At 49.4% G+C, this 56837-nt stretch carries 57 protein-coding genes (1 of these 57 only partly in view); 29 read left to right on the top strand and 28 right to left on the bottom strand.

The annotated features are described in order from the left end of the window. The 5 genes from glmU to KXJ70_RS09565 all read left to right on the top strand — a co-directional run. Positions 1–114, top strand: partial view of a bifunctional UDP-N-acetylglucosamine diphosphorylase/glucosamine-1-phosphate N-acetyltransferase GlmU gene (glmU, locus tag KXJ70_RS09585; RefSeq protein WP_219043288.1) — the final stretch only. Its footprint begins 1257 nt before the window's first position; only the last 114 of its 1371 coding nucleotides appear in the window; its start codon lies off the left edge, out of view; its stop codon occupies positions 112–114. A 32-nt stretch (positions 115–146) separates the two neighbouring features. Further along, a complete protein-coding gene (gene glmS, locus KXJ70_RS09580) occupies positions 147–1976 on the top strand; it encodes a glutamine--fructose-6-phosphate transaminase (isomerizing) (protein WP_219043287.1) in 1830 nt (609 codons plus the stop codon). A gap of 164 nt (positions 1977–2140) precedes the next feature. Beyond that, positions 2141–3805 (top strand): MFS transporter, encoded by a 1665-nt coding sequence (locus KXJ70_RS09575; RefSeq protein WP_219043286.1) that lies wholly within the window; start codon positions 2141–2143, stop codon positions 3803–3805. A 79-nt stretch (positions 3806–3884) separates the two neighbouring features. Further along, positions 3885–4778 carry a DMT family transporter gene (locus KXJ70_RS09570; RefSeq protein ID WP_255558387.1) on the top strand — a complete coding sequence of 298 codons (894 nt, stop codon included), beginning with the start codon at positions 3885–3887 and terminating at the stop codon, positions 4776–4778. Further along, entirely contained in the window at positions 4779–5066 is a 288-nt protein-coding gene (locus KXJ70_RS09565) for a YkgJ family cysteine cluster protein (RefSeq protein WP_219043285.1), read from the top strand. It abuts the gene before it with no gap. Here the strand turns inward: KXJ70_RS09565 and KXJ70_RS09560 are convergent. The 9 genes from KXJ70_RS09560 to KXJ70_RS09520 all read right to left on the bottom strand — a co-directional run bounded on the left by KXJ70_RS09560 (position 5063) and on the right by KXJ70_RS09520 (position 11953). Further along, on the bottom strand, positions 5063–5680 hold the full coding sequence (locus KXJ70_RS09560) for a TPM domain-containing protein (protein ID WP_219043284.1): 618 nt from the start codon (positions 5678–5680) through the stop codon (positions 5063–5065). The two genes, KXJ70_RS09565 and KXJ70_RS09560, sit on opposite strands and share 4 nt — an antisense overlap. A gap of 50 nt (positions 5681–5730) precedes the next feature. Next, on the bottom strand, positions 5731–6477 hold the full coding sequence (locus KXJ70_RS09555; protein WP_219043283.1) for a TPM domain-containing protein: 747 nt from the start codon (positions 6475–6477) through the stop codon (positions 5731–5733). Continuing rightward, positions 6477–7091 carry a LemA family protein gene (locus KXJ70_RS09550; RefSeq protein WP_219043282.1) on the bottom strand — a complete coding sequence of 205 codons (615 nt, stop codon included), beginning with the start codon at positions 7089–7091 and terminating at the stop codon, positions 6477–6479. Before KXJ70_RS09550 ends, KXJ70_RS09555 begins: the two co-directional genes overlap by 1 nt. Positions 7092–7184: 93 nt before the next feature. Further along, the gene (locus tag KXJ70_RS09545) at positions 7185–8015 is read right to left on the bottom strand and encodes an ATP-grasp domain-containing protein (protein ID WP_219043281.1); all 831 of its coding nucleotides are present in this window, start codon (positions 8013–8015) and stop codon (positions 7185–7187) included. Positions 8016–8111: 96 nt separating this feature from the next. After that, a complete protein-coding gene (locus KXJ70_RS09540) occupies positions 8112–8753 on the bottom strand; it encodes a DUF2959 domain-containing protein (protein WP_219043280.1) in 642 nt (213 codons plus the stop codon). A 139-nt stretch (positions 8754–8892) separates the two neighbouring features. Then, positions 8893–9588, bottom strand: coding sequence for a monofunctional biosynthetic peptidoglycan transglycosylase (gene mtgA, locus KXJ70_RS09535; protein WP_219043279.1), 696 nt, complete (start codon positions 9586–9588; stop codon positions 8893–8895). Between the two features lie 129 nt (positions 9589–9717). Then, positions 9718–10440 carry a polyamine aminopropyltransferase gene (locus KXJ70_RS09530; protein ID WP_219043278.1) on the bottom strand — a complete coding sequence of 241 codons (723 nt, stop codon included), beginning with the start codon at positions 10438–10440 and terminating at the stop codon, positions 9718–9720. A gap of 19 nt (positions 10441–10459) precedes the next feature. Further along, the gene (locus KXJ70_RS09525; protein WP_219043277.1) at positions 10460–10942 is read right to left on the bottom strand and encodes an RNA methyltransferase; all 483 of its coding nucleotides are present in this window, start codon (positions 10940–10942) and stop codon (positions 10460–10462) included. A gap of 144 nt (positions 10943–11086) precedes the next feature. Beyond that, complete coding sequence (locus tag KXJ70_RS09520; RefSeq protein WP_219043276.1) at positions 11087–11953, bottom strand: dihydrodipicolinate synthase family protein; 867 nt, start codon at positions 11951–11953, stop codon at positions 11087–11089. Positions 11954–12103: 150 nt separating this feature from the next. On the opposite strand from KXJ70_RS09520, the gene KXJ70_RS09515 reads away from it, so the two are divergent. Together KXJ70_RS09515 and KXJ70_RS09510 are read left to right on the top strand one after the other, a co-directional pair. Further along, positions 12104–13018 carry a pirin family protein gene (locus KXJ70_RS09515; protein ID WP_219043275.1) on the top strand — a complete coding sequence of 305 codons (915 nt, stop codon included), beginning with the start codon at positions 12104–12106 and terminating at the stop codon, positions 13016–13018. A gap of 77 nt (positions 13019–13095) precedes the next feature. After that, entirely contained in the window at positions 13096–14541 is a 1446-nt protein-coding gene (locus KXJ70_RS09510; protein ID WP_219043274.1) for an SLC13 family permease, read from the top strand. A 57-nt stretch (positions 14542–14598) separates the two neighbouring features. On the opposite strand, the gene KXJ70_RS09505 is transcribed toward KXJ70_RS09510, so the two are convergent. Beyond that, positions 14599–15063 (bottom strand): hypothetical protein, encoded by a 465-nt coding sequence (locus tag KXJ70_RS09505; RefSeq protein ID WP_219043273.1) that lies wholly within the window; start codon positions 15061–15063, stop codon positions 14599–14601. A gap of 327 nt (positions 15064–15390) precedes the next feature. On the opposite strand from KXJ70_RS09505, the gene KXJ70_RS09500 reads away from it, so the two are divergent. Then, positions 15391–17043, top strand: coding sequence for a Na/Pi cotransporter family protein (locus KXJ70_RS09500; RefSeq protein WP_219043272.1), 1653 nt, complete (start codon positions 15391–15393; stop codon positions 17041–17043). Positions 17044–17162: 119 nt separating this feature from the next. Here the strand turns inward: KXJ70_RS09500 and KXJ70_RS09495 are convergent, their stop codons facing one another. After that, positions 17163–19607 (bottom strand): TonB-dependent receptor, encoded by a 2445-nt coding sequence (locus tag KXJ70_RS09495; RefSeq protein WP_219043271.1) that lies wholly within the window; start codon positions 19605–19607, stop codon positions 17163–17165. Positions 19608–19915: 308 nt separating this feature from the next. Between KXJ70_RS09495 and KXJ70_RS09490 the strand changes: the two genes are divergently transcribed. After that, positions 19916–20935: an AraC family transcriptional regulator gene (locus tag KXJ70_RS09490; protein ID WP_219043270.1), complete on the top strand. Its 1020-nt coding sequence runs from the start codon at positions 19916–19918 to the stop codon at positions 20933–20935. A gap of 7 nt (positions 20936–20942) precedes the next feature. Here the strand turns inward: KXJ70_RS09490 and choxAB are convergent, their stop codons facing one another. From choxAB to KXJ70_RS09475, 3 genes are all read right to left on the bottom strand, one after another. Beyond that, positions 20943–22574, bottom strand: a complete 1632-nt coding sequence (choxAB, locus tag KXJ70_RS09485; protein ID WP_219043269.1) for a cholesterol oxidase — start codon at positions 22572–22574, stop codon at positions 20943–20945. 10 nt (positions 22575–22584) lie between these two features. Beyond that, positions 22585–24084, bottom strand: coding sequence for a flavin-containing monooxygenase (locus tag KXJ70_RS09480; protein WP_219043268.1), 1500 nt, complete (start codon positions 24082–24084; stop codon positions 22585–22587). Positions 24085–24242: 158 nt separating this feature from the next. Continuing rightward, complete coding sequence (locus tag KXJ70_RS09475) at positions 24243–24986, bottom strand: lipoprotein intramolecular transacylase Lit (protein ID WP_219043267.1); 744 nt, start codon at positions 24984–24986, stop codon at positions 24243–24245. 200 nt (positions 24987–25186) lie between these two features. Here KXJ70_RS09475 and KXJ70_RS09470 point away from each other — a divergent pair, with 200 nt between their 5' ends. Both KXJ70_RS09470 and KXJ70_RS09465 read left to right on the top strand, forming a co-directional pair. After that, positions 25187–26056: a CPBP family intramembrane glutamic endopeptidase gene (locus KXJ70_RS09470; protein ID WP_219043266.1), complete on the top strand. Its 870-nt coding sequence runs from the start codon at positions 25187–25189 to the stop codon at positions 26054–26056. Between the two features lie 67 nt (positions 26057–26123). Then, positions 26124–26777, top strand: coding sequence for a YoaK family protein (locus KXJ70_RS09465; RefSeq protein ID WP_219043265.1), 654 nt, complete (start codon positions 26124–26126; stop codon positions 26775–26777). 10 nt (positions 26778–26787) lie between these two features. Here the strand turns inward: KXJ70_RS09465 and KXJ70_RS09460 are convergent, their stop codons facing one another. From KXJ70_RS09460 to gshA, 5 genes are all read right to left on the bottom strand, one after another. After that, positions 26788–27483: an LrgB family protein gene (locus KXJ70_RS09460; protein ID WP_219043264.1), complete on the bottom strand. Its 696-nt coding sequence runs from the start codon at positions 27481–27483 to the stop codon at positions 26788–26790. Next, a complete protein-coding gene (locus KXJ70_RS09455; RefSeq protein WP_219043263.1) occupies positions 27480–27842 on the bottom strand; it encodes a CidA/LrgA family protein in 363 nt (120 codons plus the stop codon). The genes KXJ70_RS09460 and KXJ70_RS09455 overlap by 4 nt, the downstream gene beginning before the upstream one ends. Next, positions 27842–28336, bottom strand: coding sequence for a disulfide bond formation protein B (locus tag KXJ70_RS09450; protein WP_219043262.1), 495 nt, complete (start codon positions 28334–28336; stop codon positions 27842–27844). Before KXJ70_RS09450 ends, KXJ70_RS09455 begins: the two co-directional genes overlap by 1 nt. Positions 28337–28433: 97 nt before the next feature. Further along, on the bottom strand, positions 28434–29069 hold the full coding sequence (locus KXJ70_RS09445; RefSeq protein WP_219043261.1) for an acyl carrier protein phosphodiesterase: 636 nt from the start codon (positions 29067–29069) through the stop codon (positions 28434–28436). Further along, on the bottom strand, positions 29066–30631 hold the full coding sequence (gene gshA / locus KXJ70_RS09440) for a glutamate--cysteine ligase (protein ID WP_219043260.1): 1566 nt from the start codon (positions 30629–30631) through the stop codon (positions 29066–29068). The genes KXJ70_RS09445 and gshA overlap by 4 nt, the downstream gene beginning before the upstream one ends. 136 nt (positions 30632–30767) lie before the next feature. On the opposite strand from gshA, the gene KXJ70_RS09435 reads away from it, so the two are divergent. The 8 genes from KXJ70_RS09435 to KXJ70_RS09400 all read left to right on the top strand — a co-directional run bounded on the left by KXJ70_RS09435 (position 30768) and on the right by KXJ70_RS09400 (position 41231). Further along, positions 30768–31664, top strand: coding sequence for a Dyp-type peroxidase (locus KXJ70_RS09435; protein ID WP_219043259.1), 897 nt, complete (start codon positions 30768–30770; stop codon positions 31662–31664). A 231-nt stretch (positions 31665–31895) separates the two neighbouring features. Continuing rightward, positions 31896–34004 (top strand): PQQ-dependent dehydrogenase, methanol/ethanol family, encoded by a 2109-nt coding sequence (locus KXJ70_RS09430; RefSeq protein WP_219043258.1) that lies wholly within the window; start codon positions 31896–31898, stop codon positions 34002–34004. Between the two features lie 141 nt (positions 34005–34145). Then, positions 34146–35300: a helix-turn-helix domain-containing protein gene (locus KXJ70_RS09425; protein ID WP_219043257.1), complete on the top strand. Its 1155-nt coding sequence runs from the start codon at positions 34146–34148 to the stop codon at positions 35298–35300. Positions 35301–35577: 277 nt separating this feature from the next. Next, the gene (locus tag KXJ70_RS09420) at positions 35578–36594 is read left to right on the top strand and encodes a 5'/3'-nucleotidase SurE (protein ID WP_219043256.1); all 1017 of its coding nucleotides are present in this window, start codon (positions 35578–35580) and stop codon (positions 36592–36594) included. Between the two features lie 14 nt (positions 36595–36608). Then, a complete protein-coding gene (locus KXJ70_RS09415) occupies positions 36609–37244 on the top strand; it encodes a hypothetical protein (protein ID WP_219043255.1) in 636 nt (211 codons plus the stop codon). Positions 37245–37423: 179 nt separating this feature from the next. After that, positions 37424–37660: a hypothetical protein gene (locus tag KXJ70_RS09410; RefSeq protein WP_219043254.1), complete on the top strand. Its 237-nt coding sequence runs from the start codon at positions 37424–37426 to the stop codon at positions 37658–37660. Between the two features lie 147 nt (positions 37661–37807). Further along, complete coding sequence (locus KXJ70_RS09405) at positions 37808–38080, top strand: YidH family protein (protein ID WP_219043253.1); 273 nt, start codon at positions 37808–37810, stop codon at positions 38078–38080. Positions 38081–38240: 160 nt separating this feature from the next. Beyond that, positions 38241–41231, top strand: a complete 2991-nt coding sequence (locus KXJ70_RS09400; RefSeq protein WP_219043252.1) for a hypothetical protein — start codon at positions 38241–38243, stop codon at positions 41229–41231. A 66-nt stretch (positions 41232–41297) separates the two neighbouring features. On the opposite strand, the gene KXJ70_RS09395 is transcribed toward KXJ70_RS09400, so the two are convergent. Then, entirely contained in the window at positions 41298–42161 is an 864-nt protein-coding gene (locus KXJ70_RS09395) for an acyl-CoA thioesterase (RefSeq protein WP_219043251.1), read from the bottom strand. Between the two features lie 173 nt (positions 42162–42334). On the opposite strand from KXJ70_RS09395, the gene KXJ70_RS09390 reads away from it, so the two are divergent. From KXJ70_RS09390 to KXJ70_RS09370, 5 genes are all read left to right on the top strand, one after another. Then, positions 42335–42493: a YqaE/Pmp3 family membrane protein gene (locus tag KXJ70_RS09390; protein WP_219043250.1), complete on the top strand. Its 159-nt coding sequence runs from the start codon at positions 42335–42337 to the stop codon at positions 42491–42493. Next, the gene (locus KXJ70_RS09385; protein ID WP_219043249.1) at positions 42490–42834 is read left to right on the top strand and encodes a DUF4112 domain-containing protein; all 345 of its coding nucleotides are present in this window, start codon (positions 42490–42492) and stop codon (positions 42832–42834) included. Before KXJ70_RS09390 ends, KXJ70_RS09385 begins: the two co-directional genes overlap by 4 nt. A 53-nt stretch (positions 42835–42887) precedes the next feature. Beyond that, the gene (locus KXJ70_RS09380) at positions 42888–43547 is read left to right on the top strand and encodes an alpha/beta hydrolase (RefSeq protein ID WP_219043248.1); all 660 of its coding nucleotides are present in this window, start codon (positions 42888–42890) and stop codon (positions 43545–43547) included. Positions 43548–43800: 253 nt separating this feature from the next. Next, the gene (locus KXJ70_RS09375; RefSeq protein ID WP_219043247.1) at positions 43801–44256 is read left to right on the top strand and encodes a hypothetical protein; all 456 of its coding nucleotides are present in this window, start codon (positions 43801–43803) and stop codon (positions 44254–44256) included. A gap of 195 nt (positions 44257–44451) precedes the next feature. Next, positions 44452–45321, top strand: coding sequence for a dienelactone hydrolase family protein (locus tag KXJ70_RS09370; RefSeq protein ID WP_219043246.1), 870 nt, complete (start codon positions 44452–44454; stop codon positions 45319–45321). Between the two features lie 40 nt (positions 45322–45361). On the opposite strand, the gene KXJ70_RS09365 is transcribed toward KXJ70_RS09370, so the two are convergent. The 6 genes from KXJ70_RS09365 to moaA form a co-directional block, all read right to left on the bottom strand. Continuing rightward, positions 45362–46822, bottom strand: a complete 1461-nt coding sequence (locus tag KXJ70_RS09365) for a TrkH family potassium uptake protein (RefSeq protein WP_219043245.1) — start codon at positions 46820–46822, stop codon at positions 45362–45364. A gap of 59 nt (positions 46823–46881) precedes the next feature. Continuing rightward, complete coding sequence (locus KXJ70_RS09360; RefSeq protein WP_219043244.1) at positions 46882–47493, bottom strand: DUF502 domain-containing protein; 612 nt, start codon at positions 47491–47493, stop codon at positions 46882–46884. A 91-nt stretch (positions 47494–47584) separates the two neighbouring features. Continuing rightward, positions 47585–48967, bottom strand: a complete 1383-nt coding sequence (locus KXJ70_RS19560; protein WP_219043243.1) for a VWA domain-containing protein — start codon at positions 48965–48967, stop codon at positions 47585–47587. 5 nt (positions 48968–48972) lie between these two features. Then, positions 48973–49905, bottom strand: a complete 933-nt coding sequence (locus KXJ70_RS09350) for an AAA family ATPase (RefSeq protein ID WP_219043242.1) — start codon at positions 49903–49905, stop codon at positions 48973–48975. Positions 49906–49926: 21 nt separating this feature from the next. After that, positions 49927–50412: a cupin domain-containing protein gene (locus tag KXJ70_RS09345; RefSeq protein ID WP_219043241.1), complete on the bottom strand. Its 486-nt coding sequence runs from the start codon at positions 50410–50412 to the stop codon at positions 49927–49929. A gap of 11 nt (positions 50413–50423) precedes the next feature. Next, positions 50424–51425, bottom strand: coding sequence for a GTP 3',8-cyclase MoaA (moaA, locus tag KXJ70_RS09340; RefSeq protein WP_219043240.1), 1002 nt, complete (start codon positions 51423–51425; stop codon positions 50424–50426). A gap of 118 nt (positions 51426–51543) precedes the next feature. On the opposite strand from moaA, the gene KXJ70_RS09335 reads away from it, so the two are divergent. The 3 genes from KXJ70_RS09335 to KXJ70_RS09325 all read left to right on the top strand — a co-directional run bounded on the left by KXJ70_RS09335 (position 51544) and on the right by KXJ70_RS09325 (position 53886). Continuing rightward, the gene (locus tag KXJ70_RS09335; protein WP_219043239.1) at positions 51544–52179 is read left to right on the top strand and encodes a hypothetical protein; all 636 of its coding nucleotides are present in this window, start codon (positions 51544–51546) and stop codon (positions 52177–52179) included. Positions 52180–52435: 256 nt separating this feature from the next. Continuing rightward, positions 52436–53449, top strand: coding sequence for an aromatic ring-hydroxylating oxygenase subunit alpha (locus KXJ70_RS09330; RefSeq protein ID WP_219043238.1), 1014 nt, complete (start codon positions 52436–52438; stop codon positions 53447–53449). A 98-nt stretch (positions 53450–53547) separates the two neighbouring features. Next, positions 53548–53886, top strand: coding sequence for a hypothetical protein (locus KXJ70_RS09325; protein WP_219043237.1), 339 nt, complete (start codon positions 53548–53550; stop codon positions 53884–53886). On the opposite strand, the gene murI is transcribed toward KXJ70_RS09325, so the two are convergent. Continuing rightward, complete coding sequence (gene murI / locus KXJ70_RS09320) at positions 53873–54673, bottom strand: glutamate racemase (protein ID WP_219043236.1); 801 nt, start codon at positions 54671–54673, stop codon at positions 53873–53875. The genes KXJ70_RS09325 and murI overlap by 14 nt on opposite strands. A gap of 8 nt (positions 54674–54681) precedes the next feature. Then, positions 54682–55161, bottom strand: coding sequence for a peroxiredoxin (locus KXJ70_RS09315; protein ID WP_219043235.1), 480 nt, complete (start codon positions 55159–55161; stop codon positions 54682–54684). 179 nt (positions 55162–55340) lie between these two features. On the opposite strand from KXJ70_RS09315, the gene KXJ70_RS09310 reads away from it, so the two are divergent. Then, positions 55341–56105 (top strand): adenosylcobinamide-GDP ribazoletransferase, encoded by a 765-nt coding sequence (locus KXJ70_RS09310; protein ID WP_219043234.1) that lies wholly within the window; start codon positions 55341–55343, stop codon positions 56103–56105. 117 nt (positions 56106–56222) lie between these two features. Next, complete coding sequence (locus KXJ70_RS09305) at positions 56223–56780, top strand: glycine zipper 2TM domain-containing protein (protein ID WP_219043233.1); 558 nt, start codon at positions 56223–56225, stop codon at positions 56778–56780. The last annotated feature ends 57 nt before the right edge of the window (positions 56781–56837 follow it).

The following is a 56837-nucleotide window of genomic DNA, read 5'->3' as shown; positions in this document are numbered from 1 at the left end:
GGCGCTGGATCAATCATTACTGGCAATATTGCCGATGGTGAATTAGCGGTAGCGCGCGCTAAGCAGCGTAATATCACTGGGTGGAAGCGGCCAGAAAAAAAGCCCCGTGATTAACTGCAAAAACAGAATTTAAAAAGGAACGACACATGTGTGGCATTGTAGGTGCAGTAGCGCAGCGCGAAGTTTCAGGTATCTTATTAGAAGGTTTGCGACGCCTAGAATATCGCGGCTACGATTCAGCTGGCATGGCGATTATTGACCCAGATGGTCAAATTCAGAATCGTAAGCGGGTTGGCAAAGTTGAAATGCTATCCGAAGAATTAATAGCCAGTCCCCTGCGCGGTCGGGTGGGGATTGCGCACACTCGCTGGGCTACTCACGGCCAGCCTAGCGAACAAAATGCGCATCCACATATGTCCGGTGATATCGCTTTAGTTCATAACGGCATAATAGAAAATCACACAGAATTACGCACGCGCTTAGAAACCTTGGGTTACGTCTTCCTATCGCAAACAGATACAGAAACCATCGTTCATTTAATACATTATTACAATCAACAACAGAATGACCTGATGGCCGCGCTAAAATTAGCGATTGCAGATTTACACGGCGCTTACGGTTTAGCGGTTATTCACGCGGCGGCTCCTGAAAAAATTATTTGCGCGCGAAAGGGCAGCCCACTGGTTATTGGTATCGGTATTGGTGAGAACTTCATCGCTTCAGATCAGCTCGCGTTACGACAAGTGACAGACCGTTTTGTCTACTTGGAAGAGGGCGATATAGCTGAGATTACGCCAGATAACTACAAAATTTTTGATGCCGAGTTTAATCCGGTATCCCGTGAAATAACCCAAATCGATGCAGCGGCTGAGTCGGTAGATAAAGGCCATTACCGTCACTTTATGCTAAAGGAAATTTATGAGCAGCCTGCAGTTATTCGTCGTTCTCTGGCGGGCAGATTGGGCAGCAATAAAATTCTTATTGAGGCTATGGGGTCACGCGCAGGCCAAATTCTAAAGAATATTTCGTCTGTGCAGATTGTTGCCTGCGGTACGAGCTATCACGCCGGCATGGTCGCTAAATATTGGATTGAAGGCTTGGCGGGTGTGCCATGTAGAGTAGAAGTCGCAAGCGAATTCCGCTACCGGAAATTTAAAGTTCAAGACAATACCCTGTTTGTAACCATTTCACAGTCGGGTGAAACGGCGGATACCCTTGCCGCCTTGCGACTTGCAAAAACCCTAGGCTATTCCGCGTCGATGACAGTTTGCAATGTTGCGCAAAGCTCTTTAGTTAGAGAGTCAGATTTATACCTAATGACAGAGGCTGGCCCAGAAATTGGCGTAGCTTCAACCAAAGCCTTTACAACTCAGTTAGTCGCTTTATTATTTTTAACCGTTGCGCTTGGTCGCCATCACGATATGAACGAAGCGCAGGAAAGGGAAATTGTCACGGCATTAAATGCCCTGCCTGACCTTCTTGCCGAGACATTAGAATTAAATTCCAATATTAAAAAAATGTCTAATGCCTTTGCGGAAAAACACCACGCTTTATTCTTGGGGCGCGGCGCGCAGTGGCCGGTGGCGATGGAAGGGGCGTTAAAGTTAAAAGAAATTTCTTATATCCACGCAGAAAGTTATCCCGCGGGAGAGTTAAAACACGGCCCCTTGGCATTAGTGGATGCAGACATGCCTGTGGTCGCGGTAGCGCCGAACGACGAGTTACTTGAAAAATTAAAATCCAATCTAGAAGAAGTGCAGGCTCGTGGTGGCCAGCTATTTGTTTTCTGCGATAAGGCGGCAGGATTTAAAGTGGCAAAAGGCATGAACATAATAGAATTGCCACACGTTAACGATGTCATCGCGCCGATAATCTATACCATTCCTTTGCAATTATTGTCTTATCATGTGGCAATTCTAAAAGGTACAGATGTCGATCAACCTCGTAATTTGGCTAAGTCTGTTACCGTAGAATAAAAAATAACACACTAACTATACTGCGATATAAGAAAAATGATATGTGATATAGGTCAAGATTTACAATGTAATAAATCTTTCGTGCATGAAATGTCTATATAGAAATTAGTTAGCATTTTATACAATGACTCGAACTAAGAACGTTATTGATTAACGGAGAAATAATGGCAACGTCAGGGAACGATAATAATAATGACGCTATTTTTTCTCCTTTGCGCCACGCTTTGTTTCGCAATATGTGGTTTAGTAACACGATTTCCAATGCTGGCGGGCTGATTCAGAGCGTCGCGGCTGCCTGGATTATGACCAGTATTTCGACCGCCGATCACGTCGCCTTAGTACAAACAGCAACCTTTCTACCGATGGCCTTGTTCGCATTACCGGCCGGCGCCATTGCGGATATTTATGACCGTCGCAAGGTGCAAATCACGTTTTTCTTACTGTCTTTGATCGCGGCTGCCATCATGGCCCTAGTATCTATACTGGGTTTAATTACACCTTGGGTATTACTGGGCTTATGCTTTTTAGTGGGCACGGGTGGTGCTTTGGCAGCACCCGCGCGGGGGGCGTCGATCGCGGAACAGGTACCCAAAGAACTGCTTCCTCAGGCGGTAGCGCTAAATAATATTAGCTATAATTTGGCGCGCAGCGTAGGGCCAGCGATTGGCGGACTTATTGTTGTTAGCTTTGGCGCAACAGCGGCATTTGCCATTAATGCGATTTCCTTTTTGCCAATGCTGGAGTCCCTGCGTAGATGGAAGAGAGTAACTGAGGTTTCTCGTCTGCCGCCAGAGGGCTTGTTGCGCTCAATAAACTCCGGCGTGCGTTATGTAATGAATATGCAGCCAGTGCGCCGCGCTATCGGGCGTGCATTTGTTCTCTGTTTTATCGGTGCGTCACTACCTTCTCTGATGCCCTTGATCGCCCACGACTTGCTACAAGGCAATGCCGGTACATTCGGCCTGTTGTTGGGTTCATTTGGCATTGGTGCGGTGTGCGGCATTTTTGTACTTCATCCTATGCGCAAGAAAATTGGCAACGAGAATACCTTAAGAGTGTGTACTGTGATCATTGCTGGAAGCTTAGTGGCTTTGGCTGCGAGTACTAGCATTGCCTTGGATTTCTTCATTCTGATGGTCGCGGGTATGGCGTGGATGATGATCACGACATCCATCAGCGTTCTGGTTCAGTTGTTTGTGCCGCGATGGGTGATGGGGCGCGCGATAGCGACGTCAAGTGCGTCGATTACTTTGGGTGTAGCGATAGGTTCCTGGGTGTGGGGTCTTATTGCCAAAGATCACGGGGTGGTAATCGCGTTTCAGATATCGGCTGTCGCGTTGATGGTGTCACTGCTATTAGGGCTTCTTTTGCCGGTGGCAGATAGGACGACCTCTACCGAGTTAGATGAACAAGTCTTAGACGACCCGGATGTTACCCTGGGTATTAGCGGCCGTAGCGGCCCGATAAGCATTGAACTGCAGTACCAAATTCCAGAGGATAAGGCTCGAGATTTTTATAGACTAATGCGAGATCAGCAAAAAGTTCGATCACGCAATGGCGCGTATGCTTGGTCGTTATCTCGTAATATTGCTGACCCAGAATGTTGGTCTGAACGATTTAGCTGCCCAACGTGGAACGACTATTTGCGCTTGCGTAACCGAAGAACCATCGAAGATAGCGATCTGCAGCGGCAAGCGGCAAAAATGCATATCGGCATTGAGCCCATTAAAGTATTGCGTTGGCTTGATCGCCCCGCAGGGTCAGTCCGCTGGAGTGACGACGCACCTGACCGTGGCGATGATGCCTTAAAGCTAGAAATACACTCTTAGCCCGCGGCAATTTATCTCTGGTAAGTATCTCGTCTTTTAGATAAGCACGGAGTTCATTATTTTTACAATTCGGCGCGTATTGAGTAATCCCATTGTGCTGCTGACGTGTGTCGCTTTATTTTGGGGTGGTAATGCAATCGCCGGCAAGTTAGCGGTGGGACATGTTTCACCAATGCTGTTAACGACGCTGCGTTGGTTATTTGCGGTTGTATTCATTGCGCCTTTTGCACTAGTTAAAGTGCGAGAGCAGTGGCAAATTATTCGCGAAAATATGCTGATGCTATTTCTGTTTGGCGCTTTCGGTTTTGCCGGATTTAATGCACTTTTCTATCACGCCTTAAATTACACCTCAGCGATCAACGTGACGATAGAGCAATCAATCATGCCCTTGATTGTTTTCTTCGGAAATTTTTTATTATTTAAATTAAAACCAAGTGCATTACAGCTAGTAGGATTTTCCCTAACTTTATTTGGTGTCGCAATCACAGTATCCCATGGTGATTTGTCCCGTCTCTTGTTGCTGAATTTGAATCGCGGTGACGCCTTAATGATGTTGGCAGCGCTATTGTACGGAGCTTATACGGTTACCTTAAGATATAAACCTGCACTGCATTGGCAAGCTATGATATTTGTTCTGGCTGTGTCGGCCCTGTTGTCGTCACTACTCTTGGCATACTTCGAGTATCAATCTGGAAAAATGCTATTCCCAGATTTGCACGGAATGGGCGTGGTTTTATATATTGCTATTTTTCCGTCGCTTTTAGCTCAATCGCTTTATATTCGCGGAGTAGAAATGGTGGGCGGAAATCGCGCCAATTTATTTATTAATTTAGTGCCGGTATTCGGTTCAATACTAGCCGTACTCATTCTGGGAGAGGTATTACATGCTTACCATATTGTGGCACTCCTACTTGTTGTCGCTGGAATTTTGTTAGCAGAGCGCAGCGCGATGATGCGCCCAGAGGTGGGGTAGATGAAAATTGCGGCGGCCATCGTAGAAAATAGCAGTATTAAATGTGACAGCTGCCGAGCGGCTTGCTGCCGTCTAGAAGTCATGTTGATCAGTGATACCGGCGTCCCAGAAAAATACATACAGCGCGATGAGTGGGGCGGTGAAGTGATGGCGCGTTTAGATGATGGCTGGTGCGCGGCACTAGACCGCGATTCCATGCTTTGCATGATCTATGAAAATAGACCGTTTATTTGCGGTGATTTTGCGACCGGCTCGTATGAATGTTTAGATGAATACGAGCCGCGTTAATCTAAAATAATAAGATGATTCGGCAGCTCGTTTTTGGCTGCGCTGGCGGGAAGTTGTCGCTGCAATTCTTTGCCACAAGATTCTATACATTCAATAAAGCCCTGCGCGGTCTCGCCTTTGGCAACCCGTGCGGTGAATTGGCTAACGATAGCTTGCCAATAACTATCTGGAATCTTTGCGGAGATACCGCGATCCACCAAAATTTCCACATAGCGCTCCGCTTCAGACACAAAAATTAGCATGCCTGTTTCGCCCTGAGTGTGATGCAGATTTTGTTCTAAAAACTGTCGTCTCGCTAAATTGCTGGCGCGCCAGTGCCGCACTGCGCGGGGGATTAGTCGTGTTTGAACTTTTGGCAGTTTGAACACGACTGCCAGTAAAATAAAGACGGCCCACTGGCACAAAATTAATTGATGTACGCTTAGCCATTGGGGAAAGTAATTTACCGCGCTGGGCAATAACAGCGCTAAAACACTGGCCCATAGTAAGGGAATGTAGGTGTAGTCATCGGCTTGGCGAGCCAAGACGGTGACTAATTCGGCATCAGTTTGACGCTCAGCATTGCTGATGGCCTCTGCGACCTGCGATTGTTGCTGTTGGTTTAATAAAGCCATAAATAACTCTGTGTTTTTAAATTCGCGACGGGGTAAATAAGCTCATTGCCTTACCAGCCTCCAGAGGCGCCGCCGCCGCCAAATCCGCCGCCACCTCCACCAAAGCCGCCACCGCCAAATCCACCGCCACCGAAGCCACCACCATAGCCGCCGCTGCGACCTAGGGCGGAGCCCAATAGGAGGCCGCCGAGTAAGCCGCCGCGACCCCGGCCACCGCCCATCATCATAAAAATAATCAGAATAAAGAGCAGGCCGCCCAGGGCGGGTGGTGATTTCTTAGTGGAAGTTTGCTTCTTAGCAATCGCTTGCGCTTTGCCGTCAATGATCAAAATCATGGCTTCAACAGCACGGCTAACGCCGCCGTCGAAGTCGCCGGCTTTAAATGCCGGTGTGAGTATTTGCTGAATAATTTGCGCGCTGCGGGCATCCGTCAATTGGCCCTCTAAGCCATAGCCAACCTCAATGCGCATTTTTTTCTCTTTCATGGCGATAATCAATAAGGCGCCATTGTTCTTATCTTTTTCGCCAATGCCCCAGTGGCGACCCAGTTGATAACCGTAGTCGGCAATATCGTAGCCCTGTAAGTTCGGCAGGGTGACCACCACAAGTTGATTGCCAGTGCGTTGTTCCTGCGCGGCGAGCTGAGCAATAACTCTTTGCTCGGCACTGGCTGAAAGTAACTCTGCGGTATCGACGACGCGACCACTTAGTTTGGGAAACTCTGGCTCAGCGGCGAAGACGCTGAGGCTACAGAGTAAACCGCAGAGCAATAGCGATGTGCTTTTAAAAAAAGACATTAGAAATTAACCTGAGGCGCTTCATCAGCCTTTTCGGCAGTGGCTTTAAAGGTTTCCCTTTCTTTTAGTTCGCTATACATCACGCTATGCCAAATCTTGCCGGGGAAGGTTCGAATTTCGGTGTTGTAACGACCAACTGCAAGGATGAAATCGCGGCGGGCAACGCTAATGCGATTTTCAGTGCCCTCTAACTGGGACTGCAATGCCAAAAAGTTCTGGTTAGACTTAAGGTCGGGATATCTCTCAGACACCACCATCAAGCGACTTAAAGCGCCGCTCAGCTGCGATTGCGCCGCTTCAAATTGCTGAAGTTTCTCAGGGTTATCGAGAATACTTGCATCAACCTGCATCGAGGTCGCTTTCGCCCGGGCTTCAACCACAGCGGTCAGGGTTTCTTTTTCCTGGGCGGCAAAACCTTTCACCGTCGAGACTAGGTTGGGAATAAGGTCTGCGCGGCGCTGGTATTGGTTTTCTACCTGTGCCCATGCCGCTTTGGCTTCTTCATCTAGGCGGGGAATATTGTTAATGCCGCAGCCTGTGAGTAATAGGCTGGTAAACAGTAAAATGAATAGGGTGCGACTGCGGTGGGTTAGCGATGGTGTTGCAGCGTTCATAATATCGGTCTCGTGAACAAACAGACCTCAATGGTAACACCCTAGTTGACGGACTGCAGAGTCGATACACACATCGCCTCTGCAGCGAGTAGTTTACGCAACGCGGTGCAAGCGCTTGCGACCATTGGCCGGGGCTTTGGGGAAGTTGGGCTGGGTTGGCTCCCGCTTACGGTGCAGATAGTCAATAATGGCTTCACGAATTTTCTGATCGCCACCCTCAATCCCTTGATTGCCGAATAGCCGGTTAAATTCAAATACATAGGGATGGTCACTGACCATGGCGATATCAAAACCACCGTGGTCAATACTTAAACTTGTTGCCAAGTGCAGCGCTAGATTGACGGCCTGCGCGGGGACTGGACTTTGGTCGATAACGCCGCCCTTGGCGACATTATTGTAAAAGCCCTGGTCTGACTGCAAGCGCCAGTACGCACAGACTACTTGATCGCCGATAATGACGACTCGAATATCGCGGTTTATGGGCAGGTATTCCTGCACATACAATATATCCGTGCGTTCCAAATAGGCTTTCCAATCGGCGCGGGTTTGAATTAGCCACACGCCGCTACCCTGTGACGCCTTGGGGAGCTTGGCAACAAAGGGAAGCAGCATCAGCTCCCACAACTCATCGGCGTTGCCGGGGGTGTTGGCGCGAATTTCGGTTTGGGGAATATTGGCCGGTGCCACCACTTCAAAGGCGCGGGTCATCTCAATTTTGTTATGCCCCAATAAATAGCTGGCTTGGCTTGGGAAAACCTTGGCTTTAAGCCCATAAATTAAGGCGTTGAGCTGCCAGTACTCAGGATACAAAACCCAGTCGGCACTCGTGATGTCGTCTTTATGTTTAAAAATCTGCTCAGGTTTTAGCTGCAGGGTGTCATTAAAACCGAGGGTGCGAAAAACGTCGAAGGATATCCACGCCATGATTGCTTACAAGAAATTGAGGTGCGCCTTTTTAAGCCCAATTTTCTATTTGGTCAATAGCCTAAGAACGGCATTTATTGGCTTTGTTTGCCTTCGCTATTTTAACTGCTTAATAAAGGCGTCAGATTCACTAATTGCTTTTTCCATAGCGCTTAGCAATTGCTGCACATCGCGGTCGATTCCGGCTAGCTCCCCTTTCAGGGCGCCAATCGCAGAGGCGTTGAGATTGTGCTTCAGGTACAGCACATTGTCGCGCAAGGCGTTCAAGACGGGGTCGATGCTCTTTTCCGCGCGACGCATAGATTTGATCAAGGCACTGTATTGGCGCTTAGTGGCTTGCAGTTTGCTAGCACTGTCAGCGCGCAGGCGGTCATTGGTGTACAGCTTCAATTCGTCTTGCCACTCGTCAAACAAGGCCTCTGCCACTGATTCCACGCTATTGATGCGGTCGCTTACTTCTTTGGCGGCCGCTTCGCTGTCTTCAAACTCGCTATTTAGGCGATTGTAATGGCTTTCTAAATTGCCGCCATTAAAGCTCACCACAGAGCGAAACTCGCTTAGGGCATCTTTAAATTGTTCTTGGGCGTCTTCTTGAGACTCTTTGGCCTCATCGACACGGTCTACCAATATATCTCGTTTATGCACACCGACTTTTTCCATGGCGTTGTAATAAGTCGATTCGCAAGCGGAAATTGAAATTATCGCTGTGGTAGCGAGCAGGAGTATCAAAAGGCGCATGGGATGTCCGAGGGTATTATTAATTATATGCACAATGGTAGCGTGCATGGCCCGATGCAGCAAACAGCAGTGGCGGATAAATTAAAGAGCGTAGTAGCGCGTACCTGGAATTGCTCTTTCCGCGCAGTAACACCCGATTCTATTTCAAAGGCGCTAACCACGAGTCGCCCCCGAGCATTCGCTGTTGTCCGAGGTTCCAATTAGCGCGCGACAGTAAATGCGGCGCTGGAGACGCGGGTTTGTAGTTGAGAGGACTGGGTAAGGTTGAGGCGAGCAGGGCGGATTGCATGGGAGATAATTGAGCGGCGGAAACGCCAAAGTGGTAGCGACTGGCAGCTTGCAAGCCAAATACCCCATTGCCCCATTCGGCGATATTCAAATAGATTTCCAGAATGCGCTGCTTGGGCCAGCACAGCTCTACCAAGCCGGTGAACCACACCTCAAGACCTTTGCGCAGCCAACTGCGTCCCGTCCATAAATACATATTGCGGGCGACCTGTTGGCTGATGGTACTGGCGCCGCGCAGACTGCCGCGGCGCTCGCGCTCGGCAAAAGCTTTTTGAATCGCTTTTATGTCGAAGCCATAATGAGTTGGAAAGTTTTGATCCTCAGATACCACAGCCGCCAGTGCGGCATGGCGGGGTATTTGATGCCAACTCAACCACTGCTTTTTTAAATGGTAGTCCGTGTTGCGCTGTTGCCAGCTGCGTTCCAGCATCACCATACTGACGGGCGGATTAATCCAGCGAAACGGCAAAACCAGTGCGACACTGAGTAGTACTAATATAAGGGCTGTGCGAAAAAGTAGCCTCGTTATTCCCTTTTTTCTGGCCATGGTATGCCCCATAGTGAATGCCATTTATCCCTTTCTAAGAGGGACGATCTATAAGATGCTCTGACGGAATATGTGCGCATTCGTTGCACGTGATTATAGTTATAATTAACGTCATTTCGCTGTCGATAATTAGGCGTTTACGCAAACATACACGGAATTGGTCGATTCGCCATTTTGGAATGGATTGTAAAAAGACACCACATGGGAGCTTACACTCTTAAATACGGTCGCCAATAAAGCCTCAAAGCTGGCTTCTGGCAGATTTTGCGACCACATCGCAAACACGCCCTTGGGCTTTAGCTGCATTGCCATGAGTGCGAGATTTTCAGTGGTGTAAAAGCTGGCGTTGGCGGAGTTTAAAAATTCGGTGGGCGAGTGGTCTATATCTAAAAGAATGGCATCAAATTTTCTAGCCGTATTGTCTGGATCAAAGCCTGAACGGGGATCGGTCGCCAAGTCGAAGAAGCTGCCCAGCACATAGCGGTGTCTCTTATCGGCGTTTAGAATTTTCCCGAGAGGAACCAACTCATCTTTATGCCAGCCGATAACGGTGTCTAAGGCATCAACCACCAGTAGCTCGCTAATTCGCGTGTCTTTTAGTGCCGCGACTGCGGTGTAACCCAGGCCGAGGCCACCGACAACCACACTCAGATCTTCGCCTTGCGTTGCAGCTAAGCCGAGGGTGGACAAGGCCTCTTCGGCATCGACAAACATACTCGACATTAAAAATTCGTCGCCCAGTTTTACTTCGTAAATATCTCTTTCACCATAGGCGGGCATGCGCCGTCTACGCAGTGATATTTCGCCTAAGCTTGAGGTTTGGCTATCAATTTCTTCGAATAAAAGAGACATGTACCGATATCCTGATGGGCTATTTGGGCTTCTTTCGCAAGGCTTTCTGATGGTATGAGAAGTCATCACCTTTGGCGAGGCGGTCGTAAAGCACAACGTTCACCGTCGCGGCTAAATTCATACAACCCTGCGTTGGTATGTAAACAATATCCTGGCAAAATTCGGTGATCTCTTTTTTCAGAGTACCGTCTTCTGGGCCAAAAATATAAAAAGCCTGGGCAGGGTGTCTATAGGTGGTGAGCGGTTTGGCGCCGTCAAGCAACTCAACTGCTACGGGTACGCAGCCGAGGGGAATAATATCTTTTAAATCCTTGACGCCAATGAGTGGAATTTTCTCATGGACTTTTTGGGTGTCGGTGTAAAAGGGCTTGGCATAATCGTAGCGCGTGCCGGTATAGAACACCGAGCTAACGCCATAACAACCAGCAGCTCGCATCACTGAGCCTATATTCTCAGGAGATTTAGGATTAAACAGGCCGATACAGGTGTAGCTATTTTTCATTGTGAATGCACAGTGTTATTTTAAATTACGAGATATTAGCGTTTGCAGCGCCACTAGCCGCTAATCATAAGCTACATCACTGTTTGAATGTTATTTTTGTACCGAAGAAAAAACAGCTCAGCTAGTGTTGTTTAGAACGAGGACTTATATCGGAATATGAGCAGCGCGTATCGCTCGACGCAAATTCGAGTAGTCATGGGTATGTGCAAGTACGGGTGGATGAATGCCCTCGGGAATACAGCCCATCTCAATGAGTGCCCATTTAATTGGAATCACATTTGGCTCGTCTAACAGTGCTTGCACCAAAGGTTGTAAGCGTGCATTGAGTAAATCAGCACGTGCCGTTTCACCCGTCTCGACAGCAGAACACAGCTTTTGAACAAGTGCAGGAGCGATATTGGCAACGATGGACACAATTCCTGAATAGCCTTCACACAAGCTTTGATAAGCGCTGGCGAGGTTGCCTGAATAGAGGGCAAGTTCTGCAGGCAGTTCCTGATGCGCGATTTGAAGGGGCTGCTTGGAATAGTTTACAAAGCCGCCAACTCCCGACATGTTTGCCAGGGTCAAAATATCGGGTGGTGAAATTAAATTGGGGTGGGTGAAATCGTCGCCAATAATCAATGGCCTTTTCGCGCTGTCTATGACAGCGCGAAAATAGTCGAATAGGGCATCTTGCGATTGAATGGGCGAAGTAGGGTTGCGCAGTAATACAGCGTTGGCGCCGAACTCATCGGCGGCAGCGGCAAACTCAAAAACCTGCTCGTGGGACTCGCTGCTTAAATCGGCAATAACACCAATTCTGCCATCGGATTGCCAAATGGCGCGACGAAGTAATTCAGTGCGCTCATCAATATGCATTGCAGAGGATTGATTCACGGCGCTGGCAACAATGAGCGCCGAGCTGCTATTGTCGATATGCCACTCCACCAGTGTTTCCAGAATCTCGTAGTCTGGCGACCCGTCTCTATGAGTTGGGGTGATCAGCTCAACAATACTGCCTTTGATCATAGGAGTACTCCTAAAAGTAGTCATCAGCACAGGTCTAAAGTATAGCGGCAAAATTCAGGACTGTAGAAATCGCGTTAAAAAGTTTATGTGCGGTGTTTAATCGGTATTATAGATCTTCATATTTAAAATCTTATCGTATGGAGAGTGACTATGAGCAACCTAAGTAAGCAAGTTGAGCATGAATGCGATTCATCGACGGGCTGCAACGCGATTGAACTGCTTCTCCATCCGCGCGAAAAAGATCTAGGTGGTTTTTCTGTGCGGCGTGTGTTGCCTGCAGTTCAGCGGAAAATGGTCGGCCCGTGGATCTTTTTCGACCATATGGGTCCGGCGGAATTTAGCGCAGGCGAGGGGATCAATGTTCGACCTCATCCGCATGTCAATATTGCGACGGTGACCTACCTGTTTGAAGGTGAAATATTACATCGCGACTCGGTGGGTAGTTTGCAGGCGATTAAGCCGGGCGATATCAATTTAATGGTCGCGGGTAGCGGCATCACCCACTCTGAACGTGAGCGTCCAGAGCTGACGGCGGTCGATCATACTTTGCACGGATTGCAGCTGTGGTTGGCACTACCTGAAGCAGATGAAGAGATTGATGCCGCCTTCTATCATTATCCCGAGGCGGATATTCCGACGGCAGTGGTCAATGATGTCGCCGTGCGGGTCATGATGGGCAGTGCATACGGGGTCACATCACCGGTGAAGGTATTTGCTAAAACCCTCTATGTAGAAGCGCACTTAAAGGCAGGTCAAACACTAAGCTTACCCGACGCAGATGAGCGCGCCGTATACGTTGCTAAGGGCAAATTAAAGTCTAAGGAAACTGAAATCGCCGAATACGCCATGGCGATATTTTCCGATCAGAAAGGTATTGTTTTAGAGGCCAGCGTCGATTCGCGAATTGCCATTATCGGTGGTGAAAATATCGGCAAGCGCTATATTGAATGGAATTTTGTGTCTAGCAGAAAGGAGCGAATTGAGCAGGCGAAAGAAGATTGGCGCGAAGGTCGATTTCCTCTGGTGGCCGGCGATGAGGACGAGTTTATTCCCCTTCCGGAATGATAAATTTAGAAAGAAATAATCACTCTGTCGGAGGTTCTAAATCTTGGCTAGAGAAGACAGAAGATTGCTAGTGTGCAATGACTAATCGCGATCAGCAGCAAGTACGGTCTGCCTCCATCAGCGGATTGATATTAGGCCCGGCTATGTTAGCGCTGACTCTAATAATACCGCCACCCGCTAGTATGACAGCGGAGGCTTGGTTGGCCTTGGGCGCTACGTTGTGGATGGCAATTTGGTGGGCCACCGAGGCGATACCTATCCCCGCGACGGCGTTATTGCCGCTAATTTTAGTGCCGGTATTGGGGGTCGCCAAGGTAGAGGATTTGGCTGGTGCCTATGCCAATGGCATTATCTTTTTGTTTTTGGGCGGCTTCCTCTTAGGTTTGGCGATGCAGCGCTGGCAATTGCACCGGCGTATTGCCCTGCGAATTTTACTGGCGGTGGGACAACAGCCGAGTCGTCAGATTGCTGGTTTTATGGTTGCCACTGCGTTTTTGAGCATGTGGGTGAGTAATACCGCGACCAGCATTATGATGTTGCCGATAGGTTTGTCAGTGATTGGGTTCGTTCCTGCGGGGAATGAGATCCAGCGCCGTCGCTTTGCAGTCGCGCTGCTACTGGCTATTGCCTATAGTGCCAGTATTGGTGGTATTGCTACCTTGATCGGTACGCCCCCAAATGCGATGTTGGCGGCGTATTTAAAGGCGGATCACGATATAAGTATTGGCTTTGCGCAGTGGATGCTTATTGGTGTTCCAATCGCGGCAGCGATGCTGTCGTTCACTTGGTGGTGGCTGTGTCGCAAGGGGTTTGAGGGTTTGGATACGGCTGACAGTCGCAGTCTGCTGCAGGCCGAGTTGCAAAAGCTCGGTGCATTGACAAGCGCAGAGAAACGCGTGCTGTTGATATTTTTAGCCACGGCTGCGGCGTGGGTATTTCGACCTTTGCTTGCCACATTTCTTCCGGGCGTTAGTGATACCGTTATCGCGATGACGGCGGCTATTCTACTTTTTTCAGTGAGATCTGGCGGAGAAAACTCCCAAGCTCTGCTGGACTGGAATTCCGCAGAGAAATTGCCATGGGGTGTTTTATTGCTGTTTGGTGGCGGCCTTGCCCTGGCGGCGATGATTAAAACATCAGGCTTGGCCCAATGGATAGCGCAGAACTTCTCGTTGCTGAATGGATGGCCCATATTTGCGGTAGTACTGATGATTGTGACGGTGATTATTTTCCTCACTGAAATAACGAGCAATACCGCCACCACGGCGACCTTCTTACCGCTGCTGGGCGCCTTGGCGGTGTCGCAGTCGGTATCGCCTCTGTTGTTTGTTGTGCCCGCTGCCATTGCGGCATCGTGTGCCTTTATGATGCCGGTCGCTACGCCGCCAAATGCGGTGGTATTTGGTAGCGGTGAGCTGCGCATTAAAGACATGATGCATGTAGGTGGTGTTTTGAATTTGTTCGGAATTGCCTTGGTTAGTTGCGTGGCCTACTACCTTGTTCTTGCACTATTTATATCGTGACAAAGATGACAGATAGGGAATGTTGCCGACTGCGGTGATTCGACACTGTTTTGAGGCCTATGTTTTGGCGCTGGCGTTTTGCAATCTCGCGGCTACCTCGATTTTCGGTTTAGCCTGCTGATAATCGTGGATGCGGCTCCGTTTAGAAATCACACTAGTCATTAGGCGGCAAACTATAATAGTGAGTACCGCGCCCATCGAACTTAAAATCCAGAGCAGGGCGGCGAAGTCGCGTATTGGGTACACCGTTAGCAGCGCGTCGACCTTGTAAGAAAACAGGATGGAAACTGGCGGCGCTAATATTGCCGAACACAATACGCCGTAAAAGCCCTTTGCGCGGTGATGTTGGTGCAAATACAGTTTATACAAACTCACTGCTAACACCGCACTGATTGAGCACAGCAATAATGCGCAAATGACTGGCGTAAGAGTCAGTAACACAGAGGTCGGTAGTAAAAGCCAAAGCGAAAAGCTGACGACAAACCAGACCGGCAGGCCGAACTTGGTGAGTTTACCTAACACGTAACACCCTTCAGTGGCTCGCGGAAAATACCGTATAGACCTACTACGAAGAAATGGCGTAAGTTGATGATCTGCGCGGGCACGCGACTCTAAAACGCCGAAAAAATATACGGTTAATCGACCATTTCTAGCCATTCGATGTTGAGTTGATCTGGCGCCAGCACTGAAAAAAGCACTGTATTAAGACGACGACGCTATTAGAAAGGAATCTGTGCGCTGGAAAAATAGCTTTGTAGCGAACATTTGGACCTCTCGTTCTTCATTTGTATGGCGGGGCTTAGGTTAAGATGAATTACTGTAGATACGCCTTAATAAAGAGTCAGAGCAATGCCAGAGAGTTATGTTGTTTTTGCAACCCTTCTGGGTGGTCTAGGCCTGTTTCTAGTCGCCATGGAGATGATGACCGATGGGCTGACCTTGGCCGCTGGACAATCGCTGAGTCGACTACTCGCTAATTGGACCAACACGCTGGCACGCGGCGTACTCTCGGGTGTGTTGATGACAGCTATTGTGCAATCCTCTAGTGCGGTCACGGTTGCATCGCTGGGTTTTGTTAACGCCGAACTCATTAAAATGCGTCAAGCACTGGGTATTATCTACGGCGCAAATATTGGCACCACTATGACCGCGTGGTTGGTTGCGATAGTCGGATTTAAACTGGATATTCATGCAGTTGCTCTCCCTGCCATCGGTATTGGCGCGTTTATGATGCTCGCCAAAAGCAAGGGGCCGCGTCTGGGTATTGGTCGGGCGATGGTTGGGTTTGGTCTGTTTTTCCTCGGCATCTCGACGCTTCAGCATGCGTTTGAAGGCATTGTGGAGAATTTTGATTTTAGCACCATCACGTTGGAGGGAAATTCGGAGGTGATCGGCTACCTGCTGATCGGCATAGTAATGACTATACTGACCCAGTCTTCCAGTGCCGCCATTGCTATCACCATCTCTGCTGCCTCGGCTGAAATGATCGGCATTTACGCGGCGGCGGCGATGGTTATTGGCGCCAATGTGGGAACCACATCTACAGCGGTGTTCGCCTCAATTGGCGCCACATCAAACGCTAAAAGATTAGCGACCGCACAGGTGATATTCAATATTGCGACGGCTATTGTCGCCTTAATATTGCTGCCAGCACTGTTTTATACCGTGGAAGCGGTCAGGGAATTAATGAAGTTGACTCCCAATGTTGGTGTTACTCTCGCGCTGTTTCACACCATATTTAACTGTCTTGGCGTGTTATTGATAATACCCTTTAACAATAAATTAGTTGGCTTTTTGGAAACCCGATTCATTACCGTCAGCGAGTCTTTGGGTAAACCTAAATACTTAGATAAAAGCACAGCGGGTGCGCCGGTAATGGCGGTAAGTGCGTTGATCTTAGAGTTACAGCGCACTGCAATTCAAATTGGTATTACGGCGAAGCAAACCATTGACACTCATATTTCGAATCATGATTTAGATCAAAAAATTTACGCTATCCACCAGCTGTCTAGCGCAGTATCTAGTTATATCGTTAATCTTGAACGCGCCGCCTTAAGCGACGATGTGACAAAGCAGTTATCTAATTTAATGAAAGTGGATCAATACTTCTTGGCTTGTGCCGGTATATTGAGTACAGCCCTGGAAACCAGAACACGACTCGGCAAGCTACCAAATATTACCTTAGAGAAAGAGCTGCAAACCTATCGTGATAATGCCTGCAAATTTCTTAATTCGGTTACTAGTCCTGATTCGGAACGGTATTTTGAAAAGCTGGAAAACACCTACCACCAGCTTAAAAGTGACCGTGATGTATTAAAAGAGCATATGCTAACAACGGGAACGAAAGGGCTGATAAGCCTAGACCAAATGATTAACGGCATCGACTTTATCACGGAAATTAAGCAGCTGAATGAACATTGGTATAAAGCGATTAAAATCCTGGCGCATTTAGAAAACGAAACTCGAAAAGACGTCCGCGACCTTGAAGAAATTAGCGTTTAATCAACTTTATTGTGAGGAAATATTAATTCGCATTTATAACCGAGACCTTATATCGCCATCACTGACGATATAAGGTTTGTCTCGTTTCTTGAAGTTGAATTACTACAAAGTTTACATTTTTAGAATTTAAACTGAACTTCTGCCCCATACGTACGCGGCTGACCGGGGAGATAATAGTCGAAACCAAAACCGGCTTGTAGGTTGATGGCGTAGCTATCGTATTCTTCATCCAATAAATTTTTACCCCATACCGACACGCTGTAGCTGCCATCATTGGAATACCAGCTTAGACGGCCGTTGTAGAGCCAGTAAGCCTCTTGCCGGATATTTTCATAGCCAAATTGATCGTTGTAAGCGCTGAACCATTGATCGTCCTGGAAGTTGGCGTTGGCGTTTACGCTCAAATATCCATACTCGGTAATAAGCAGGTCGTAGTCAGCAGAGAAACTTACATTTAGCTTTGGCGCGGAGATTAACTCGTTTCCTGACAGATCGACACGGTCTTCTTGATCGGCGATAGTTTGGGTGTTTGCAAGTGACAACTCGGTGTACTCAGTTTCAAGTATACCCGCAGCGGCCTGTAATGTTAGGCGTTCGGTAACGCGCGCCCACAACTCCAGTTCTGCCCCCAGAATTTGAGATCCGCCGGCGTTCTCTAGGAAATTAGAAATACCGACCACGTTGATAAATTGTTGGTTGGTATAGTCATAAAGAAACGCCGCGCCATTTAAACGCACACTGCCTTCGGCCATGTCGGCCTTGAAACCAACTTCATAGGCGTCGATAAACTCCGGTGAAGCATAAGCGGTTTCGATGGGGCGTGGCTGGTAGTACACACCTCCGTTATAACTGCCGGCGCGATAACCGCGACTAACACTACCGTAGACCATTAAGTCATCGTTAAAGCGATAATCGAGGCCGAGTTTACCGGTGAACTCCTGCTCTGGTGCATCCAATCTTGGTGCTGAATCCAGTGTGTAGGGCCCGTGTGTGTAACCCGCCTGCAGATAGTTGGTAAGCGCTGTTGGATTGGTGAGTAGGTTTTGTAAATCGAAAGTTGTTAATGGCAATGTGATCCACGCATTGTCTGTTCCGGTGGTGTTGCCAGGCACATAGCTACCCCTTGGTGAACCGTCGTTGCCAAGCCGTGAAATATTTAAATAACTGAGCGTGCTGTCGTCTTCGGTGTAGCGCAGCCCAAAATCCATGCCGAAATTTGCGGTAAAATCGAAGCGCATTTGTGTGTATACCGCTGCAGTGGTTTTCTTGGTTTCCAGGCGCTGATCAATCATGCCAAAGTCAAGTAAATATGGAAAAATCGGAATAGCATCTGGCTCGGCTATACCAACCCTCACATCAGGAATTTGGTCGAATATGTCGTAAATATTTTGCATGTATAAATCTTCGCTGCCGTAGTAAACGCCAGCGATGATATTGAACATGCCATCAAAATTAGAGGTGAAACGTAGATCTTGGCTGAAGCTCACAGAGTCTGAAGACCAGGTGATTTCCAATAAGCCGTTGGGGCTGCCATCGGTGTCTGCCATCTGGTAGTAATCGGCATCCATATAGGAGCTGACTGAGGTAATCGTGTAGTTGTCGGCGTTGTAATTCATGGTTAACACCGTCAGCTCGGTATTGGTAATCAATGCGCCGATGCGGTTTGCTTCAGTTTCATGAAAGTCGAGGTTGCGGGTGCCGCTTGAATAGCCGATATAGTCTATAAAACCATTGGAGTTACCTTCTAATCCGGTGCCGCGCAGATCTGTGCGCGCTTCATGACGCACAGGCGTGCTTAGGGAATCGTTGCCCGACTTGGTGATTTTTAATATTGCGTCTAGTTTGTCGTTAATAATCCAGTTGAGACTGAGGCGAAGGCCTTGGAAATCGGTTTGCGCCGCGTTGGTATCTTGGCCAACGACTTCAGCATAGCCTTCGTCGCGCTTCAAACTGCCTGAAATTCGTGCGGCAAGTACGTCGTCAATTAATACGGCCTCTGTGCCGGCCTCGAGTGAGGTGGCGTTATAGCTCCCGATACCGCCTTTGATGTACGTGCTGCCTTCGCCGCTAAATCCGGGGGTGCGAGTAATAATATTGATTGCGCCGCCTGTGGTGTTTTTCCCATATAGCGTGCCTTGTGGTCCACGCAGTACTTCGAGACGTTCGATATCGAAGAAGTTTGCACCGTGGCTATATACGGGTCCTAAGTAGGCTTCATCTACGTATACACCAATAGGGCTGGCTTGGTTAGAGCTGTAATCCGACATGCTCACACCGCGTATAGAGAAAATTGGCTGCACATCACCGTAGGGTCCACTGACCTGCATATTGGGAACTTGCGCAGACACATCGTTGGCATTTCTAAAGCCGAGCTTGTCCAGCATATCGGCACTAACACCGGTCACGGCAATGGGAATGTCTTGGGCGCTTTCGCTGCGTTTTTGCGCGGTAACCAGCACCTCCTCGAGTGCCGGTGCCGCGATCACATAAGAGGCAGTGAGCAGCGTCAAGCTACAGAGAGTCGTATTAAGAAATATCTGACGGGTGAGTTTTGAACGGGCCACGGCTTACTCCTGAAGTCACAGCGTCTCGACGACAATAATCTGGTCGTTAGGCTGACCAATTAAATTAAAGTCGAAGGACTGCGTATTTATTATTAAGTCTTAAGCATAGAGCATGGCGTCGAAAATGTGACGCCGGATCGCAAAAAGTATTATACGAGTCACAGTGTAATTGATAAGCTATGTAGAAATTCGGACATTTCTGGAGTCTGGCGGACATAATCGCCATTCGCCTCGACTTGCATAGCTAGGGGTGTACGAAAAATAAGTGAATCTTGATTTTAATAAGCTGCCAAAAAGCCGGAAAAATAATGAAAACCTGGGATTTTTGCCGAAGCGTAACCAGCGTCCAAATATTGGTTGCCTTAGGTGTTGAATACGGTGCGAAGCAATCGGCCCTGCTACTGAATACGGGTTTAAATCAACAGAGTTTGAACAACCCGGAAACGGTCGTCGAGGCCAGTGACGAAATGGCCGTCATTCGAAATTTACAGCGTGAGTTACCAGAGCTAGCCGGTCTGGGCTTATATGCTGGTGAGCGGTACCATCTGTCTGCCTATGGTATATGGGGTTTTGCTTTGGCTAGCAGCCCAACGGTGCGCAAGGCCGTTGAGTTATCGCAAACCTATCAGGAACTAACCTTTGTCTTTTCTGGGTTTGTTGTAGAAGAGGCGAGGGACAGCGCCTGTTTGGTGTTTGATAACTCTGATGTACCTGCGGATGTGGCCCTGTTTTCCATCGAGCGAGAGATTCACGCGGCGATGGTAATTATGCGCGAAATAGTGGGGCAGCAGCTTGGAGAAGAGTGGGTGACCTTCAAACACGCGAGGCCTGCCCACAGTGATCTATACGAGCGTTTTTTCCGCGGGCGAGTCGAATTCTCTGCGTCTAAAAACGCCTTGATGTTTCCGCGCAGTGTATTGGACGAGCCAAGAGTCGTTGGCAACGGCGCCACCGCTAGCTTGCTAGATAAGCAATGCTCGGAGCTTATTGCCAAGCGCACGGCGCGAAAAGGAATATCTGGTAAGGTACGTGACATACTACTGCGTCAAAGGCCGATGACGATGGATATGGAGATGGTGGCCGAATCTCTGTGTATGACATCGCGCACCTTGCGCAGAAAGTTGGATGCAGAGAGCACGTCATTTCGACAGCTAGTTGACGAAATCAGGATGACGCTCGCAGAGGAAATGCTGACCGGCACAAGGCTTAGCGTTGAGCAAATAGCCGAGCGCCTCTGTTATGCCGATGCGTCTAGCTTTTCCCAAGCGTATAAGCGGATGAGCGGCCAAACGCCTGGTACACTGCGCAAGCATGGCCGCGGGCCGTAGTGGTTGTTCAATTGCTGGCAATAGACCCTTTGCTCGGTATAAAACTCATGGCGCGCTCAGTCAGAGCAGTGATCGTCAAGCTGGGATTCACGCCGAGGTTGGCACCTAGCATAGAGCCATCGCAAACATAGGCATTTTGATATCCGAATAAGCGGTTTTGGCTATCAATTACGCCACTCTCTGCCGACTCACCCATGCCGCAGCCACCCATACAATGAGCTGTCGTTGGAATATTAAAAAATATTTCCGACACCATACTGGCGCCCGTGCCATTCATCTGTTCGGCACTATCAGCCACAAATTTATTCGCGGCGGGAATAAAGGACGGGATGGGCTCGCCCTCGGTTTGTAAGACCTTGGTAAAGGGAAAATACCAAGGTCGGCGGTAGCGCATATTTAAATGCCCATCAACGGTTTGCATACACAGAAAAATAATCGTTTCTTTTGCGAAGCCAAAGGGGTTGCAAGCACGCAGCGTTTTTATGGGATGACGCAGCAGGGACATTAAAAGCGTCGCCAGCCATAAAAACGGCCTAAGCAAACCGGGCTTGCCACCTGTGAGGGGCGTAAATAATAAACTCAATAAATCGTGGCCTTTGCCGTAGCGTGTGGCTTCGATATGGGTGTATTGATCGAGGTAGAAACCCGAACCGATAGCCACACCCTTTGACATATCCTCACCACCAGGAAAGCGCAGCGCGAGTAAGGATTCTGCATTGGTGCGAACGCGATTGCCAAGTTCATCAGAAATATTGGGCATTGACCCCGATTGCTTGAGTTTGAACAAAAGCTCCTGTGTACCTAAGGAGCTCGCGGCAAAAATAACTTTCTTAGCGGTAAAGCGACGTGTATTTTTTGTGATTAGCGATGTGCCGTGACGGGTGAATATCGCGTAGCCTGTTCCACCCTCCTTGCCGTCTAGTGGTTGTACATCGCTAACACAGGTTTGTTCAAAAACGCGTGCGCCTTTTTTCTCAGCAAGATAAAGATAATTTTTATCTAAAGAATTTTTCGCGTTGTGGACACAACCGGTCATGCAGCTACCGCAGCCTATGCAGCTTGAGCGCTCCGGACCTTCACCATCAAAATACGGGTCGGCATACACTTTACCGCCGCCCACGTCGTCTTCGTCGCCGAAGAAAACACCAACATCGGTTTTGTAAAAGGTGTCGTGCCTACCTTGCGCGATGGCCATTTTTTCTAGCGCGCGGTCGGCAGCCGCAAAGCGCTGGTTTTTATTCACACCCAACATGTGTTTTGCGGTGGCGTAGTGATCGGGCATGACGGCCTGCCAATTGTCTAAACCCTGCCAGCTGCCATCCGACCACACAGAATCCGGCGGTACCAATAAAGTATTTGCATAAGTTACTGAGCCACCTCCCACCGCATTGCCGTGCAAGACCATGACGTGTTTAAAAAAACGTAAACTGAAAAATCCGCGTAAACCAAGAAGTGGTCGCCATAAAAAATCCCATACTTTCCAGTTGGTGGACGGCATATTCGCGGGGCCCCAGCGGCGGCCCATTTCCATTACACCAACAGAGTAACCCTTTTCGCTAAGGCGCAGAGCCGAGACACTGCCACCAAATCCGGAACCAATAATAATGACATCGAAATCGTACTCGTACTCAGTAGCCATAATTGTCCACCTAGTTGTTATTTTGTAGTGAGCTAAATATATAGTCAGAGCGCTTAAAATTTCTATTGCGACGACGGAAGGTAAAGGTAAAGCCGGGCCACAACTGCGTTATTTTCCCCGTGCGGTGTTTATACCAGCTGTCGCAGCCGGTCGCCCATATCGAGCCACCTAATAATTTTTGCAAGCCTTCATTGTATTCTCGCTGTACGTCTAATTTCACTTCAACCGTAGCAGAATTACTTTCATCGGAAGCTTGTAGTATTCGACTAATCGCCTGAACTTGGGTCTCAATCATGTATACCATCGAGCTATGACCAAGGGTGACATTTGGGCCTACGATAAAAAAGAAATTAGGGAAACCGTGCACGCTTGAACCCAAATACGCTTCTTCGCCGTTCTGCCATGTTTGCGATAATTGCTCGCCATTGCGACCGTAAATCATCGCGGCGATGGGGTTGTCGGTGGCGTAAAAACCCGTACCGAAGATAATACAATCCACCTCGTGTTCAATATTGTCCTGGGTAATAATGCTGTGCTCGCGAACCTCCCGTATACCCTTGGTCACCACTTCTACATTCGGCTTTTGCAGTGCAGGATACCAATCATTGGAGACCAAAATTCGTTTGCAGCCAATGGGATAATCGGGCGTTAGCTTGGGCCTGAGTGTGGGATCTGCCACCTGACGCTCTATATGTTTAATAGCCGAACGACGAAATAAATTCATTAGGGACGGGTGTAACACCATGCCCAGTACCCGCGATTCATTCTGGCAGTAAATCTTGGCGCGGACTATTTTGCGTGTAATAGGAATGTATTTGAAAAGCCATTTTTCAATGCGGCTATAGGGACGATCGCCGCGCGGAATTATCCAGTTTGGGGTGCGCTGGAATACAGACAATTTCGCCGGTACGCCGGCAATTTCTGGTACAAACTGGATAGCCGATGCGCCGGTGCCAATAACCGCAACCCGCTTGCCTGGCAGCGAGTAGTCGTGATCCCAGTTTGCGGAGTGAAAATGATGACCCGCAAAGGCTTCTACGCCGGGTATATCCGGCAGTTTTGGTTCTGCTAAACCGCCATTGCCGCTAATCACGAAGCGTGCACTAAAATCCCCGCCGCTGCTGCGCACAAGCCAACGGCCACTAGCGTCGTCAAAGCGCGCTTCGCGCAAATTATGATTAAAGCGAATATGTGGACGCAGCTGATACTTGTTTGCGACCTTTTGTAAATATGTCTCTAATTCTGGTTGGCTAGGATAAACCCGCGACCAGTCAGCGTTGGGTTCAAAGGAAAAGGAGTACAAATGTGAAGGTACATCGCAGGCCGCGCCAGGATAGCGATTGTCTCGCCAGGTGCCACCCACATCGTTGGCGCGCTCGATAATAATGAAATCATCGATGCCCATTTCCTGTAAGCGGATTGCCATGCCCAGCCCGGCGAAACCGGTTCCGATAATTAATATTCTAGTGCTGGTAATGCCTGCATCGGAGTTTGAACTTGTCGTGGCCATAGAGAGCCTCTGTTATTTTTGTGAGCGCTAAGAAAATCGAGTGTTGCAATTTTACAGAGACGGGCAGGGGTTTCTATGAGGCGGCCGGACACGCGCTGTTGAATTTCGGACATGTGCAGCGTCTTGTGGTTGAGGTGATACGGAGGCGGAGCGCGGAGTTAATCGCTAGTGGTTAATTTCTGCTGCGGTATCCGTTTTAGGCCTTCGTGTATTGAAATAAAAGCGATGACAGCCAAAGCGAACATACTTATGCCGATATACAAGAACAAGTCGGGCGCTTGCATCATTGTCGACATGAGGGAGTCTTGGTAGAAAAAGAACCACTGGTGATCGTCTGGGAAAATCCAGCGGTGCGCCGCATAGAAAACTTCAACCCAGCCGATCGCTAACACCGCGCCGCTAAGGCCAATGATTAATACAGAATTTACCGCTAGCAGTTGCCGGTACGTTGGCAGCGGCCACGACTTGGCAAAAAATGCGGCAAGTAGAATTATCCACAGTATAAAAAGATAAGGTTCGAGGTTTTGGGTGACACTGATGAGATTAGCAACATCCTGAAGATGAACTATCTCTGCCTTGTGAAGCAGCGGTATAGCTGTATTGGGTTCCGGGGAATAGCTAATGCTTTTCAGGCCTTTGCCCTGATGGGTAATTGCTGTGCAAATTTGCTCAAAGAGGTCGACTCGCTGTTCTCGGTCGGTTTTTTCAAAGCCGCTGCGATAGCGGTTCTGCGGGCCGGTTTCGGCAATGGTTTCGGCAATGCCAATATTGTCGTGCCAAAAGCCATAGAAGAAGTTGACACTCAATAAGGCGTGCCAGCTTAAGTACAAACACATTATGAGGCCCAAGCTGCTGTAGCTAAGGTTTCTAATGGCGACGATACTTTGGTTTCGCAGGGACATCCTGGCTGGCATCTCTCATGTTGATGTACTGTGTATTTGGAGCATAAAAACTATTGCCTATATGATGTCGTGCTGAACTATAGCATCATAGAAAAATAGCGTCGCCCTACGCGATATTGTGTAAGTGAATGGCAACAGACCCTAACACAGGCCACACAAATTTCTTGTATAGATGTGCTCAAATTAATCGCGGGTTATTAATGGACAAGACAAAGCAGCATAGTCGAATCGGGTTAATCCAAAGTTTGCATCCCAAGCGAGTAATGCAACTATTGGATGAGATCGATGCGTCGGCGCCTAGCTATAGCTTAAACCGGCCGCAGGCCCTACGCCGAGTATTCACGGTTCTTGCTTGCGTGTCTTTGTGTCTATTGCTAATTCACTATCTAAAATATTCCAGCGTCTTTACTGAGTCATTAAAAATACTCAGTGGCACATTAGAAAAACCCCCCAACCATTTATATCTAATCTTGCGCAAAACGGGTTTTCTGGAACTGGCTAGTTATGCCTGGTGGACATTGTGGCATATTGTTGGCTATGTGCTTATTCCGGCGCTAGTAATAAGATATTTGTTCCGCGACAAAATCTTGAATTTCGGTTGGCGCTGGAATGAAACATCGCAGCATTGGCGAGCTTATGTATTGCTGTTGTCGCCGATATTGATCTTTATTGTTATTGCCTCATTCAACCGAGATTTTTTGGCCCACTATCCATTCTATAAGCAAGCCGGTCGAAGTTGGTTTGATTTTATCGCCTGGGAATTACTGTACTTAACACAGTTTATTTGTTTGGAGTTTTTCTTCCGTGGGTTTTTTCTGCAAGCCCTGCGGCCTGCCATTGGCGCAAATGCGGTGTGGATAATGTGCGTGCCCTATTTAATGATCCACTTTCCTAAGCTGTGGCCAGAGGCATTTGGCGCCATCTCTTTTGGTTTGTTTCTCGGCATATTGGCTTTGCGGTCGCGTTCTATTTGGGGTGGTTTTTTTGTCCACGCCGGTGTCGCGGTGGGGATGGATGTCGCGTCTTTAGTTCAGCAAGGGCGACTTCCGGAAATAATGTGGCCGTTTTAGAATTTTTAATTATCGGTTCGAAGATAGGGTAAGCAAGTTCCACGTCATTCGTAGAAGAGAGATAATCTTGATATCTAAACTACCTCGGTGGATTGAGTACGGCGCATTTGTTTTAGCACTAGTTGCTGGATGTATTAATGCGATAGGATTATTGGGATTTCAGCATCAGTCTGTGTCACACCTCTCCGGTACAGCGACCTTACTTGGCACCAGTTTCTTGGGTGATTCCTTTGAAAACACTCTGCATTTAGCGGCGGTGTTATTTGCGTTTTTTACTGGTGCGTCGATATCTGGATTTATACTACATGGCGGGCAATTAAAACTCGGGCGTCGCTACGATATTGCGCTTTTTTTAGAGGCGATGTTTATTTTTGTCGCCTTATTTTTTTTGTCAAAAGGCTATTTTTCCGGTCAGCTAGCAGCGTCATTGGCCTGCGGTATTCAGAATGGTTTGGCGACTACCTACAGTGGCGCGGTAATCCGTACAACCCATCTAACCGGCATTTTTACTGACCTCGGTCTTATGCTCGGTTCTGGGTTTAAAGGAGAGAGACTTGATAAAAGAAAGGCAATGCTTTTTGCGCATATTATTGTGGGATTTGTACTTGGCGGTACTCTTGGTGGCTACCTATTTATTTCGTATAGCTTTCAAGCGCTGTGGGTGCCAGGGTGTATTTGCTTGATTTTAGCGGCGGCTTACCGAGCGTATTTAAAAAGTTAAAGCGGCTTAATTACATAAACCATTGTGCCGCGAAGGGCACAAATATCGCAGTGAATGTGCCAGTTAAGCACAGCGCTAAACTTGAGAAAGCACCGGCTACGGCGCTGCGCTCAAAGGCTCTTGAGGTGCCAATAGCATGGGCTGACAGTCCGAGACAAAATCCCCACAAGCGATCATCTTGAATATTCAGTTTTTCAAATAGCCAAGTCACCGTGGTGATCCCCACAACCCCAGTGAGAATAACGGAGGCTACGGCAATGGTGGTAACACCACCAATGTCTTGGGTGACGGTGATGGCGATGGGGGTGGTTATGGATTTGGTGGTGAGCGATAGCAAGGTGCTGTGATTGGCGCCAAAAAGCCAGGCGATGATAAGCGCAGAGGCTGATGCGAAAACAGCGCCGACGGTGACGGTGATGAGCAGGGGTCCCGCCATATTGCGTAAGAGATGGAGTTGTCGATAGAGAGGAACGGCCAGCGCGACGGTGGCTGGGCCTAATAAAAAGGTAAGCCAATTTATATTTTTATAGTAGTCGTGATAATCCTGTTGCAGCAGGAATAGTGCCAAAGCGATTAATGTTGCGCCACTAATAGTGGGATGGAACAACGCTAGACGGCGACTCCGAGTATATAAAAATAAGGCCCCTTGATAGGCCAATAAGGTTAGCGTGATCGCAAACAATGGGCCGTGCAATAGCTCGCTCATACTCGGTTATTCCGATTGCTGACTATTCGGCCATGTAAGAAACGAATTAATAATCCACAAAAAACCAAGGTGCAGACGGTGCCCAAGGTGACGGCGGCAATAAATGCCGGCCATTGGTCGGCAAAGCCGGCGCCCAAGAAAAACACGCCGGCGGCGGGAGCCATCAGTAACATGGGTAGAAGTTCGATTAATCGCTGACTACCGGTTTCTAAATCTTTTGGCACATCGCCTCGGATGCACAAGCCAATGAAAAGTAGCAGCATGCCAATTACCGGGCCGGGCAGCGGCAAGTCGAGTGCGCGCTGGATAAATTCACCCAGTAGTTGGCAGCCAATTAGCGTTAGAAACCCAGCCAGCATTAGCGTTTTATCATTGGCAGCGCGCTGGCGATAGCGGCTAAGCCTAGTCCGATAAACGCAAACATAGACCAGTTGGGCATGCTCAACCCGAATAGCGTCCACACGACTTCAGCGCAGTTGCCATCGCCTAGCATCAACGTGCTAAAGGCTTCGCCAAACGGCAGGTTGCTGAACATATATTCTAAGCTCGGACCGCATGCGGGCACTTGATCTGGTGGCAGGCTTTGCAGCCACACTTGGCGATAGGCGACTGACCCACCTGCAATACTCGATAACAGCATAAAGGCGGTGGCGACATAGCGACCTTTTTGGTGGGGATTGGTAATCAGTGCAATTAAGGCCACGAGGGCGATGAGAACAAAAAAAGCGCGTTGGGTAATACATAGTGGGCAGGGGTGCAAGCCATCTACGTACTGGGTGTAAAGTGCATAGCCTAATAATGCGCAACAGCTGGCAACAATAAAGGCATAAATCCAACGGGGCGTTAATGACATAGTGTATTCTCTCACGGTAAGCGCCATACAGTAGGGGATTGCGTAATTGCTGACAAGTACGACCTTAGTCGCCGCGCAAAGTGCCCATTGCGATTATTCATTCAAGCCCTAAAGACGCATTAAATTCTTCGAATAACTGATCTTGTAAGGCGGGGTATAAGGCTAGAAATTGTTGGTCGATAAATGGCAGCAAGCGCGCGAGCTCCGCGCCGCAATAGCTCAATGGATTTTCGCGGGGAACGCGTTTAGCGATCCGGCCAAGCATGGCTTCTATATTGTCCCAGTCTGCCATTTTTGTCAGGACGTCATATTCCGCTAAAAAACTAATTTGGCGCCTGGCCGCGGTGGGATAGTGGTCTTTGTCAGGGAGTATTTGCTGATAACAACCTTGGGTAAAACTGTTGAGTGAAGTTGAATGATGTTGGTCCCAGCGCAGGCTTAGGCAGTGATCAAAGCAGACGTCCAGCATAATGCCGCCATAGCGGCGGTAATCCGCTGGCAGCTTGTCTAAACACTCGCTGACTAAGGTATGGCTGTCGGTTAGAGCATCGATACGGCGGTGAAGGCGAATACCCACTTCCCAGGTTGCAGGGTAATTGCCCCGCAGCGGGCCTTTTACAAAATCCCCTAATAAACCGCCAATCAGCAAGCCCTGCTGCATGGCGCCGCGCTCAGCTAAGCCGCAGCGGCTTGCTAGCTGCTGGGCTAAATGGAAGTGGGCGAGGTAGTTCACAGATCCTGATATTGCTGATAAAAGCGACTCAGATACTCGTCGTAGCTTTCCTGCTGCTCGGCTTCCACCTTAGCCTGTGCCGCCACTGAGGTTTCGCGCATTGCCGTAAAGCGCTGCTGCTCTTCGGTACTGAGTCCGCGTTCACGGAATGCCGCGGCGTGCTGCAATGATTGCTCCATTGCATAGTGGTAGTAGGTATCGTGGCGCTGCTCAAGCGCGGTCACAATTTGTGCCGACGGCGTTAAGCTGACGTCATGTACTTTGGCAAGCTGTGCCTTGCAGCTTTGGGTATAGCTGTCGGTCTTATGTGCCTTGTCGAGTTGTTCGGCAATGCGGCTAATATCGACAATCAATTCTTCCGCCCAGGCTGTCATCGTTCGCGGGCTGCCGTGCTGGTTTAGCTCAAGATTGGGTTCCCGCCCGCGGTTAACGACGCTTAGCAGATTGCTGCTAATCTCAGCGTTATTGTCGTCGTCGCACTTGGGGCTATCTTGGTAGAGGCAATAGAGTAAAAAGGCGTCGATGAATCGGATTTGCTCGGCATTGATACCGACCGGCAACATGGGGTTTACGTCTATACAGCGCACTTCGATATATTCCACGCCACCGCGGCGCAGCGCACCTAGGGGTATTTCGCCGCTTTCGGTGACACGCTTGGGGCGAATAGGGCTGTAAAATTCATTCTCGATTTGTAGCAAGCCAGAAGATAACTGCTCTTCTTTTGGAATCTTTTCGTAGTCGCTGTGGGAGGTGGTGATGGCGCCGCGCAGGGTTTCAACGTAGAAATCTAAATGGTTGTAACAAATATGCAGGTTTTTCTGGGCGTCACTTTGGTAGCCCAAGTCACCCATCCGCAGTGATGTCGCGTGCGGGCCATAAAGTGTGTACTCACCAAGCGGCTCGAGTTGATGTGGTTTACCGTTTAAGAAACAGCGCGACACCGCCGGCGCGGCGCCAAATAAATAAATCAGGAGCCACGCGTAGCGACGGAAGTTGCGGATCATGCCAAAGTAATTATTGGTGATGTAAGTTTTGAGCGGCAGCTCGCTGTTCTCCGCCGCGTGCAATTCCTGCCAGACAGATTTAGGTAGCGAAAAATTGTAGTGGATACCAGCGATGGTTTGCATCTTGCGACCATAGCGATGGCCCAGCCCGAGTCGATACCGACTTTTCATGGTAGCGGTATTACTGCTGCCGTAGCGGGCGACGGGAATGGCGTCTTCGTCTTCACCCAGGCGACAGGGCATGCTGGCATTCCAAATCGTTTCGTCGCCCAGCTCACTGACCGCAAAACGGTGAATGGCGTCTAATTCGTTTAAGGTGTCTTCAATGGAGTTACTGACCGGCGTGATGAATTCCAACAGGGCTTCAGAAAAATCCGTGGTAATAGATGGGTGGGTCAGCGCTGAACCAAACGCGTCGGGATGGCTGGTTTGCGCTAATATGCCATTCTGGTCTGCCCGCAGGCTCTCCTTCTCTATGCCGCGCTGGATTTGTAGTAAAAGTGGTAGTTTCGGAGCGGCTGCAAAAAATGCCAGTCTTTGTTCTAGCGATGTGGCCAAAGTTGCGTCCTCGGCGGAGCATGAAAAGGCCGCTAAGTGTAAATCTGTGTAGGTTTGCGAACAAGCATTGTAAATGATGGGATTGTTATGTTTATCAGCTACTGCTAAAAAAGAGGGCTGAATAAGGAGATTGATAATGTCAGAACCGCAGGCCGGTATTTTTGTTGAGGGAAGTCATTCCCATTTCTTTTTGGAATATAAACTGATTGACGGTGTAAGCACCGCCCAGCTTAAAGAGGCCTTAGCGAAGGCAATTGCCTTGAGTGACGCGGGGGTAAATAAAGTGTGGGCGTTCGGCGCCGATTGTTGGCGCAGTATTGCCCCCGGTGTTTGTCCGGCCGACTTAAAGCCCTTTGTGGCGGTTGGTGAGGGTAAGCGAATAGCGCCGGCAACCCAGCAAAGTATTCTACTGTGGGTGCACGGTGAAAATCACAGTGCCAATTTTGATGCCGCCATGGCGGCAAGCACGGCGCTGGCGTCGGTTGCCATTTTACGGCTGGAGAAAATCGGCTTTTTGTACAAAGATTCGCGGGACCTGTCTGGCTTCATTGACGGCACCGAAAACCCGACGGGTCGCGGTCAGCAGCTTGTTGCACTGATACCGGAAGGTGAGGCCGGTGCCGGTGGTAGCTTCGTCTTGAGTCAGCAATGGGTACACAATCTGAGTTCGTTTCACGCTTTGAGCCAGTCAGAACAAGAGGCGGTAATTGGCCGTACCAAGCCCGACAGTATCGAGCTGGACGATGAGCATATGCCGGAAAATTCCCATGTTAGCCGCAGCGATGTCAAAATAAATGGGGTGTCGCAAAAGTTGTACCGGCGCAGTGTGCCCTATGGTGGTGTATTGGAACATGGCTTGTATTTTCTGGCCTTTAGTTGCGATATTCGGCGATTTGACCATATCTTGCAGAGTATGTTCGGCGTTAGCGGCGATGGAATTTACGACCATTTAACGGATTTTTCCACTCCCGTCACCGGAAACTATTGGTTTGCTCCATCGGCCGGTGAACTTTCTGCAATTGGGTCTCTCTAATCATTTGAAGTCTCCTACTCTAGGTATTTTTGAGCGCTCTTATGAGCGCTCTTTTTTTGCCTGCAATTTGTCACCATGCCCTTCGAGAATACCTAGTTCTTCTTCAACATGATATTGACTGGTTCAGTGCGTCGCTTGTTGCTGCGCCACATCACGATTTTCTTTACTCGGGACAGTTTGCTTGGCATTGTTCATGTCTGTTAAGTGGTCAGCTAATACATGGGGATAATAATGAAAATGGTCCATCTGCCTGCCTTGCAAAGCGCTGCTTTAGTTTGCGCGTCTCTGTTTTTATTTGCCTGCGGTAAAACACCAGCGCCACCACAGCCTGTCATCGCTGTGCCAGTAGTCGCCAAAGAGTGGAATAAGCATGGCGGGACTGACGCTGAGCAACGATTCTCTGTTCTTAAGCAAATTACCCCTGAAAATATCGATCAACTGGGCCTGGCTTGGGCCTTCGACCTAGGTGTGAGCCGTGGTATTGAGGCAACGCCACTGGTGGTTGACGGGGTTATTTATGTCACCGCAACATGGAATAAAGTGTTTGCCCTCGATGCTAGATCTGGCGAGCTGCTCTGGCAATTTGACCCCCAGGTAGATCGTAGCAAGGCTGCCGATTTGTGCTGCGATGCGGTCAACCGCGGGGTGGCGTATTCCGCAGGCAAAATCATCACCGGCACCATTGACGGCCGCTTACTGGCAATCGATGCCAAAACCGGCAAGAAGTTATGGGACGTTATTACCGTAGATCAGAGCAAACCCTACACCATTACCGGCGCACCGCGCATTGTTAATGGCAAAGCTATTATTGGCAACGGCGGAGCGGAATATGGTGTTCGCGGCTACGTGTCGGCTTATGACGTGAACAGTGGCGAAATGCTTTGGCGTTTCTATACGGTTCCCGGCAACCCGGAAGACGGTTTTGAAAATGCCACCATGGCCAAGGCCGCAAAAACGTGGAATGGCGAGTGGTGGAAGTACGGCGGCGGTGGCACCGCCTGGGATTCCATGGCCTATGACGCCGAGCTAGATTTGCTATATGTCGGTGTTGGCAATGGCTCGCCCTGGAACCAAAGTATTCGCAGTCCCGGTGGTGGTGACAATCTGTATTTATCGTCAATTGTAGCCTTGCGACCTGATACCGGCGAATACGTTTGGCATTACCAAACCACCCCGGGTGAAACATGGGATTACACCGCCACCCAACACATGATTTTGGCCGAACTGGAGATCGGCGGAACGGCGCGCAAAGTCATTATGCAGGCGCCTAAGAACGGTTTTTTCTATGTCATCGACCGCGCCACCGGAGAGCTTCTCTCGGCTAACAATTACGTACCGGTTAACTGGGCTAGCCATGTCGATATGGAGACTGGGCGCCCAGTAGAGGTTGCCGATGCGCGCTGGGGCGGCAAAGCACCTTACTTGCAGTTGCCGGGACCAATGGGCGGCCACAATTGGCACCCTATGTCGTTTAATCCAGGCACCGGCCTCGTCTATATTCCGGTTTTGGAAACCCCTTTTATCTATGGTGATGATAAAAGTTTTGCCTATACCGAAGGCCGCTGGAATACCGGATCTGACAGTGCATTGGCGTCTTTACCGACCGACATCGCGCAGTTCAAAGCGGTAAAGGCCTCCGTAAAGGGACGACTTTTGGCCTGGGACCCAGTAAACCAAAAGCCGGTATGGCAGGTGGAGCATAACAGCGCTTGGAATGGCGGCGTACTGTCAACAGCAGGTGGATTGGTTTTCCAAGGAAATGCAGATGCCAAACTGGTTGCCTATCGCGCAGATAATGGCGAGCGTCTATGGGACTTTTTTGCCCAAACTGGCATTGTCGCGCCGCCGATTAGCTACGAGCTAGATGGCCAGCAATACATTGCGGTGGCGTCTGGTTGGGGTGGCGTGTTTGCACTGGTTTACGGTGGGCTGTTTCCCGCTGAAAGCGATCCGGGCGTTGGCCGCTTAATGGTGTTTAAGTTAGGCGCAAAGGCTGAATTGCCCGCTTTGGTGGAATCCAGTGTGGTGAAACCGACACCGCCTGCCTCTACCGCGGATGCGGCCACCATTGCCAAAGGTAAACTTATTTATGATATCAACTGCACGGTTTGTCATGGCGACCATGTGATTTCGAGTGGTCTTATTCCAGACTTGCGCTGGTCACCATTACTCGTCGCTGATGAGGCGATGCAAGCGGTGGTGATTGACGGCGCGTTAACCTCACGGGGTATGCCATCGTTTAAGGGCCAGATAAGCAAAGCGGATCTGACTTCGCTGCGCGCGTATATTATCTCGGCGGCCAATGACGGACTAGAAGGGAAGTTGAGAATAGGAAAATAAGGCCACGCCGTGGCGGCAGTTATTTTGCTGTCACGGCGTTCAAAAGATTCCAGCCTTAAGCTTGTTAATATTTATGGCGGTTGACATGAATCGCAAGATCACTGATTCTCGCCGCTCGATAAATAATAATTCTGACCTTACATGAATAGTTCGGCCTTACTCGCCTTAGGTGCACTGGCGCTTGGTATATTTATTATTCCAGCGCTGCTTCTAAAAAAAGACAGCTACAAGATAGCTAACCGTTTGTTGGCGGTATCATTGATCTGCCAAATGACAACGGCAGCGTCAATTCTATTTAATCATTTGCACTGGTTAGATCTCAGGAATGCCAATTTCTTACTGATTGCGTTGCCGTCATGTAGCGTGGTTTTTTTACTTGGCTATGTTAAGAAGATGGTGACCCCGAGCTACCAGCTTAAAGCCACAAACTTACTGCTACTGCTGCCGTTTATTTTATTAGTATACCTATTGAAAGAGGGTATCCGCATTGATAAAAATGCCCTGGAGGGCGCGCGTGGCGGTTGGCCGCCAACCCCTTTGGCTGTTTTCGGAATTTTACTTTATACCTTACAAGTAATTTATTTAGCCTTTGCAGAGAGGCTAACGCGACATCACAACCTGGCCATAGAAAACGAATTTTCCAACAAGGACCGTATCGGGCTGCGTTGGCTGCGTATCTTTATTTGCGCCTATTTAATGTTGGTAATTTTGGGTTTGGCGATAAGTTTGATTCGGCTGTTACCCGGCTTAGAGTTGTGGCCGCGCTCAATATACTACACCGCATGCATCGTGGTGATTTACTACTTGATCGGTTTCTCCGCGGTCATTCAGCCCGATATTTTTACAGGCCAAGCGCATCAGCTTGATAGCAAAGACGATGAACAACGTAGCGAGCCCAGTGCTAATACTGGTAAGTATGAAACAAGTTCGCTGACGCCAGCGCTAGCGCAGTCGCTTTGGCAGGATTTACAAGGCTTAATGGAAAGTCGAGCGCCGTATCTTAAGAATGACCTTCGTCTTTCTGATTTAGCTGAGATGGCAAAAATACCTCCCAATCATTTAAGTCAAATCATTAATCAATATGCCGACAAAAACTTTTTTGAATTTATAAACGAGTACCGAGTCGCGCAGGCCATTCGGCTGCTAGCTCAACAACCCAAGGCGAAGATAATTACGATTGCCCTAGAGTCTGGCTTCAATTCGCAGTCAGCATTCTATAAGCAGTTTAAAAATTCAACGGGTTACACACCAAAACAGTACATGCTACAGGCCCTGCCAAGCAAAGCAAAACCCTAGGCTTAAACCCAGTATTTAGGCCAAAAAATCTATAATAATCGCTGTTAAGTTGCTCTCGCTTTACAAAGTGAGAGCGCCTGGGCTTTTTCTAAGCCTATGATAATAATAGTTTTTTTGGAAATAACACGTCCGTTTTACAAGACTCAGTGCTGCACTCTTTCTTTGTAAAGCAAGAGGTATACGGCCGCATTCCACTCCACGATTAGCAGGGAAAGCCGGGTGCCGAGTTTATCGGCACAGGGCTAAAACAATAATTGTCGAGATAGGAATTTAAACTATGAACAATCGAGCTTCCTTAAAGCAAGTTGCTGCAGCTGGCGTTGTCGCCGCGAGCTTAACGGCGTTTACCACACCAGCGTCTGCACTAAATATTCTCCTGACAAACGACGACGGACTCACTAGCAATGTAAAGGCTTTGTACCAAGCCTTGACGACTGCCGGCCATGATGTATTGGTATCGACACCCTGCCAAGGTCAAAGTGGAATGGGTGGTGCGGTACAGTTTTTGCGCCCCTTAACTCCGCTGAGCACGGCCTGTTTAAACAATGCTGCGGCAGCGGGGGATCCGGGCGCAGGGCCAGTCACTAAAGAAGGTGACGGCTATGACTACAGCGATTTCTACTACGTGAATGGCACACCAGTGATGGCTACCGCTTACGGCATAGATTTACTCGCTCAAGCTCGTTGGGGAAAGAATCCTGATCTAGTCCTTTCCGGCCCGAATGAAGGCCGCAATACCGGCTATATTGTTAGCTCCTCTGGCACGGTAAACAATGTCCAATTTGCCGGTGGCCGCGGTGTACCTGCAATTGCATTAAGTGCTGGTCACGATAGCAGCGGCGAAAAAGATGAAGCCGGAAATTACGACGATAATCCGGATTCTAGCGTGATTGCAAATCTAAGCGTCAAGCTACTCGATGTGCTAATTGCCAAAGCAGCTGGCGCGCCCTTGTTGCCAGAGAGAATGCTGTTAAATGTAAATTTCCCCGACCTTGTAACTGCGACTACGCCTTTTGAATTTTCGCGAATTGGTAGCGCGCAGGAATTAGAGTTTGTATTTGTTGCCGATTTCTCGCAAGACCCATTCGCTCAATCCCAAGGTTTGGGGTCATACGCTTTTCCCGGTATCTCGATCAAGTTTTCAGAGGCCGAAATTAGCCCCGAGCAAGCATCCGACGAAGCGCATGTTTCAAGCTCGGCCGTTTCTGTTACCGCAATGCAGCTTTCCTATGACCATAGCCAATATGGGCAGCAGTGGTTGCAACTTCGTTTACGCGATTTGTTGTCGCAATAATTGAGGTGCCATTTATGAAAAAAATACCTTATTTAATACTGATGCTTGCGGTCTCGGTTCTTGTTGCATGTAATGATAAGAATCAGAAAAATAGCGCGGCTAAACTTAGCGTCGATGAGCTAGAAAGTGGACGTTACACCATTAGTGTGGGCGAAGAAGAGGCGCCGTCTATCGGGAAATACTACGCAGGTAACGGCGCCAGCCGCTTTGCTTTTGTTGAGGGAAGCGATGGCAAGGTCACGCAAATATACCGTCGTGCGGAGAATGGCGAATGGACGGCGGTGCCAAATATTAATACAGACACGGTGGTAAATATTATAAATAGCACACCGGTTTTGGATCAGAGCATAGCTTTGGCTGACTTGCCGAGTAGCTTTGTGACGAATACATCTTTCGATAAAGTGATGAAATTTTCGCTCGGCAGTAACGGCAGTTTAACGGCTGATGCGGGAGACTGTCAGCTTGTGGGAGACGTATTTGAAAGCGATATAGAAGGTTTGTTAGCGGTGAGCCTTACAACTGCAAATTGCGATCTACCGCTAGCCATGGACGGTGTCTTGGTGGTCGACAAAGATTATCAACCGGCGGTATTTAGATTAATTGCCAGCGATGATCAGGAAATTGTCGATCTGTGGGTCTACCAGGAATAAATTTTTTTCTTAAAATATTTCGTCATTGAAGCAAGCACTGTTCAAAAGCAGTGCTTGTTTTCAGTAATTTATAAATAGTCATCTAATTTAAGCCACTACTTATAGTAATTAATACCATGGGAACTGTCATTGCCGGTGAGAGTCCAAGCAGTGTCAATTTTCTGAATAGGCTATGAAACATGATTAAAAATATTCTGACCGTAAGTACCTTGGCATTTGCTGCTTTGTTTCTAATTGCATGCTCAGATGATAAAGCCGCGGCGCCAGCAGCACCAGCTGAAAAGCAGGGATCAACGGCCGTTAGCCTCGATACTGGCGAAGGCTCGTTTTCATTTAAAAGTGATAGTGATGGCGATAGCACAGCGGTAAGTGTCGACACGGATAGTGCCGACGGTAACAACGGCAATAAGAAATAGTAGCTATACGTTCCTTGTGGCGCTGCGGAAGACTTTCCGCAGCGCTTTACGGTAAAGATTCAAATCACACTCCATTAAATTCGGCATTCATAGTAAGCTCCCTCCGTAAACCATTCGCTTTTCAGATTTTAATAGGGTCACAAATCTATGAGAAATGACTCTGATGCACGGGATAATCTAGCCTTAGAGCGCACGCGCTTAGCTAATGAAAGAACACTGCTAGCCTATATTCGCACCAGCTTGGCGATGTTAGCCGGCGCCGCGGTGCTATTCCAATTTTTCTCGAGTTTGCACACCTATACCTCCGCCGCTTGGTTTCTGATCGCTGCCGGTCTCGCGGTATTTGCGATTGGACTTTATCGTTTTATCCACGTAAGAAATCAGCTCAATACCTATGAGTCTCGCACAAGCAAGGGCTAGTTAGGCGACTCTGCGAGCCCTGTTTTCTCTGCTTTTTTACACTATACCCCCTTGTTCACGGGGTACTGCACTCTTTAATAAACAAATATTCTCCCGAAAGCGTTACAGCTTTAACTGTGATTTAGAGCTTAAAGCGCAATAAATTTTTAGGGAGAAATGTATGTCTCGCATCAAAGGTCGATATTTGCCGCTGCTTGCCGTGGCCGTGTCGTTAGCGGCGTGTAATAACACTAATAAACCAGAACCTACAGGCGTCACGCCTGCGGCATCCTCAGTCGCTGTATCACCGTCCCTCGGTTTGATTCGCAACGCGCAGGTAAAAATCTTCCAAGCTGATGGCACGACGCTTTTGGGTGAAGGCACTAGTTCTAATAGCGGCGTAGTTGATGTGAGCTACGTAAATTACACCGGTGCGGTTGTTATCGAAATTCTTGGTGGTGGCACGGCCACCTATTTTGATGAGTCCTTACAAGTGTTTACCGCCTTGCCAGCGGGTGAGCGGATACGCGCAATGGCGGTGTTGCCAGACGTAAATATCGCGGTGACGCCCTTAACAAATTTGGCTTACGAAATTGCAAAAGCGCGCGGCGTTAGCCCGCTCACTGCGGATGATGTCAATGACATCAATGAGCAGGTGCGTGCTGCTATCGCGCCTGGTATAAACAGCATACTAGCGATTCCAGAGCTAGTGAGCGCTGCAACAGCGGATGTCCTCGACAATACCGACGCTGGAAGACATGCATTAATTTTGGCTGCCTTGGCGGATCTCTCGTCAAGTGATGCAAGCCCCGCGCTAAACACTTTGCGGGCCTTGGCAAATGATGGCGCGGATAGCGCACTAGATGGTCTGGTTGACGGCTCGTCGATCACTGTACCGTACAGCGATTTTGTGGCTGATATGAGCGCTGCTTTGGTTCGCCAAGCTGCTATTTATGGCAACGCAGCCTTGCAGGCAGTCGCCGCTGATCAAGCCCCTAGCAGCGCCGATGTTGATGACGGTGAAGGTGGCACAGGCGGAGATACTGGTGGCACTGGCGGTGATACCGGCGGTACAGGTGGCGACACTGGCGGTACAGGTGGCGGTACCGGTGGTACTGGCGGAGATACCGGTGGTACAGGTGGTACGGGTGGCGATACCGGTGGTACAGGTGGCGATACCGGTGGTACGGGTGGCGATACCGGTGGTACAGGTGGTGATACAGGCGGTACGGGAGGCGGTACCGGTGGCACTGGTGGGGATACTGGTGGTGATACCGATCCGATGGTCAATAACCAAGGTCAGGGACGCTTTACCGGTGATGGATTCACTGGAGACGTCGATGGCGTTACCTTTACTTATACCGACACGGTGACCATCGTAGCGGATGCTGATCAGGCTTATATCGAGGGTCGCGATTCCTCGGCACTGAATAAGTGGCGAGTAATTATTCCTAATGAAGTCGGCACTTACAGTTGTGACGACTCTAGCGATGAAGTTGTGCTGCAACTGCTTACAGGTCCTAGCTCCGGCGGTGGTTCTGGTGACGGTAGCTGTCGTATTAAGGTGGTGCAAGCCGGGCCAATATACGAAGGTTATTATACCGGTCAGCTCGCTGCTGGAGCAGGCACGGCGCTACGGGCCGTAACTAACGGTTATTTCTATGCGACGCAAACTATATTTGGCGGCGGTGGCGACGGAGGCGGTGACACCGGTGGGGACATAGGCGGCGGTGTGAGTGGCGATCTCGGTCATCCCGTTTACGATTCCCTAAACGGCCGCAACGGAGCCACGATCAATATTGTGGGAGGTACCGAATCGTATAATCTTGGCTTTGGCGAGATTGCTCGCGCGGCTGGTTTACGCGGACTAGAGTTCACTGTTGATATTCGCAATTTTAATACCGCGCCCACCCAGGGTATTTATCCGGTTAGATTAAGTGTAAACATTACCGACCCCGTACTTGGTGAACAGGATTGCGGAGAGGGTTTGACGATTGGGGTGTTTATGAGCTCGCAAACGGGCTCAGATCGTAGCGGCAACTATGCCGCCAGTAGCTGTAAAATTCGACTCGATTATGCCAGTGATATTGGCGGCTTACAGGCCGTCATTTTGTCCGCAAAAATGGATCGAGATGCAAGTACCAGCTTTGAAATGATAAATACCCCTTTCCGTATTTATCGCCACGTGGGCACTGCTGGCGAGTTAACGGGCGATTTGCCATTAGATAAATTTGGTTCAATCGAAATTGGCGACGGCGGCACGTTCGAGTTGGGTGATAATCAATACTTCCTGCTTGACAACCGTGTTGGGCTTGGTGGTGCCAGCCCAGATGACGGCACCCCGGCTTTTACCGGCAATGCGTCCGATATTATTAGCCTAAAAGCCGGTGAGCAGTACGTTGGCGATATGACCTACAACTGCAGTAGCAAGCCGCTATCGATAAAAGTTGGTACATATCTGCTAGAGACGGTCTACACAACATCGGTCACTGGTGGTAGCTGCGACATTACCACGGTTGGCCGCGGCGGAAAGTTCTACGATGCAACGTACAGTGCGACTATGAAATCAAACGACGGCGGCCTTGAAGAAGATTTGCGCACACTTTCTGTGACGGGCAAATTTCGCAATTACGCCATCCGTCTAAACCGTCCAGAAGGTGGCGTAGATGACGAGGGCGCGCTTGGCTCAGAAGAAGTGGGTGTTACTTTGCAAATTGATGATGGCAGTCCGGATTGGCAGACCGGTGATCGCTTCAAATTCCTTGAGGATCAGTTCGACAGCATCTCAACTTTTGATACCAGCTATGGTATTTCAATGGATCGCGGTGAGCGTATTATTAAATTCGGCGTAGACGTGCTTAATGCCCCCCGCGAAGTAGGCGTATACGATTGCGCCAGCATTAACCCAAGCAATAATCGGATTGTGAATGTTACTGTTAATGCTGTCGGCGTGAAGTATGAAACTACAACCTACGATACCGTTTTGAGAAAAACGATATTGACGCCAGGGGCGGCGTGCCAGATTGAAATTGTCAGTGATGATGATGGCTTTGTGAACGGCACTTACACGGCCACCGCGGTCGTGGTGGGTGGCGAGCAAATTATGCCGGGTGGCGACAATACAGTACGTGTGTCGGGTTCCTTCCGCCGCAAACTGCAGCCAGCTCAATAGTAGCTGACAAGGTCTCTCAGTAGTTCAATTTAGCCCTAGCATTGCTGGGGCTTTTTTTTGGAAAAATTAACGCAACACTGCTTCTTGAGTGACAGTGGCGATGAGTTGGCCAGATTGGGTAAGTATTTTGCCGGTAGCGAGTCCCCTGCCATTTGCAGCCCAATGACTTTCGGTGCGGTACAACAGCCACTGATCGACCTTGACTGGTGCGTGAATCCACATGGAGTGATTCAGCGATGCCAAAAAGTTAATGCCCGAGTCTCGACCGTGGGAGACCGCAATCGTGCCGGGCATCCAGTAGTCCGACAGAAGCACTAGCAATGAATGGTGGTCGCGTTCATCGTTGACCACCTTGGCGGACGGCAAGCGAATCCAGTAGTCACGAAACGAAGTATCTGGGCTGTCAAAATAGTGTTCCGGCTCCAGCATTCTAAGCTCAAAAATATAGGGTTTGCTGAGTACCGCAACGATGTGCTCCGGTAGGCGATGGGCATTTTGCTTGGCAAACTGCTCAAGGTTTAATAACGACTTTGGATCGGCGGGATTACCTAAATCTGCAAACTGGTGGCTTAATCCCGCCTCACCTTTATGGAATGAGCACTGCAGCTCAAATATCACCCTCCCGCGCTGTTCGGCGGTGACACGGCGAGTCGCAAAACTGCGGCTATCGCTGAGACGCTCAACACGGTAATCAATGGGCTCGTCGATAATGCCGCCGCGCATAAAAACCCCGCTAAGGCTGTGGCACTGCCAGTCATCAACCGTGAGCGTTGCGGCGGCGAGCGATTGCCCTAGCGCTTGTCCACCAAAGGTAACACCGGCCATATTGTCCAGGTTGTGACGGGCGCGAAAAAGGTCTTTACCAATTTCATCGAATTGCAGCATTTCGCTGGCGTTTGGAATATAACGGGTACTTGTCGAGATGTTCACCAAGATCGGGCTCGCTACAATGTATTTTGGGCGTAGAGCATATTCAACAACAGTGTTCAGATCAACCTGGCGCGTCTGCCTATACTGCGTTCGCAGATGAGTTGAAATTGATAATTATGTGCTACCTTTAGCATGTCATTTCTAACTCACACATACGGAACGAGAAGAATACTATGGATATCATTCGTATCATCTTTGCGATTTTATTACCGCCATTGGGCGTGTTTCTACAAGTTGGTTTAGGTAAGCATTTTTGGATAAATATCATTCTAACCCTCTGCGGCTACTTTCCCGGTATCATTCACGCTGTTTATATCATCGCTAAAAAATGATATCGCTAGAGGCAGAACAGCGGCTGCAGCGCAGTCGCAAACTCGCCATCTTATTGGATGGCGCATGGGGTATCCCCAATACGCCGTGGCGTTTTGGGATAGATTCCTTACTCGGCTTATTGCCTGTCGCCGGCGATTTAGCGAGCGCGCTTCTCGGCTTAATTATCGTTTGGCAGGCTCATCGACTTAAAGCGCCGCGATTTTTAAAATTGAGAATGCTTGGCAATATTGGCCTCGATTTTCTAATTGGTTGCATTCCAATTATTGGCGATATAGCCGACGTAGCCTTCCGGAAAAATATTCGCAATGCAGATCTTCTTGAGGCCTGGCTTAAGAAATAGATTTCTATATATCGTTAAAAATCTCGTAAATTATTACACGCAGGAGCCACACATTGCTTAATTGTGAAATAGTAGAACCCAAAGGCACAGCAGACGCCGCCGTTATTTGGTTACACGGACTCGGTGCCAGTGGCCATGACTTTGTGCCCGTGGTGCCCCACCTCGGTTTGCCAGATAATCACGGCATTCGTTTTGTTTTCCCCCACGCCCCGGAAATTCCCATTACCATCAACGGCGGCATGGTTATGCCCGGCTGGTATGACATTCTTGCGATGTCGATAGAGCGCGAGATAGATTTAGAGCAAATTGAATCCTCCGCCGCCGCTGTGCGCGACTTAATTCAGCGCGAGCTAGATGCAGGAATTCCCAGCGACCGTATTGTGCTAGCCGGTTTCAGCCAAGGCGGCGCCGTGGTTTATCACGCCGCACTATCCTACTCAAAGCCACTGGCGGGCTTACTCACTATGTCGACTTATTTCGCCACCGCGAAAGAAGTAAAACTCAATGAGGCAAACAAAGCCCTGCCGATTCATATATTCCACGGCAGCCAAGACCTAATGGTGCAAGAGAGCATGGGCCACACCGCCAATCAAATTCTGAAAAGCATGGGCTTCAAACCTAAATATCGCAGCTATCAAATGCAGCACGAAGTCTGCGCAGAAGAGATTACTGACATCGGGAATAGTCTTAGAGAATGGTTGGGGTTAGGTTAAAAGTTAATAATGTTCGACCCGCTAGAAAAAGCTTCAATCCGCTGTAGGATGACCAGAGCATTCCGGTTGTCGTATTTACGCGGGCTTGAATTATAGAGAGCAAGTAGATTTTACATTTGTATATAAGTTGGAAATCAATAGTTTTTGTAACTTAGGTGAATTGTATACGTTAAAAAATGTGTCAATTAGGACGCTTGTAAGTTCGCGCTTCTCACTCTGATCTTAAAAAACACTGAGAGTTGTAGAGATAATTATGATCAAAAAAAGTTTTATATTTCTGATTTTTGTAGTGCTCCTTTCTGGCTGTAGTGTAGCCAACTACAGATCGTATGATGGATCGCCACTTCCGATAGAGCAGCTTGCCTTCGTTAGTTGCGATGAATACGTTTCCATTACAAAGATAAATGGAGTAGAAGTTAAACTGCCACTATTAACTAGTTTGGTGGGAAATAGCACATGTTTCGCAGAGCTAACTCCTGGGCGGCATACGATAGCTTATAAGCTTACTACCGGAGGTGGAACGGTTTCGATGCATGTAAATGAGAAAGTGATCGAGATCACTGTTGTGGCAGGCGATATATTAAAAATATACCAAAAATATGAAACTTTGAGTTGGAGTAGCTGGGTTGAGAAGCTAGATGGAGAGAAATATGATGCGGAGTTAAAACGTATTATTAGCAACAGAGTTTTGCCCAAGAATAGTGGTTAACAATGCGATCAAGTCTCGTGGAATAGTCTTATTGCCTAGGCGGTCATATTAGACTTTAAAAGGCCAAAGTCGATCAATATATGGAGTACGTCCAAACCCCCAGCTTTATTTGAAGACGATCGTTAACGAAGAGTGCAAGGTATGTTTCGGTTTCGTATGAGCGTAGCGTCAAGTAGATCACATAGGTGAAGAATAATGTCTAATAGCACACTAGATACGCCCAGCTGGAAGCCCGGTCGCAGTAAATCGGCCCCTATCGTTGAAGATTATCCCGATTTTGAGCCGGGCAGTTTTACTTTTAACGACGTGACGCGGCCGGTTTATAAATCGGGTGAAGGCCCTGCGATTATAGTCATTCACGAAATACCTGGAATTTATGACGAGGTGTGGAATTTTGCTCGGCGTTTGAATAAGGAGGGGTTTACGACCTATTTACCCTCTTTGATAGGTTCGCCTGGGATGAGCTATTCGACAAAGAATTTGCTTAAGTCGATGTCTACGCTCTGTGTCTCTAAGGAGTTTAACCGCTTTGCGTTTCGGGAAGAGGCGCCGATTGCCAACTGGCTCAGAGCCTTAGCTCGGGACGCGCACCGTAGTTGTGGCGGGCCGGGGGTGGGGGCTATTGGTATGTGCTTTAGCGGTGGTTTTGCTTTGGCAATGATGGCCGATGAGTCTGTGATTGCGCCGGTTTTATCTCAGCCGTCTATGCCGTTTATGTTAAGTAAAAAACTGCGTCATGATATTGATGTGAATCCCAGCGATATTCCTAAGATTAAGGCCCGAATGGAGCGGGATGATATATGTCTAATGGGGCTTAGATTTAGCGGCGATAAAATGGTGCCTGAAAATCGCTTTAGATATTTAACAGAAAATTTTGGCGACAAGTTTGTTGGAATAAGTATCGATTCATCTAAGGGGAATTTACATAATATTAAAGCTAGCGCGCACTCTGTGTTAACCCGCGATTACGTGGACGAGGAAGATCATCCTACCTATCAGGCTTTTCAGCAAGTCTTGGCCTTGTTTAAAAAACAGCTTCTGTTAGTGCACGCTAGCAGTAATTGAGTATTGCGAATACACCTGAGCGCGCCTTAGATACGGCGCGTTAACTTTTCCAGTACGTTGGTGTTAGCACCAAGATAATCGTCATAAACTCTAGCCTGCCAAGTAACATTCCCATACTGAGAATCCATTTGCTGCTATCGGGCAAGCTAGAGAAATTGCCTGCGGGACCGATGGTGTCGCCAAGGCCGGGACCGACGTTCATTAAAGCCGTCGCGGCGCCGGTGAGGCTGGTCATAAGGTCTAAGCCGCTAAACGCTAGGAGCAAGGTGATAACCACCAGGGATGCCAGCATGATGAAGACAAACGTAACGGCAGATAACACGATACTGTCGTCTACGCGTCGGCCATTGTAGTACCGCCGGATCATGGCGCGGGGGTGAACGGCGCGCACGATGCTTTCTTGCAGCATCATAAATAATAATTGGAAGCGGAAAATTTTAATGCCGCCACTGGTTGAACCTGAACATCCGCCAATAAACATCGCGAAGAAAAAGGCCGCCACCGCCAGCTCGCCCCACTGCGAATAGTCACCGCTGGCATAGCCGGTGGTGGTGATGACTGAGACCAAATTAAATGTGCTGTAGGTAACGGCGTGCAAAAGGTCGATGCCGGTTTCTGACATGAGATGGAGGGTAATGATCACACTAATAACAAGAATTGTGAGCAAAAAACCGCGAATTTGTTGGTCGTTAAATATGCGCCAGCTGCGCTTAATTAAAAAGTGAACGTAAATAGCAAAGGGCAGTGCGCCGAGGATCATAAAGATAATAGCGACCCAGTGACTGCCAAGGTCGGCGAATTGGGCAAAGGAGCTGTCTGAGGTTGAGTAGCCGCCGGTAGAGATGGTAGTCATGGCGTGATTGACGGCGTGAAAGCTATCCATGCCGGTGAACATATAGGCGAGCGTGCACAGAAACGTGAGGATGATGTACACGTAAATAATCATGGTGACCATGGTGCGTGAGCGCGGTATGGCTTTGTCTGACCAGTCGGAAGACTCCGTTTGGAATAGGCGCATACCACCTACTTTCAGGAAGGGCAGAATCGCGACGGCCATGCCGATAACCCCGAGACCGCCAACCCACTGCAGGATTGAACGCCATACCAAAATATCGTGTGGCATGGTGTCTAGCCCAGTCAGCACGGTAGAGCCGGTGGTGGTGAGGCCAGATACCGACTCAAACACGGCGTCGGTCAATCCGCAGAGTCCGGGTATGAGTAAAAACGGCAGGGCTCCGGTCAATGAAATGAGCAGCCAGGAGCTAGTGGTGATTAAAAACATTTGCCGAGGGGTGAGCATATTGATGCGATGTGAGCGCGATAAAATCCAACCGGCAGCAGCGAGACCCACGGTCAGTGCGATGGCGTTGCTAAAAGCGGCGGTGTTGCCCGTGTGGTAAATGATGGCCATGAGCAGAGGTACAGTCATCATCAGCCCAAAGACCAGCAGTATAAGGCTGCAGACTTTGAGGACTGGTTTGATGAGTGTGGACTGGGTCATTGTGTGATCGCTGTGTTGGCCTTTGGTGCTGGCGTACTCGCGTAGGCCTAGCTAGCCGATTATTTGATAACGCCAAGTTCCGCAGAACCGGCACCACAGGAAATAATCGATTTAAACGCGGCGTCGAGTTTGATATCGGGTCGAGGCTCTACGCATTCTGGAGGAAGATGGTAGACAAAACCAGACGTTGGGTTTGGGCCGGTGGGCACAAATACGGTGTACCAACCATTGCTGTGGCGGCTGGTGATAATCGCGGTGGCGCGTGCGGGGCTATCTACGCCGTACAGCTGCACAACGGCCGCCTCACCTTTGGTGAACGGCGAATTGCTATTGGCGCCAAACATTTGCTGAATGATGTCGCGAATAAGGCGATAGCCGGGGGCAAAGCGCGCTAGATGAGCATCGACAAAATTTTGAATCCAGCGTCCGGCACTGGTGGCAACGATGGTGCCGACGATAAAACAACTTAGCAAAATGAGGGCGATCACCAGCGCGTCGATCAACAGCGGCGGCGCGCCGGTAAGGCGAACAAGCGGTGCTGTCATGGGGGCAATTAAAGTTTGCACGCTATTCACTAACCAGCGCAGCCCCAGCAATAGAATGATCACGGGTGCGATAACTAATACACCACCGATAAATGACTGGCTAATAAAGTGTTTTAATTTATTCATGATGGCCCGAGCTAGCTTAGGATTGCCGTGACTGTAGCGATTTTGTGTGACAAGGATACCGCATTTGCACACGGTATAGTGAGTATATGCCTTATTGCAGTAAGCTCAGTAATTGGTCCAGAAGTCGCTCTAGTTTGCGCAGCGACCCACATTCAGCAACGTAGTGACTGGCACTTTGATAGCGACGGATTTCCGAATCGCCGGTGTTCCAGCTGTAGTGTGACTCTGGGTTAAACCACAACACCAGTCTGGCGCGGTGATAAATATTGCGCAGGGCATCTATTCCCGTGTCGCCGCCGTTGCCGCGACCGTCGCCAAGAATAATCACACAGCTTCGGCGATTGAGCTTGTCTTCAATTTGATTCCAAAAACTATTGAGCGCTAAGCCGTAATCACTGCCGCCTAAGCCATGTCGTTGTTGAATGATGGCCATGGCTTCGTCAGCGGGGTACTGTTTAAACAAATCGCTGACTTCAATGCTTTGGCCACAAAACACAAAGCTGCGGGTATTGGGCAGCACATCACTAAGTGCTTGCACAAAGAGCAATAGCACCCGCGACCAGGCGCTGACGGAACCGCTTATGTCGCACAGCACAAAAATATCGCTTTTGTCTTTGCGGGTGGTTTTCCAGAATCGGTGGAAGGGAATGCCGCCGTAGGCAATATTGCGACGCAGGGTTTTGCCAAGATCGAGTTTGCCGCGTCGGGCTCGTTTATGGCGTTGCCGGTGGCGAGAGGCAAGTTTTTTGGCGAGCTTGCGGATCAGTGGTGGCAATCGTTCGCGGTGGTAATGCTCCATGGCAGACAGCGATGTGTCTTTTATGGTGTCATCGCGAAGCTGTTTGCCTGCCGCGTCGTTGTTTAATAATAGCTGGCGGTCGATGACATCCTTTACCGCGGCAATTTGGCGGTCGCGCAATTGGCGGAGTATGAGGGCCTGCTCTATTTCGCCAGCGTCTTGCAGCTGTTGGATGTTAGATACTTTTTGTTCGTCGTTTAGCGCATTTAAAATTTTGCGCCGATAAACTCCGCGCTGAGTGCGGAACTTAATATTTTCTAAGCCGACTTCTGCGGCGGCGCGAATCACTTCACTAAGCGTGTTGTCGCGCTGGCCAATGCTTCCCGAGCCGCCGCTGCCTTGGCCATTGCCGGCGCCTTCGCCGCCACCTGCACCGTCGCCTTCATTTGGATTTTTGGTGTCGTCGAGGTCGGTGTTTTCCGCCTCGTCTTTTGTATTGTTGTCAGTGATATTTTCGCCGATGGGGGCGCGGAAAAACCGCTCAAAACATACGGCGAAGTGACTGTGGTCGTCGACGGTTTTAGCAAGGCAGCTCGCCAAGCCGTCGCGCAGTAAACCCGGATCGCTATAGCCGAGGGTCGCCACTACGCGCATGGCGTCCAGCGTTTCCGCGGTTGAAATCGCCAAGCCATTGTTGCGAAGGTGGCGAATGAATTGCAGGAGAGTTTCGTCCACGGCGCTTATAAATTACTAGTGGCACGTTTGATCAAACCGTGAAGTTCGGGGCTGACCATATTGATGTCTTCTTCGTACTTGAGCAGCACGTTGAGGGTGTCTTCGACCAATTCTCTCGACAAACTGTCGCAGTGCAAGAGCAACAGGCTGCGCGCCCAATCGATGGTTTCGCTGATGGCTGGTTGCTTCTTTAAGTCTAGCTCGCGAACGCCGTGTACGAAGTTGACCAGCTGGCGGCGCAGCTCGTCAGGTACGGCGGGTACTCGGCTGTGTACAATCCGGCTTTCCAGTTTTGCTTCGGGGAAGGGGATGTACAAATGTAGACAGCGACGTTTAAGCGCATCGCTGAGGTCGCGGGTGTTGTTGCTGGTGAGTATCACCAAGGGTTTATGGCGCGCCCGCAGGGTGCCAATTTCTGGCAGGGTGACGCTAAAGTCGGCCAGAATTTCTAAGAGCAGCGACTCGAATTCGTAATCTGCTTTGTCGATTTCGTCGATGAGCAATACCGCACCGTCGTCACTTTGTAGAGCTTTGAGTAGCGGTCGCGGTTCTAAAAAGCGTTCAGAGTAAAAAATATCGTCAAAATTATGGAGGCGCTCGACGGCATTCGCCAAGCCATCGGTGCCATCGAGAATATCGTGTAGCTGTTCTTTTAAAACCTGCACGTACAAAAGCTGCTTACTGTATTTCCAGTCGTAAAGTGCTTTGCTTTCGTCCAGGCCTTCGTAGCATTGCAATCTGAACAGCGGTTTCGCTAGCATCGCGGCGGTGGCGTTGGCGAGTTCGGTTTTACCCACACCCGGTGGACCTTCAATAAGTATCGGACGCTCTAGTTGTTGGGCAATATAAAGTGTGGTCGCGATGGCGGAGCTGGCGATATAGCCCTGCTCGGCGAGCTTGGCGATAAGCTGTTCTATGTCCTTGCGGGCGTCTGTCATAAGGTGGATCCGGTTCAGGGCTTAACGAGCAATGAGGTGTTTCAGCGCCGCCCAATATTGTGGGTAAGCGCGCTGGATTTGGCTGGCGTCGGCCAGTTCGTGATCATTAAAATCAAAGCCTGGGCATACAGCCTCAGATATCAAACCATATTCACCCTGCCGCAGTTCTGATGCCTTCCAATAGCCACCGGGTACCAACATCTGCAGCTGCTGACCAGCGACTAAATCTGGCCCCATGACGATATTAGTGACACCGCCATCGGGTGCAAGCAAGGTGTAGTCAATGGCGCTGCCGTGCTGCCAAAAGTGGAGAATGTCGGAGCGATTTTTATGCAAGTGACCGACCGAGCTGTCTTTGCTGAGCAGGTAGTAAATGGCCGACATCGCTGCGCGATCTTTGACCGTGTGCGCTGAGGTGAACGTCCGGCTGTAGAAGCCACCCTCAAGATGCGGCACTAAATTGAGTTGGGCGATGATGTCCTTGCTTGTAAGATCTACTGTCGCCATAAATTGCTAAATTAGCCGCCGGTGGTATTCATAAAACGAACAATTTGGGGCTCGTCATCCAGTGAAAAATGATGGCGCTCTGGTTTTAAATCCATGGCCTTAATTATCGCGTCGCGCAGTCTGTCGTGGTCGCCGGGGTAGCGGTCTACGATTTCCTTTAAGCTAACGGAGTGCTCATTGCCAAGGCACAGCAGTAGGCGTCCCTCGACGGTGAGTCGAACTCGATTGCAAAGATGGCAGAAGTTGTGACTGTGGGGCGAGATAAATCCAATCCGAGATTGGCTATCGGCCATGCGGTAGTAGCGCGATGGGCCGCCGGTGTTTTCTGTGGTCGGGGTTAGGGCGTAGCGCTCTTGGATTTGCGTGCGAATTTGCTCGCTGCTGATAAAACTAAGCGCGCGGTCGTGCTCGCTGATATTCCCCAGCGGCATCTCTTCTATAAAGCTGATGTCGATGTGCTTGTCGCGGGCGTAGTCGACTAGGCCTAGAATTTCGTCGTCGTTACGCCCCTTGAGAATAACGGCGTTTAATTTTATGCGGTTAAATCCCGCGTCCCGCGCTGCGTCGACGCCGTTCAATACTTTTTGCAGCTCGCCAAAGCGCGTTAACTCTTTAAAGCGACCGGCTTGCAGGCTGTCTAGGCTGATGTTGATACCCGTGAGTCCAGCGGCCTTCAGCGGTTTGGCGAATTTGTCGAGCTGAGCGCCGTTGGTGGTGAGGTGAAGTTGCTCAAGGTTTTCTAGCTGCCCCAGCCGTTCTATTAGCGACATGACATTGTTGCGAACGAGTGGCTCGCCACCGGTTAGCCGAATTTTTTTGACACCTAACTGAACAAAACTGCTCGCAATGTCGTACAACTGTTCCAATGTGAGAATTTGCGCGCGGGGCAAAAAGGTCATATCTTCCGACATGCAATACACGCAGCGGAAATCACAGCGATCGGTGACCGATAAGCGCAGGTAGTTAACTCCGCGTCCGAAGCGATCTTGTAGTGGAGCTTCAACTTTTGTCATAGCGCTGATATTAGCATGTGTTGAATACACGCTGCAGTGCTAGCTGCTCTAAGGGCTCTCGATCAGCGTAGAAAATACAAAAACAAGATTGTTTTTACATTATATTCAGGGGCGATATATGAGATTTTTCAATACCTTAGCTTTAGTTTCTGTGTGTTTGGCAGCGCCTGCCTACGGTGCGGAAAGTGCGCCCGCTAAATCAAGCGGTCCCAGTCAAGCGGCGGCAAAGACTCAAACCCAAGCTGAAGCCGAGTCAAGCGCGCAAGCCGGCGGTATTTACGATCGCCGTGGCCAGCCGGTTACCGCAATGCAGGTTGGCAAGGCGCGGGCGGCTGAGGCGGCGGTAAAAAAAGCGGGGGTAGCGCCAGACTCAACGGAAGCAGCCATGATACGTATCGGCGCAGGTGTGCCGCCAGAAACGGCTTACGAGCCCTATAGCGGCATATACGACGCCCAAGGTAAGCGTATTAGTAGCAAGCAGGCAGCGGAGGACTTGGCTGTTGAAGAGGTGGTGCGTCGCAGTGGTGCTGAGCCTGGTTCAGAGCGCGAAGCAATTATTCGCGCGGCGGCGGGCGGAGAAACAGAAACTGAGGACGGCGACGAAGTAGATGCGCCGACCATGGAAGAAGTTGCTAAGGAAGTTGCTGTGCAGCAGGCCATTTTGCGCACCGGTGTGCAACCGGGCTCGGCCAATGAGTCGCTTATCCGCATGGGCGCCGATGTCATGATGGAGCGCTATAAAAACTGGAAGTAATTAGGGCTTTTGCGGCAAGCACCTAGTACTCCATCAATATCATGTTGAAGGAGTACTAGGTGCTTGCCGCGCGCTATAAGAATCCATTCCTTGGCGTTTTTTGCCAGTTTCATGTCTCATTTTGTCATTGTCTCTCAGCGTTCAAAGAGTAAAGTGGTGGGCAATTGAGAGCTTGTGTTTTTGAAGCCAACTGAACACCCTACTGAGGTCTGATCGCATAGCACCGCGATAGACCATCTCAGCCGAGGATAAGAAAATGACGACCGATACCAACGCAATGAAACGCTACCCCATGCCTATGCCGTTTGGCTGGTTTGCGGTGTCGTATTCCGATGAGCTAGCGCCAAGCCAATCCCGCGCGGTACATTATTTTGGGCAGGAATTGGTGTTGTTTCGCACCGAGGCCGGTAAGGCGGTATTGATGGAAGCCTACTGTCCTCATTTGGGCGCGCATTTGGGCCACGGTATTCACGAGCGCTCAGGTACTGGCGGTGGCCGAATTGAAGGCAATAATATTGTTTGCCCGTTTCACTCTTGGAAGTTTAGCCCCGAGGGTGAATGCGTAGAGGTGCCTTACGCGAAGAATATGCCGCCAAAAGTGGCAGGTAAAAAGTGTTTGAAAAGCTTTCCGATCCGCGAAACAAATCAGGTAATTTGGGCCTGGTACCACCCAGACGGCGTTGCGCCGCTGTGGGAAGTTATCAGCCATGACGAGGCCAATAGTGACGATTGGTCGCCGCAGGATCGCTATGAGTGGATTATCCACACTCATCCGCAAGAAATGGCGGAGAACGCGGCTGACCCTGCGCACTTTAAATATGTGCACGGTACGGCGTCGTTTCCTGAGTGGGAGACCACTTACGACGGCTACTTTGTTCGCGGTTTGCAGGTCGCAAATATGCCAACACCGCGCGGTGAGGTGAAGGGATCTATTCGCACTGGCAGCGCAGGTCCAGGTCAGGGTTTTACCAAGTTCGAAGGGATTGCCGATACATTCCTATTGGGTCTGACAACGCCAATTGATGAACACAAAGTGCAGGTGCGCTTTGCGTTTATTCAACCCAAGATAAATGGCGAAGTGAAGAAGGGCGGTGTTAACGCGGCGATCATCGCCAATATCGTTGGCCAGCTTGAAGAAGATAAGCCAATTTGGGAACACAAAATTTATCGGCCGCTGCCGATTCTGTGTGACGGTGATGGCCCGATTGCGAAATTCCGTAAATGGTATAGCCAATTCTATGCGGAAGGGTTTGATCCGCGCGCTTTATAGCATTTTCTCGCATTTTTGTGTTGTTGTGATCCGGTTGGGCTGCGTCTAGCCGGATTTTCTGTATACTTTGGCAATTAGTAAAACTGCCGGAAAGTGCAATGCGTTTTTTAATTCCCAGCTTTTTATTTTTTACCCTGTGTGGGTCCTTCGCTCACGCGTCTTGTGTCCTTCCTTTACCACCGCAGCAGTTCCCCGATGGCGCAATCGCCGATGCCGAAGGCATGGAGTTTGCCAAGCGCAGAGTAGAGCGCTATTTCGACAATAGTCTGCGGTATATAAAGTGTTTAGACACCATCGACAAAACGGCGATTGGCACTGGGCGAGACAGCGAAGAGCATAAGCGCAAACGCATCAATAGTTATAATGTGGGATTAGAAAATATTGCTATGGTCCTAGCAGAATACGAAGAAAGTGTTCGCCAATTTAATAGTCGATAAGTTTAAGACCAAGTGATTCAAGTTGACGCGTTAAGGTCGGCGTCGCTCGCTTTTCCCCTAAAATAATGACTTCTCGATTCCCTTCATGGTCAACTTGGCTCAGTGGCAAATTAAGCTCCCCTATAAGATGTTGCACTCGACGAGCGATGGCGTCACCAGAGTCTATCCATTCTATGCCCGGCATTAGTTCGGCGAGTGGCTTTTGAATTAATGGGAAATGCGTGCAGGCAAGTACCACCGTGTCCATTTCTGCGCCGCGAGGGTGTTTGCAGAGCTCTGCTTTAATTTGCTGCAGTACCTCGTCAACTGAGCTGTCGTTCCAAAACTGCGATTCAATTGCGGGTGCTAAGCTGCGGCTGCCCACCGCAATGACACAGCAGTGCGAGGCAAAATCTTTAATGAGCTGAGCGGTGTAGGCGCGGGCAACGGTGCCGGGGGTGGCGAGTAGGCCGATGACGCCGCTGCGACTGCGCTGCGCTGCTGGCTTAATTGCCGGTACCACGCCAACCACGGGTATGTTGAGAATACCGCGCAAGGCGGGTAATACCGCTGTGCTGGCAGAGTTACAAGCCATGACAAGGATGTCGGCATGGTGCTTTTGCAATAGCGCGGATACTGCCTGACAAATATGCAGTACTAGTGCATTTTCCTGCCACTCGCCATAGGGAAAGCCGCCATGGTCCATGGCGTAGAGCAGGTTTGCTTGGGGAATAAGGCGATGAATCGCGGCGCCGATACTCAGTGAGCCGACGCCGGAATCAAATACGAGCACGCGTGGTGCGTGCACAGCGGGACTCACAGCAGAGCGAGTATTTTTTCTGCCGCGCTAACATCCACCGCACCGGTGGGCTCTAGTGCTAAATGGCTCACGGTACCGTTGTCGACAATCATCGCGTAGCGACGTGAACGCTGACCAAGACCAAAGCCTGAGCCGTCCATTACCAAACCTAGGGCTTCGGTAAATTCGCAGTTACCGTCGGCAAGCATTAACAATTCTTCTGCATTCTGGCTCTTGCCCCAAGCGTCCATCACGAAGGCGTCGTTGACGGAAATACAGGCAATGGTATCAACACCCTTGGCTTTCATTTTGTCGGCGTTTACCACGTAGCCTGGCAAGTGAGTTAGTGTGCAACCCGGTGTGAACGCGCCAGGTACAGCAAAAAGTACTACTTTCTTTCCTGAGAAAATTTCTTCGGTGCTAATGTCTTGTGGGCCTTTTTCACCCATCACTTTGAGTGTAACTGCGGGAATTTTGTCGCCGGTTTGAATACTCATAATGGAAACCTTTTTAATGTTTAGCAAAATGGTGTGAAGAACGTCTAGTTTAGCAGAGCGAGGCAAGTCTGGTAATGCATGACTAGCGTCGCTTAGTATGTGGAGCGGTTTCTTAGACGACGTTAAATGTAATGGTTCGGTATTGCCGGGCACAATTTTTGGGATAGGTGGACTTGTCAGTGATAGAACGTCATCAAATACTGCGTGAATGGCAGATTTTTCTGCTCGCGGTCGGCTTTTTAACCCGTATACCGGTGCCGGCTGATCCCGACTTTAGCGATGAAAAGCTCAATGGTGCATCGCGCTATTTTCCACTGGTCGGCGCCTTGGTAGCGGCGATCTCGGCGCTGAGCTTTATGCTAGCGTCGGCTCTTTTCGATAATGTGTTGATAGCGGTATTACTGTCTATGGTGGCGTCGATCTTGGTGACCGGCGCGTTTCATGAGGATGGCTTTGCCGATAGTTGTGATGGTTTTGGCGGCGGTTGGCGCCCAGATGATGTGTTGCGAATCATGAAGGATTCGCGCATTGGTAGCTATGGCAGCGTTGGTCTGATCATGGTGCTGGGCTTAAAAGCGTCGGCCCTGTTCGCTTTGCCTTCAACGCTAGCATTGCTTAGTGCCTTGTTTTGGGCGCATATTGTAAGTCGTTGGCTGTCAGTGTCTTATCTGCTGGATCTGGACTATGTCCGCGGCGATGGTAAGTCTAAGCCGCTGGCGACTGCCATGCCGCTATCTCATTGGCTGTGGGCCGGGTTGCCGATATTAGCACTGCTTAGTTTTTCCGATTTGCCGGCGCTGATGCCGATGTTTCTCGCTTTGCTGATATTTCGGTTTGGCTACGCCGCTTATCTGCGTCGCCGCATTGGTGGATATACCGGGGATGCTCTGGGCGCAGCGCAGCAAATCGCTGAAATTGTTGTGTATTTGGCGTTTTTACTATGAGTTCAGCGGTTTTAAGTGTGAATACTGCACTATTTTTCTCGGCACTCTGACTGAATTAGCCGGTCATAGTGAAACAAGGATATAAAATCCTGTTAAACAGGAATTGGGGGCAGTGACATGAATACGAACTTATTGATTGGCGGAATATTTGGTGCAGTGGCGGTTACGGCTGCAGGTAGTTACGCTGGTTACAACAGCTATGTTGAAAACAAAACACCTAGTTTTGCAGAGGTTATTTCCTCTAAGCCAGTGACGGAAACGTACTACACAAATCGTGAAGAGTGCTATGACGAAGTTGTGCAGCACCAAGCTGAAGTGAAGGATCAAAACAAAGTCACCGGTACCATTATCGGCGCAGTAATCGGCGGTGTAATCGGCAAACAAGTTGGTGGCGGTAACGGCAAAAAGCTTGCCACTGTTGCGGGCGCCGCGGCTGGCGGCTATGCCGGTAACAAGGTTCAGGGCAACATGCAGCAGAACGACGTGTATACCACCACTGAACGCCGATGCAACACGGTTAAAGACCCTCAACAGCGGGTAACTGGATACAGCGTAACGTACTCGCTGAATGGCGAGACTGGCACGGTTGTTATGGATCATGAACCAGGCGCAACTATTCCTGTTCAGGATGACGGTCAGCTAGTGTTAAACAAGCCAGAAACTCAGCAATTTTAAGCGTGGCAAGCGAATAAAAATATGACCGCAAATGGCGGTCATTCGGTAAACCATTGG

This window comes from Zhongshania aquimaris, from assembly GCF_019312595.1.
In the GTDB taxonomy this organism is placed as follows: Bacteria; Pseudomonadota; Gammaproteobacteria; order Pseudomonadales; family Spongiibacteraceae; genus Spongiibacter; species Spongiibacter aquimaris.
The sequence above is the reverse complement of the archived record's forward strand: the minus strand, read 5'-3'. Positions and strand labels throughout refer to the sequence as shown.

What these genes read in the sequence shown, in the direction of transcription:
- KXJ70_RS09435 (WP_219043259.1), top strand. Translation starts at nt 30,768, where the DNA reads ATGTCAGAACCGCAGGCCGGTATTTTTGTTGAGGGAAGTCATTCCCAT.
- KXJ70_RS09480 (WP_219043268.1), bottom strand. Translation starts at nt 24,084, where the DNA reads ATGGCCACGACAAGTTCAAACTCCGATGCAGGCATTACCAGCACTAGA.
- KXJ70_RS09420 (WP_219043256.1), top strand. Translation starts at nt 35,578, where the DNA reads ATGAACAATCGAGCTTCCTTAAAGCAAGTTGCTGCAGCTGGCGTTGTC.
- KXJ70_RS09425 (WP_219043257.1), top strand. Translation starts at nt 34,146, where the DNA reads ATGAATAGTTCGGCCTTACTCGCCTTAGGTGCACTGGCGCTTGGTATA.
- KXJ70_RS09450 (WP_219043262.1), bottom strand. Translation starts at nt 28,336, where the DNA reads ATGTCATTAACGCCCCGTTGGATTTATGCCTTTATTGTTGCCAGCTGT.
- KXJ70_RS09540 (WP_219043280.1), bottom strand. Translation starts at nt 8,753, where the DNA reads ATGCGCCTTTTGATACTCCTGCTCGCTACCACAGCGATAATTTCAATT.
- KXJ70_RS09575 (WP_219043286.1), top strand. Translation starts at nt 2,141, where the DNA reads ATGGCAACGTCAGGGAACGATAATAATAATGACGCTATTTTTTCTCCT.
- KXJ70_RS09400 (WP_219043252.1), top strand. Translation starts at nt 38,241, where the DNA reads ATGTCTCGCATCAAAGGTCGATATTTGCCGCTGCTTGCCGTGGCCGTG.
- KXJ70_RS09555 (WP_219043283.1), bottom strand. Translation starts at nt 6,477, where the DNA reads ATGTCTTTTTTTAAAAGCACATCGCTATTGCTCTGCGGTTTACTCTGT.
- KXJ70_RS09315 (WP_219043235.1), bottom strand. Translation starts at nt 55,161, where the DNA reads ATGAGTATTCAAACCGGCGACAAAATTCCCGCAGTTACACTCAAAGTG.
- KXJ70_RS09415 (WP_219043255.1), top strand. Translation starts at nt 36,609, where the DNA reads ATGAAAAAAATACCTTATTTAATACTGATGCTTGCGGTCTCGGTTCTT.
- KXJ70_RS09490 (WP_219043270.1), top strand. Translation starts at nt 19,916, where the DNA reads ATGAAAACCTGGGATTTTTGCCGAAGCGTAACCAGCGTCCAAATATTG.
- KXJ70_RS09530 (WP_219043278.1), bottom strand. Translation starts at nt 10,440, where the DNA reads ATGTCTCTTTTATTCGAAGAAATTGATAGCCAAACCTCAAGCTTAGGC.
- KXJ70_RS09410 (WP_219043254.1), top strand. Translation starts at nt 37,424, where the DNA reads ATGATTAAAAATATTCTGACCGTAAGTACCTTGGCATTTGCTGCTTTG.
- glmS (WP_219043287.1), top strand. Translation starts at nt 147, where the DNA reads ATGTGTGGCATTGTAGGTGCAGTAGCGCAGCGCGAAGTTTCAGGTATC.
- KXJ70_RS09350 (WP_219043242.1), bottom strand. Translation starts at nt 49,905, where the DNA reads ATGACAGACGCCCGCAAGGACATAGAACAGCTTATCGCCAAGCTCGCC.
- KXJ70_RS09455 (WP_219043263.1), bottom strand. Translation starts at nt 27,842, where the DNA reads ATGCTGGCTGGGTTTCTAACGCTAATTGGCTGCCAACTACTGGGTGAA.
- KXJ70_RS09330 (WP_219043238.1), top strand. Translation starts at nt 52,436, where the DNA reads ATGACGACCGATACCAACGCAATGAAACGCTACCCCATGCCTATGCCG.
- KXJ70_RS09375 (WP_219043247.1), top strand. Translation starts at nt 43,801, where the DNA reads ATGATCAAAAAAAGTTTTATATTTCTGATTTTTGTAGTGCTCCTTTCT.
- moaA (WP_219043240.1), bottom strand. Translation starts at nt 51,425, where the DNA reads ATGACAAAAGTTGAAGCTCCACTACAAGATCGCTTCGGACGCGGAGTT.
- KXJ70_RS09430 (WP_219043258.1), top strand. Translation starts at nt 31,896, where the DNA reads ATGAAAATGGTCCATCTGCCTGCCTTGCAAAGCGCTGCTTTAGTTTGC.
- KXJ70_RS09335 (WP_219043239.1), top strand. Translation starts at nt 51,544, where the DNA reads ATGAGATTTTTCAATACCTTAGCTTTAGTTTCTGTGTGTTTGGCAGCG.
- KXJ70_RS09385 (WP_219043249.1), top strand. Translation starts at nt 42,490, where the DNA reads ATGATATCGCTAGAGGCAGAACAGCGGCTGCAGCGCAGTCGCAAACTC.
- KXJ70_RS09500 (WP_219043272.1), top strand. Translation starts at nt 15,391, where the DNA reads ATGCCAGAGAGTTATGTTGTTTTTGCAACCCTTCTGGGTGGTCTAGGC.
- KXJ70_RS09360 (WP_219043244.1), bottom strand. Translation starts at nt 47,493, where the DNA reads ATGAATAAATTAAAACACTTTATTAGCCAGTCATTTATCGGTGGTGTA.
- KXJ70_RS09545 (WP_219043281.1), bottom strand. Translation starts at nt 8,015, where the DNA reads ATGGCGTGGATATCCTTCGACGTTTTTCGCACCCTCGGTTTTAATGAC.
- KXJ70_RS09475 (WP_219043267.1), bottom strand. Translation starts at nt 24,986, where the DNA reads ATGTCCCTGCGAAACCAAAGTATCGTCGCCATTAGAAACCTTAGCTAC.
- KXJ70_RS09510 (WP_219043274.1), top strand. Translation starts at nt 13,096, where the DNA reads ATGACTAATCGCGATCAGCAGCAAGTACGGTCTGCCTCCATCAGCGGA.
- mtgA (WP_219043279.1), bottom strand. Translation starts at nt 9,588, where the DNA reads ATGGCCAGAAAAAAGGGAATAACGAGGCTACTTTTTCGCACAGCCCTT.
- KXJ70_RS09565 (WP_219043285.1), top strand. Translation starts at nt 4,779, where the DNA reads ATGAAAATTGCGGCGGCCATCGTAGAAAATAGCAGTATTAAATGTGAC.
- KXJ70_RS09525 (WP_219043277.1), bottom strand. Translation starts at nt 10,942, where the DNA reads ATGAAAAATAGCTACACCTGTATCGGCCTGTTTAATCCTAAATCTCCT.
- KXJ70_RS09390 (WP_219043250.1), top strand. Translation starts at nt 42,335, where the DNA reads ATGGATATCATTCGTATCATCTTTGCGATTTTATTACCGCCATTGGGC.
- KXJ70_RS09370 (WP_219043246.1), top strand. Translation starts at nt 44,452, where the DNA reads ATGTCTAATAGCACACTAGATACGCCCAGCTGGAAGCCCGGTCGCAGT.
- KXJ70_RS09305 (WP_219043233.1), top strand. Translation starts at nt 56,223, where the DNA reads ATGAATACGAACTTATTGATTGGCGGAATATTTGGTGCAGTGGCGGTT.
- KXJ70_RS09515 (WP_219043275.1), top strand. Translation starts at nt 12,104, where the DNA reads ATGAGCAACCTAAGTAAGCAAGTTGAGCATGAATGCGATTCATCGACG.
- KXJ70_RS09405 (WP_219043253.1), top strand. Translation starts at nt 37,808, where the DNA reads ATGAGAAATGACTCTGATGCACGGGATAATCTAGCCTTAGAGCGCACG.
- KXJ70_RS09520 (WP_219043276.1), bottom strand. Translation starts at nt 11,953, where the DNA reads ATGATCAAAGGCAGTATTGTTGAGCTGATCACCCCAACTCATAGAGAC.
- KXJ70_RS09560 (WP_219043284.1), bottom strand. Translation starts at nt 5,680, where the DNA reads ATGGCTTTATTAAACCAACAGCAACAATCGCAGGTCGCAGAGGCCATC.
- KXJ70_RS09365 (WP_219043245.1), bottom strand. Translation starts at nt 46,822, where the DNA reads ATGACCCAGTCCACACTCATCAAACCAGTCCTCAAAGTCTGCAGCCTT.
- KXJ70_RS09470 (WP_219043266.1), top strand. Translation starts at nt 25,187, where the DNA reads ATGGACAAGACAAAGCAGCATAGTCGAATCGGGTTAATCCAAAGTTTG.
- KXJ70_RS09345 (WP_219043241.1), bottom strand. Translation starts at nt 50,412, where the DNA reads ATGGCGACAGTAGATCTTACAAGCAAGGACATCATCGCCCAACTCAAT.
- choxAB (WP_219043269.1), bottom strand. Translation starts at nt 22,574, where the DNA reads ATGGCTACTGAGTACGAGTACGATTTCGATGTCATTATTATTGGTTCC.
- KXJ70_RS09325 (WP_219043237.1), top strand. Translation starts at nt 53,548, where the DNA reads ATGCGTTTTTTAATTCCCAGCTTTTTATTTTTTACCCTGTGTGGGTCC.
- KXJ70_RS09460 (WP_219043264.1), bottom strand. Translation starts at nt 27,483, where the DNA reads ATGAGCGAGCTATTGCACGGCCCATTGTTTGCGATCACGCTAACCTTA.
- KXJ70_RS09550 (WP_219043282.1), bottom strand. Translation starts at nt 7,091, where the DNA reads ATGAACGCTGCAACACCATCGCTAACCCACCGCAGTCGCACCCTATTC.